Here is a 57,671-nt window from a genome sequence, read left to right as displayed (position 1 = left end):
CGACGACCTGGTGGCGTGGGACAAGGCCAACGGCAACCACTACGGCTTCGCGGCGGGTACGGCGGACGGCGAGATCCCCAAGGAGATCGACGGCTTCAACGTCGAGGGCCTGGAGTTCGCGCCCGGCTCCACCACCACCGCCTACATCGGCTTCCGCGCCCCGCTGGCCCCCGCGGTGCCCGGCGGCAGGGCGCTGATCGTGCCGGTCACCAACATGGACAAGGTCGTCACCGGCACCAAGGCGGCTTTCGGCGCCCCGATCGAGTTGGACCTCGGCGGCCTGTCGATCCGCGACCTCCGCAAGAACGCGGCGGGCCAGTACCTGATCATCGCCGGCTCGTGGGCCGCCGACGACAACAGCGACCCGTACGTCCTCTACGCGTGGGACGGTGTCCCGGGCCACGCCCCGGTGAAGAAGCTGGACCTGCCGACGACCGACGCGGGCGGCTGGGAGTCGGTCGTCGACGTCCCCGACCTCACCCAGCCCGGCGCCCGGGTCGAACTGATCACCGACGACGGCGACGCCGACCTCTACGGCGACGGCACCCAGGCGAAGGACCTCGACCACCCCGAGTGGCAGAAGTCGCGCAGCACGTGGTTCACGCTGGGCTGACCGGTTCGGGGCGGGCGCGTTGACGGTGGTCGGCGGGGTTGCGAGAGTGGGGGCAAGATCCGGTCGGGCGGCGGGCGGGCGGGGCGGAGGGTGGTCGGCTGTGGGCAGCGCGCTTGAGGGGCCGGCCACCCGGGCCGAACTACAGGCGTACGCACGGGAGTTGACGGAGCCGCTGGTGGGCTACGCCTCGCCGGGCGGGGCCAGGATCCGGCTCGGGGTCAACATCGCCCATCACGACGACACCGCAGCCGACCTGGAGGGATATGCCCGCCCGCTGTGGGGGCTGGCCCCGCTGGCCGCCGGCGGCGGGGACTTCGGGCACTGGGACGTGTGGGCGCGCGGACTCGCGGCCGGCACCGACCCCGGCCACCCCGAGTACTGGGGCGTCCCCGACGGCATCGACCAGCGCACGGTCGAGACGGCCGCCCTCGGCTTCGCGCTGGCCCTCGTCCCCGAGCGGCTCTGGGACCCGCTCACCGGCGCCGAGCGCGACCGGGTCGGCGGCTGGCTCGCCCGCTTCCTGACCGCCCGCACCCCGGCGAACAACTGGAACTTCTTCCCGGTGATGATCAGCCTGGGCCTGGACCGGGTCGGCTACGCCCATGACACCGACGCCCGCCACGCCCGGCTCGACCGGCTGGAGAGCTACGCGCTCACCGACGGCTGGTACGCCGACGGCGCCACCGAGCAGCGCGACTACTACATCCCCTGGGCGATGCACTTCTACGGGCTGATCTACGCCGCGCTGGCCGGCGAGCGGGACCCGGCCCGCGCCGAGCGCTTCCGGCAGCGCGCCGCCGCCTTCGCCACCGGCTTCCGGCACTGGTTCGCCGACGACGGCTCCGCCGTGCCCTTCGGCCGCAGCCTCGTCTACCGCTTCGCCCAGGGCTCCTTCTGGGGCGCGCTGCCCTACGCCGAGGTGGACGCCCTGCCGTACGGCGAGGTCAAGGGGCTGCTGCTGCGGCACCTTCGCTGGTGGCGGGCGCGTACCGGGCAGACATCGCCCGGCGGGCTGCTGACCGTCGGCTACGGCTATCCGCAGCCCGCGGTCGCCGAGCAGTACAACGGACCCGCCTCGCCGTACTGGGCGCTGAAGGCGTTCCTGCCGCTGGCGCTGCCCGAAACCCATGCCTTCTGGGCGGCGGCGGAGTCACCGGCCCCGGCGGACCTGCCGCCGGCGCTCGCCCAGCCGGAGGCGGGCGCGGTGCTGATGCGCTCCGGCGGCGACGTCACCATGCTCAGCGGGCGCCAGCACAACACCTGGGCCCGCGGCGGATCGGCGAAATACGGCAAGTTCGCCTACTCCACCCGCTTCGGCTTCAGCCTGCCGGCGGGTGAACTCGGCCTGGAGCAGGGCGCTCACGACTCGATGCTCGCGGTCAGCGACGACCCCGGCGAGCCCGCGCACTTCCGGGTCCGCGAGCAGCCGGCCGACCCCGAGGTCACGGCGGCCGACGGCACGGTCCGCAGCGTGTGGCACCCGTGGCCCGACGTCGAGATCACCACCTGGCTCACCGCGGCCGCCCCCTGGCACCTGCGCACCCACCGGATCCGCACCGCGCGGCCCCTGCACACGGTCGAGAGTGCCTTCGCGGTGGACCGCGACGGCGGGACGGCGCGCCGGGAGGAGCGGCCGGGCTCCGCCATGGCGGTCTCGCGCGCCGGCGACCTCAGCGGGCTCCGCGATCTTCCCGGTGACCCGCCTGGCGGTCTCCTCGGCGCCGGTGGCGGTGGCGGTGCTGGTGCTGGTGGCCCCGACCGCGACCCCGGCCCCCACCCCGACCACCCGGCCGCCGCGCCGCGAACCGGCCGGGTGATCGACCTCCTCCCCGGCACCAACGTCCTCTTCCGCCGTACGGTCCTCCCGCTCCTCGCCGTCGACCTGCCGCCGGGCGAACACTGGCTGCGCTGCGCGGTGCTGGGTGCCGGCCCCGCCCAGGCGGCCGCGTGGGAAGGGGACGTCCCGCGGCCCGGGCCGCCGCCGCGGATCGCGGGTACCGACAGGTGAGCCGGTTGCGCACGGCCGAGCGGCAAACGCTAGCGTCGGGGGTATGACTGAGAACCGCCCCGGCGCCATCGCCCACGGCCTGGCGACCGTCGCAGACGACGGCACCGTACTCGACACCTGGTACCCCGCCCCGGAACTCGCCCCGGAGCCGGGCCCCGCGGGCACCGAGCGGCTGACCGCCGAGCAGGCGGCCGAGGCCCTGGGGGCCAACGCCCCGAAGGCCCTCGGGCCCGATCCGCGGCGCGGCGTCGAGATCCTCGCGGTCCGTACCGTCATCTCCTCGGTCGACGACAAGCCGCTCGACGCCCACGACGTCTACCTGCGGCTGCACCTGCTGAGCCACCGGCTGATCCGCCCCAACGGGCTGAACCTCGACGGCCTCTTCGGCCTGCTGGCCAACGTCGTGTGGACCTCCCTCGGGCCGGTCCCCGTCCCCAACCTGGAGGCCGCCCGGCTGGCGGCCCGCGCCGAGGGCCTGCACCTGGCGGTGTACGGCGTCGACAAGTTCCCCCGGATGACGGACTACGTCGCCCCCGCCGGGGTGCGGATCGCCGACGCCGACCGGGTCCGCCTCGGCGCGCACCTCGCGGCCGGCACCACCGTGATGCACGAGGGCTTCTGCAACTTCAACGCGGGCACCCTCGGCACCTCCATGGTCGAGGGCCGCATCTCGCAGGGCGTGGTGATCGGCGACGGCTCCGACATCGGCGGCGGCGCCTCCATCATGGGCACCCTCTCCGGCGGCGGTACGCAGCGCGTCTCGGTCGGTGAACGCAGCCTGCTGGGCGCCGAGTCGGGCCTGGGCATCGCGCTCGGCGACGACTGCGTGGTCGAGGCCGGCCTCTACGTCACCGCGGGCACCCGGGTCACCCTGCCCGACGGCAGGATCGTCAAGGCCGTCGAGCTGTCCGGCGCCGACAACCTGCTCTTCCGCCGCAACTCCACCACCGGCACGGTCGAGGTCCTCCAGCGCACCGGCTCGTGGGGCGGCCTCAACGCGATCCTGCACAGCCACAACTGACGGCCCGTCCGCCGGCCGCGCCCGGCCCCGCACCACCCCCGTGGGCGGCGGACCGGGCGCTGGCGCGCGCAACACGCCCCGGATCACGGGCCGTTGGGCTGATCCGCCGAGTGCACCGTCCCGGCTTCCGCGCCGCCCCGTGCGATCCTGGGGGTCCACATCGCGGGCAAGGCCGGGGGCCGATCAATGGACACGTTCGAGGTGCTGCGCGCCGCCGACGACGGATACGCGTATCTGGACGAGGGCGGCCATGTCTATCTCGACCACACCGGGGCCGGGCTGGCCGCCCGCGCCCAGGTGCGGGCGCACGCCGACCGGATCGCGGCCGGCTGCTTCGGCAACCCGCACTCGGTCAGCCCCGCCTCGGCGGCCTCCGGCGCCCTGGTGGACGCCACCCGCCGCCGGGTGCTCGAGCACTTCAACGCCGACCCGGCCGAGTACGCCGTGGTGTTCACCGCCAACGCCACCGGCGCCTGCCGACTGGTCGGCGAGGCCTACCCGTTCCGGCCGGGCAGCCGCCTCGCCCTCACCCTCGACAACCACAACTCCGTCAACGGCCTGCGGGAGTACGCCAGGAGCCGCGGCGCCGACACCGTGTACGTCCCGCTGACGGCCCCCGGGCTCGGCCTCGACGCCACCGCGATGCGGGCGGTACTGAACGGCGGCCGCACCGGGCTGCTCGCCTATCCCGCGCAGAGCAACTTCAGCGGCGTCCAGCACCCCCTCGACTGGGTGGCCGAGGCCCGGGGCGCGGGCTGGGACGTGCTGCTCGACGCCGCCGCCTACGCCCCGGCCAACCAGCTCGACCTGGCCCTGGTCACACCGGACTTCGTCGCGATGAGCTGGTACAAGGTCTTCGGCTACCCCACCGGACTCGGCTGTCTGATCGCGCGCAGGGAGGCACTCGCCCGGCTGCGCCGGCCCTGGTTCTCCGGCGGCACCATCCATGTCGTCAGCGCCCAGGGCCAGTGGCACCACATGGCGGACGGTGAGGCCGCGTTCGAGGACGGCACCGTCAACTACCTCAGCATCCCCGACATCGCCTGGGGTCTGGACTGGCTGCGCTCGGCGGCGGGCGGGGTGAGCGCCGTGCACCGCCATGTCACGGCGCTCACCGCGCGGTTACTGACCGGTCTGGGCGAACTCCGGCACAGCGACGGCAGTCCGCTGGTCCGGATCTACGGTCCCGCCGACCCGGCAGGGCGTGGCGGCACCGTGGCGCTCAACCTGCTCGACCCGGCCGGCCGGATCATCGACGAACGCATCGTCGCCCGGGACAGCGCGGCCCACCGCATCTCGCTGCGCACCGGGTGCTTCTGCAACCCCGGCACCGGCGAGGCCGCCTTCGCCATCGACCGGGACGTGCTCGGCGGCGCGGTCCGCACCGCCACTGGCACCATAGACGACTACCTCGGGCGGCTCGGCCTGCCGTCCGGCGGCGCGGTCCGGGTCTCCCTGGGCCTGTCCTCCAACCGGGCCGACCTTGCCGCTTTCATCGGCTTCGTCGCGGACACCTACCGCGACCGGGCGCCCGACCCGAGCGGCCTCACCCCCCGGCTGGTGTGCTGACCGCCGGCGCCACCGCCTCGCGCGCCGGTGCGGGCCGGCCGGAAGAGGAGCCGACCGTACGGCACTTGGCGGCGAGCACGGCCCACGCCACGGCCAGGAAGAGGACGGTGAAGGCGCCCAGCAGCAGCCAGCCCACCCCCACCGGCCGGGCGAAGGAGCCGCCGTAGGAGGCGAGCAGCGGCGGACCCAGCGGCGAGGCGCCACGCGCCCACAGCCTCGGCAGCCCGATCCCGCCGCCCAGCGCCTCGAACGCCCACCGGTTGGTCATCGCCGCGCTCAACACCCGGCCCGCCCAGGCCATTTGCGGCACCGGCACGAACGCCCCGGAGAAGAGCACCTGCGGGAAGCAGAGCAGCGGCAGCATCAGCGTCGCCTGACCCGGCTCGCCCACCGCGGCCGACGCCAGCAGCCCCAGGGCCAGCGCCGCCGCCGACGCCAGCAGCACGGTGGTGAAGAGCGAACCGTAGGTGCCCCAGCCGGCCGCGGGAAGCCGGTCGAGCGCAAGCAGCACCGCGAGCAGCACGGCGTCCGCCGCCGCCAGCACCGGCAGCAGCAGCGCCACCTTCGACAGCAGATACGGCCCGAGCCGCAGCACCGTCAACCGCTCCCTGCGCACCACCGGCAGCTCGCCGGAGATCTGGAGCAGCCCGTAGGTGAGTCCGAAGAAGAAGCCGCCGAAGGCGATCCAGAAGAGGATCATCGCCGCGGAACCCGGGCTCGGCGCCGAGGGATCGAAGGCTCCCGGCCGGAAGAGCAGCGCGAACATCGCCACGATGACCAGCGGCGAGCCGATCACCACCGCCGCGGTCAGCCTGTTGCGCAGCATCAGCTCGGCGCCGCGGCGGGTCAGCAGCCACCACTGGCCGAGCGGCCCCAGCGGCGAACCGGCGGCCGGCGCGGTGGTGTCGCGCGCGTCCAGAACATCGTGGCCGGGTCCCGGCAGCGGGTCGGCCGGGCGTACGGCCACCGTCTCCGGGCCGGGATCGCGCTGCTCGGCGCCGCGGGCCACCGCGCCGTACACCTCCTCCAGCGTCGCCGCCGCGAAGGCCGCCGTCAGCCCCTGCGGCGCCCCGAGGTAGGCGGGCTTCCCGGCGGGGGAGAGGAAGAGGACCCGGTCGCAGCGGGTCAGATCGGCCGGCGCGTGCGTGGTCAGCACCACGGTCACCCCTTCCCTGGCCAAGTCCCGCAAGGTGCCCATCAGTTCCGCGCCGGTCGCCGGATCGAGCCCGGTGGTCGGCTCGTCGAGGAAGAGCACCCGGGGCCTGGTCAGCAACTCCACCGCGATGCAGGCCCGCCGCCGCTCGCCCTCGCTGAGGGTGCGCACCGGCTGGAGCGCCCGCGCGGACAGCCCCACCGCGGCGAGGGCGTCGTCGACGGCGGCGCGCAGCCGTACCGCGTCGGTACGGGCCGGCATCCGCAGCCGTGCCGCGTACCCCAGCGCGCGGACCAGCGGCAGGTCCTCGTGCATGACGTTGCCGTGCGGCAGATAGCCGAGCGCGGACCGTACGTCGGCCGGTGCCGCGTCGTCGTGCCGTACCAGGCCGGTGGACGGGGTGCGGATCCCGGCCATGATCTCCAGCAGGGTGGTCTTGCCCGAGCCGCTGCCGCCCGCCACGGCGAGCAGTTCGCCCGGCGCGACGGACAGGGTCACACCCGTCAGCGTCTCGCGCGGCCCGGCCGGAGCGGTGCCGGCCTCCGGCGGGGTGTCGGTACCGCCGCCGGAACCGTCGCCGGCGCCTCGGCGCCCGCCCTTACGGCGCGGGCCGCCGCCCACCCGCCGGCCGACCTCGTACACATCGATCCGCAGACCGTTGCCGCCCATCGTCCTCCGTCCCGGGGCCGGTGCTCGGACCCGCGGCTCGACGGCCCGGGTACGTCGGTGACTTCCGCCCACTGCCGGCGGCCACGGGCCGCAGGCAGCGTACGCGAGCGGCGCCGCCCGCGCTCGGAGGTCCGGCGGCGGCATGTCTGCCGCGGCCGGACACGGGCCGGTTCCCGGCCCCGCAGGCAATACGCTGATGGCGGGTGGCCGCCCGGGTGTCCCACCGGGCGGCCGACACCGGTCGGTTCACCGCCCGCCCGCACAGCTTGTTGTCGCCTGTTTTCGCTTCTTGCCGTCTTGTTCCGTCATTCGAAGGAGAGCACGTCCTATGTCCGCAAGTCCTCTCGTTCTGCCGCCGGTGCGGCTGCTCCCCGCGGCGGAACTGGCGCGGCTGGCGCTGACGGTGCCGCTGCTGGACCGCGCGCTGGGGCTGGTGCGGTGGGCCGGTGAGGAGCGGCGGGTCGACGCGATGGGAGAACTCCTCGACGCGGATCTGGCCGAGGCCGCCGTCGCGCTGGGGATCGACCCCGAGGAGGGGCTCGGCGACGTCGCCCAGGCGTGGGGCGTCGCCGTCGAGACCGGTCTGCTCGCCCTGGAGATCGAGGAAGGTGCCGAGGAGAGCACGGGCCCCGGTGAGGCGGCCGGGCGGGCGGTGCGCGGGGATGCCTACGCGAGCGTGGCCGCGGGCGAGCCGCAGGAGGTGCTGGACGCGTGGCTGGCCGCCGCCGAGTACGCCCTCGCCGACGCCACCGCGCCCGACCTCGAAGGCCTGCGGGACGTGCTGGACGACGACGGGGACCGGTCGGTGCTGGAGTACAGCGATCACACCGGGTACACCGCCGACAGCGACGAGACGGACTGGGACCCCGAGGAGGAGGCGGAGTTCCTGGACACCGCGCTCGCCAACCTCTACGTGCTGATGGCCATGGACGGCGGCACCGATCAGGACGGCGCGGGTGGCGCGGGCGGCGCCGGCGAGGAGGAGGCCGGGGGCGCGGTACCGCTGCCCGTGCTGGCGGCCTCGCTGGTCGTACCGGACGAGCCCGGGCAGATGGAACAGCCGAGCGACGCCGTACTCGAAGAGGTCACCGAGGTGATGATGCGGCTCGACGAGCACTTCCGGCTGCTCGCGCCGACCGGGCTGCTCGAGTACCTGCCGGTGGACGAGGCGCTGATCGACGACGACGATGACGATGACGATGACGATGACGCCGAGGCCCAGGCCGGGGCGGGGCGGTCGGAGGCGGGTGCGGACGGCCTGGACGGCCTGGACGCGGAGGAGATCTCCCGGTACGGGCTGGTGCGGCTCACCCCGCTCGGGGTGCACGGGATGCGGGAGCGGCTGATCGACGCCGGGGCCCACGCGCCGGCCGTCGGCGATCTGGCGGCGGGCTCCGGGGCCGATCTGCTGGCGGCGCTGATCGACTTTCCCGATCACGCGGCCCGCGCCGAGGCGGAGTTGTGGCTCGCCGACCGCAAACCGGTCGACGCGGCGCGGGAGTTGCTCGCGGCCGGCCAGGGTGACGACGCCGAGGCGCCGACCCGGCGGCTGATCTGCCAGCAGACGCTCGCGCTGCTCGGCGGCGAGGCGGAACCGGCGTTGCGCGAGGTACTGGACGACCGCAGGCTCGGCGGCCTGGCGCGGGTCTGGCTCACCGAACACGGCGCGGCCGAGGTGCCGTTGCCCGACGCCGACATGGTGTTCTGGCTCACCATCGACACGCTCGCCGCGCAGCTCTCCGCCGACGAGGACGTGGAGCTGCTGAGTGATCTCATCCGCGATCTGGTCGCCCGGCACGACGGCTTCTTCGACGCGGCATGGCGGGTCGACCACCCCGCGACCGCCGATGTCCTGGAGGCGATGGGCCGCCTCCACCCGGACCGCAAGATCGCGAAGGACGCCCGCAAGGCCGCCTTCAAGGCGCGTTCCCGCGAGGGCGCGGCCACCCCGAACTGACCCCGCCGGCCCCACCTGCGGCCCGCCGCCGCAACGCCGTCGGCGGCGGGCACCGTCCGCCCCGCCCGGCAGCGGGCCACCGCCCGCCCCGCCCACAAACGACCGCCGCGCGCACCCGGCCCCGTCCGTAAGCGGTGCCGTCGCGCCTCGGTCGGGGGCAAGCGCTGCCGTCCGCGCTCGGTCAGGGGGCAAGCGGTCCCGTTCGGACTCGGTCCGGCGCGCGGCCGGTGCTGTTCGCAAGTGCCGCGCTCGGTCAGAGGGCAAGCGGTGCCGTCCGTGTCCGCTCGGGGCGGCCGGCCGGCCCGGCGGGGCGCGCTCAGGGCGTGGGCGCCGCCGGTTCGCGGGGTGATCGGCGATCGTCTCGCTGGAATCCGCTCCCCGTTCACCGGGCGTTGGCCCACGGCCACGAGCGTGGCAGGACCGAGCGCCAGCGGCCGGGGTCCCGCACCGCGGGGCGCGACATCACGCCCGCCGGGCGAACAAAGGAGCCGTCCGTGCCGCTCAGCCGCAGAGACGTCGTACAGCGGTCCGCGCCCGCCGGAAGCGGCGTCACCCGGGCCGGCGAGCGCGCCGGCGGCATCCTCGCCACCGCCCCGGGACATTCCCCCGCCGGCTACGGCCCGCTCCTCGACGACCCCGCGGGCCTGCTCGCTCTGCCGGCCGGCTTCTCCTACCGCGTCGTCTCCCGGGCCGGCGGCGCCGCGCTGGAGTCCGGCGAGCCCACCCCGTCCCACCCCCACGGCTGCGCCGCCTTCGCGGGCGACCGCGGCGTCGTCGTCCTGGTCACCAACCACGGACCGGACGGGCCGCGGTCCGCCGTCCCCTTCCCGGTGCCGCCCGTCCCCGGCCTGGTCTACGACCCGGCGGCGCCCGGCGGCTGCACCGTGGCGGAGCTACCGGCGGCCTGGCAGGACGCCGGCGCCGACCCGGTGACGCGGTGGGTGGCGCTGGCCGGCACCGCCGCCAACCGCGCCGGCGGCGTCACCCCTTGGGGCACCTGGCTGACCTGTGAGGGGACCGAGGACCAGGCCGGCCGGCACGGCATGACCAAGGACCACGGTTACGTCTTCGAGGTGGACCCGCGCGACCGCCGCGCCGACCTCCACCCCCGGCCGATCAAGGTGCTGGGCCGCTACGCGCACCAGGCGGTCGTGGTCGATCCCCAGCGCGGCCACCTCTACCTGACCGAGGACGCCGCGGGCCCGAACGGGCTGCTGTACCGCTGGACCCCGCCGCAGGGCTTCCAGCACGGCCCCGGCCGGCTCGCCGCCCTGCCGGACACCGCGGGCACCCTCCAGGCGTTCCGCTGCTTCGACTCGGGCGGCCGGTTCGTCGACGACCTGTCCCGCGCCACCCGGATCGGCACCGTGCTCGGCGTGGACTGGGTGGACGTGCCGGACCGGGACGCCCGGGACACCCCGGTGCGGGCCCAGTTCACCGACCAACAGGTGACCAGGGCGCGGAAGCCGGCGACCCTGTGGTGGGCCGACGGCGGCGCGTACCTCGTGTCGTCCCGCGCCCGCGACGAGAGTCCGGCGCGGCAGGACCGCGCCGTCTGGTTCTACAACCCCGCGCGCCGCACCCTGACGCTGAAGGTGCTGCCAGGCGGGGCCGCCACCCGGGAGGGGGACGGCGCCGCCGAAGGCCCGGACACCGTCACCGTCTCACCGTACGGCGATCTGATCGTCGCGGGGAACGGCAGCGGCGGCCGGCACCTGTTCGGCGCCTTGGCCGACGGGCGCACCTACCCGCTGGCCCGGGGCGAGCTGAACATCGGCACCGCGGAGCGCCCGGCGTACGGGGAGTTCACCGGGGTGACCTTCGCGCCGGACGGCCGCACGCTCTTCGCCACCCTCCAGGAGCCCGGTGTCGTGGTGGCGATCACCGGGCCCTGGCGCGGGCGGCTCACGGCCTGCTGACACCCGGCGGCGCGGTCAGAGCGCCTCCGCCCCCGGCTTCTCCAGGGCCCGCGCGGTCCGCGCGTCCACGAAGGTGCCGAGGGCCGTCATCTCCCACTCGCCGGAGAACTGCTTGATGAACTTCGCCATCAGAACGCCCGTTCGAGCCTCGCCCTTGGTGAGGTCGAAGCGGACCAACTCCTCGCCGCTGGACTCGTCGAGCAGCCGGCAGTAGGCGCTCTTGACCTTGTTGAACTTCTGGCCGGAGAAGGAGTTGACGGTGAAGACCAGCCCGGTGACCTCCGGCGGCAGCCCGCCGAGGTGGACGGTGATCGCCTCGTCGTCGCCCGAGCCCTTGCCGGTCAGATTGTCACCGTGGTGCTGGATCGCGCCGTCCAGCACCATCAGCTTGCCGAAGTAGCAGGTCGCGACGGGCGTACGCGACGCGTCGTAGGCGATGACCGAGGCGTCCAGGTCGATGTTGCGGCCGCCGAAGGCGGGTTCCCAGCCGAGGCCCATCCGGACCGAGGCGAGCAGCGGCTTGCCGGCCTTGACCAGCGAGACCGTCTCGTTCTTGCGCAGGTTGACCCGGCCCTTGTCCAGGTTGATCCGGCCGCCGGCCGCGGCCTGCGGCGCCGGTACGGACGGGGCCGCCCCGGGCGGCGGCGGCAGATGGGTGGCGGCCGGTCCGCTCGGCGGGGCCGCCTGGACGGGCGGGGCGGCCGGCGGCGCGGTCGGGGCCGGCGGGGCCGCGTTGGCCTGCTGGGCGGGCGCGGCCGGCTCGTCCACGGTGACCCCGAAGTCGGTGGCGATACCCGCCAGGCCGTTGGCGTACCCCTGGCCGATCGCCCGTACCTTCCACGCGCCGCCGCGCCGGTAGACCTCCACGATCACCAGCGCGGTCTCCGGGCCGAGCCCGGCCGGGGCGAAGGAGGCGATCGGCGCGCCGTCGTCCGCGCCGCGGACCGTGGCCGTCGGCGTCGTCCCGGCGAAGGGGCCGCCGCCGTCGAGGCTCGCGGTCACCACGATCTTGTCCACGTCGGCGGGCACGACCGCGGTGTCCACCACGATCGCGTCGGGACCCGCGCCGTTGCCCGGGCGATAGGCGACCCCGGCGCCCTGCGGCTGGTTGTAGAAGACGAAGTCGTCATCCGAGCGGACCTTGCCGTTCGCGCCCAGCAGCAGCCCCGACACATCGAGCCGCACCGCTGCGGCCACCTCCACGGCCACCCGGTCCACCGCGAGCGGCACATTCGAGCCCGGCGTCATAGCGTTCATGTCCGGGCTAACGACCGACCCCGCTTTGCGGTTCCATTACCCCCGCACCAGAGGGACCCCCGATTCGGCCGGCAGCGCCAGCCCGTCGGTGCTGCCCGGCGGGAGCGCGAAAGCCGAGGCCACCTCGGCGGGCAGCGGGGCGACGCCGAGCAGCGCGGCGACCGTCCTGGCGGTGAGCCGGTGCCACAGCGAGGCCTTCCGCAGCATCGCGTGGTCGCCGTCCGGCAGCTCGTAACGGCAGACTTCGGCGCCCGCCTCGCGCGCCTCGACCGCCATCCGCAGCGACTTGTCGGGCGAGGTGATCCGGTCGCCCCTGGCGTGCACGAAGACCAGCCGGGTGCCGGCCAGTCCGGCCACCGGTTCGCCCGGCGGGCACCAGGGGGCGAGCGCCACCACCCCGCTCACCCCGGTCACCGCCGGATCGCCCGCCGCCCGCAGCGCCGCCCGGCCGCCCATCGAGTGGCCGACCAGCACGACGGGGGCGCCGTCGGTCAGCCGGGCGAGCTCCGTCACCGCCTCGATCGCGTCCCGGGCGGCGTCCGCGCGGTCGCCGTTCCAGCCGCGGTGCCGGTAGCGGGCCTCGGCGATCGCGACGCTCCGCTCGCCCGTCGCCTCGCCGATCACCCGGACGAAGGGCCGCATCCGCCAGGCGGGAGCGTTCAGCCGGGTCGGCTTGCCGAGCCCCTGTTCGCGGCCGCCGTGCAGCAGCAGCACCGCCGCGGTCGCCCCGCGCGGCAGCGTCCGCACCATCAGCCGATCGTTCGGCCGGTCGCCGTCTCCCATGGCCCGCCTCTCCTCCTGTGTCCCGCCGTGTCCTGCCGAGCTGAGCTTCGTCCTGCCGGGTCCTGCCGGTTCCTGTCGGGTCCCGCCGGGTCGTGCTGGGCACCGCTTCGTCCTCCTGGGTGGTACTTCGTTCCCGCGGGTCCCGCGTCTTGCCCCGTTGTGCCGCGTCCCGCGGGGCCCGTCCGCAGGCCCATGCATAACAGGTCGCCGCCGCCCCCGGCGCCGCGAAACCCCGCACGCGGGGCGCGCGGCGCCGGGCGGGGCGCGCCGACGCGGTGTGGCGTGCCCCACCTGCGGGTTGCGGAGGAGGATTGGCACGTATGCCGGGGTAGGGACTTCACGTACGCTCGGCCCGGGATCTTTTCGGGATGCCCTCCGGACGTCCCGGGGCGGCGAGCGCGTTGCGGGAGGGTGAGGGCGTTGGCACAGCAGGGTCCGGCTCGAGCCGGGCGCGAGGGCCCCGCCCCGGCCGAGGCGGTGGCGGAGATCGCGCCGGCCCGGTTCTCGCGGTCCCGCGAGCCCGGGGGACTCGACGTCAGGGTCGGCCGCGGCCGGGACGCCCCCGACACCGTGCTGCTGGTCGAGGACGACGAGGGCGACGCGCTCCTGGTCGAGGAGTACCTGGCCGACGGCCCCGTCCCGCCCCGGTTGCTGCGCGCGCGCAATCTCGCCGAAGCGGTCAAGCTGCTCACCGCGGGACCCACCCCCGATTGCGTGCTGCTCGATCTGCACCTGCCCGACGCCTTCGGCCTGGAGGCGGTGACCCGCCTGCTGCGTGACGCGCCGGGCGCCCCCGTCGTCGTCCTCACCGGCCTGACCGAGGAGGACTCGGGGCTGGCCGCGGTCGCGGCCGGCGCCCATGAGTACCTGTCGAAGAGCCTGCTCGAACCGCAGTCCCTGAACCGTGCCATCCGCTACGCCGTCCAGCGCAAGCAGATCGAGCGGGCCACGGTGGCGCTGCGGGAGAGCCTGCTGCGGGCGGAGGAGAACGCCCGGCTGGAACGGGGCCTGCTGCCCACCCCGTTGCTGCGCACCGACGACCTGCTGGTGGCGACCCGCTACCGGCCGGGCCGCGACCTGGCACTGCTCGGCGGTGACTTCTACGACCTGGTGCAGGCCGAGGACGGCACCGTGCACGTCGTGATCGGCGACGTCTCGGGCCACGGCGCCGCGGAAGCCGCGCTCGGGGTGTGTCTGCGGGTGGCGTGGCGGGCCTTCGTGCTGGCCGGCACCGGCACCGCCGACCGGACCCGGCTGCTGGAGCAGATCCTCGTCGCGGAACGCGCCGGGTCCGATGTCTTCGCGACCCTCCTCACCCTGGAGTTCCCGCCCGACCGCCGTTCGGTACGGTTGGTCAGAGCCGGGCACCCGGGGCTGCTGCTGCGCCGGGGCGCCGAGGTGGAGTGGTATGAACCGGCCGGCGGGCCCGCGCTCGGCCTGCTGCCGGGCTTCGCCCGGTGGCCGGTGACCACGATGCCGCTGGACGGCGAGTCGTTGGTGCTCTTCACCGACGGCCTCTTCGAGTGGCGGCTGGACGGCGGCCCGGAGCGGCTCGGTGAGGAGGGCCTGCTGGCTCTGGCCCGGCGGCACGGTGCCCTGCCGCCGGACGCCTTCGTGGACGCCCTGATCGGCGCCGCCGAATCGGCCACCGCCGGGCATGGCGGGCTGGCCGACGACGCGGCCGTGGTACTCGTCGGATGGAAACCCGTACGGTGACAGACGGACCGGTAGAAGCACGGAGAGACGCGACAGCGGACGTGACGACAGACGCGACGGCACCGCATGGCCAGGGCGACGGGGCGAAGGACCCGGCCGGACAGGTGCCCATCCACCCGCAGGCGCCCGCCCCGCCGGACCCGGCCGCCCCGCCGACCGCCGGGAGCCCGGCCCCGCCGGCCTTCGCCGGCGCCGTCAGGGACCGGCTGCGCGGCCGGGCGACCGTACAGGTGTGGTTCAACCTGGTGCTCGGCGTCATGGTGCTGCTCGTGGTGGTCTTCGCGGTGATCGGCGCCCGGGTGCTGGCCCACAACTCCCAGGTGTCGGACGATCTCGCCGGCCGGGTGCAGCCCGCCCGCGTCGAAGGGGTGCGGCTCCAGTCGGCGCTTCTCGACCAGGAGACCGGCGTCCGCGGCTACGTGCTGACCCACAACACCCAGTTCCTCGCGCCCTACACCCAGGGGCTGGCCGAGGAGAAGCAGATAGCCGCTCAACTGCGCCCGCTGATCAGCGCCAACGATCGAGCCAGCGACGATCTCCGGGCGATCCAGGACGCCGCCGCCCAGTGGCGCGCCGCCTACGCCGGTCCGCTCGTCGAGCACGCCCGGCAGGGGCTGCCGGAGTCGGCCGACAGCGCCCTGCTGGACGGCAGCAAACACGCCTTCGACCGGATCCGCGCCCTGTGCGACCAGGAGGACGCGCACCTGCTCGCCGACCGGCAGGACAGCCAGGCGCAGCTGCGGCACACCGAGGGCGAGCGGGACATCCTCTTCCTGGCCATGCTGGCCTGCTTCCTGATCGCCGCGCTGGTGCTCGCGATGCTGCTGCGGCAGATCGTCGGCCGGCCGCTGAACCGGCTGCGGGACGGCGCGCTGCGGGTGGCCGCCGGTGACTTCGAGGGCCGGATCGCCCCGGCGGGACCGGCCGATCTGCGGATCCTCGCCGCGGCGGTGGAGGCGATGCGCGGCGGCCTGGCCGGAGCGCTCGCCCGGGCCAACGAGCAGGGCGACCGGCTGGCCGGCCAGGCGCGCGAACTGACCGCTCAGGCACAGGAGCTGACCTCGCAGGCCGAGGAGCTGCGCCGGTCCAACGCCGAGCTGGAGCAGTTCGCCTACGTCGCCTCCCACGACCTCCAGGAGCCGCTGCGCAAGGTCGCCTCCTTCTGCCAGCTGCTGGAGAAGCGCTACCGCGACAAGCTCGACGAACGCGGGGTGCAGTACATCGACTTCGCGGTGGACGGCGCCAAGCGGATGCAGATCCTGATCACCGATCTGCTCGCCTTCTCCCGGGTCGGCCGCACCTATGACGACCGGGTGCCGGTCCGGCTCGACCGGGCCCTCGACCTCGCGCTCGCCAACCTCGCCGAGGCCCTGGAGGACTCCGGCGCGCGGGTCCAGCGGCCGGCCGCGCTGCCCGAGACGATCGGCGACCCGACGCTGCTCACCATGGTGTGGCAGAACCTGGTCGGCAACGCGGTCAAGTTCCGTTCGCCCGACCACCCGCCCCTGATCACCGTGGAGTGCGCCACCGGCCCGGACGGCGAGTCGGTCCTCACCGTCACCGACAACGGGATCGGGATCGCGCCGGAGTTCAGCGAGAAGGTCTTCGTGATCTTCCAGCGGCTGCACAGCCGGGACGTCTACGAGGGCACCGGGATCGGCCTGGCCATGTGCCGGAAGATCATCGAACACCATGGTGGCAGAATCGGTGTGGACACCTCGTACACCGAGGGGACCCGGATCCGGTTCTCGCTGCCCCCGGTCCCCGTGGACTCCGCGCACCCGGTGGACACCGCCGATTCCCCGGACCCCGTGAACCCGGTGGAACCCCTGGACCCGAACGCCGAGGGAGCACAGCCCGGATGACCGCCGCCGCCAAGCCGATCGAGGTCCTGCTCGTCGAGGACGACGCCGGTGACGAGCTGATGACCAGGGAAGCGTTCGAGGACAACAAGATCCGCAACACCCTGCACGTGGTGCGCGACGGCCAGGAGGCGCTGAACTTCCTCTACCGGCGCGGTGCCCACATCGACGCGGTGCGCCCCGATCTGATCCTGCTCGACCTCAACCTGCCCAAGTACGACGGCCGGCAGGTGCTGGAGCGGATCAAGGGCGATCCCGAGCTGTCCGCCATCCCGATCGTGGTGCTCACCACCTCCTCCGCCGAGGAGGACATCGTGCGCAGCTACAAGCTGCACGCCAACGCCTACGTCACCAAGCCCGTCGACCTGGTGCAGTTCATCCAGGCGGTGCGGCAGATCGACGAGTTCTTCGTCTCTGTGGTGCGGCTGCCGGGCCGCTGACCGAGGTCTTCGGGGCCGTCTGGGCCGCCTGGGCCGTCGCGGGAGCCGGGGCCTTCGGGGCTGTCAGGGGCACCGTCAGAGTTCCCAGCGCGGCGGGTCGGTGCAGAAGGCCCCGCCGAGGTTGGCGTGGGCCGGGTCGTCCGGGTCCAGGTCGCCTTGTTCGGCGATGAGCGCCGCCGCGAAGGGCTCGGAGTCGTCCCGCGGCTCGTACCCCAGCGCCCGGGCCGGCGCGAGGTCCCACCACAGCCGGGTGTTGGCCGAGCTGCCGTAGACGACGGTGTGCCCGCTGACCTCGGCGGTGAGCGCCGCGTGGAAGAGCCGGGCGCCGTCGGCCGGGCTCAGCCACACCGACAGCATCCGTACGGTGCTGGGCGCGGGGTAGCAGGAGCCGATCCGGATCGACACGGTGTCGATGCCGTGTACATCGGCGTAGAGCTGGGCGAGGTCCTCGCCGAAGCACTTGGAGAGCCCGTAGTAGGTGTCGGGGCGGCGCGGGGTGGTGATCGGGATCAGCGGGTCGGCGCCGCGCGGGCGCGGGGTGAAGCCGACGGCGTGGTTGCTGGAGGCGAAGACGATCCGGCGCACGCCTTCTTCGCGGGCCGCCTCGTAGAGGTGATAGGTGCCCTCGATGTTGGCCCGCAGGATCCGGTCGAACTCCGATTCCTTGGAGATCCCGGCGAGGTGCAGTACCGCGTCGACTCCCCGGACGGCCTCGCGCAGCGCGTCCCGGTCGGAGAGTTCCGCGGTGATGGCGGTACCGGCGCCCGGACCGTCCCCGACCGGGCGGGCATCGAACAGCCGCAGGTCGTACCCGAACGAGGGCAGCAGCTCACGCATGAGGGTGCCGAGGCCGCCGGCCGCGCCGGTGAGCAGGACGGTCCGCGGGGTGGTTCCTGGCGTGCTTCGCGGGGCGCTTCGTTCGGCGCCGGCCGGAGGGGTCGAACCGGACATACGGAGGGATCACCTCGGTCTCACCGGCCGTGGTGAGCCGGTGCGGAGCGGCTCGCCGCGGCCCTGTGCGGACGGCTGACTCCGCCGAGTATATCCATGGCCGCCATTCATATACGTGTACGGCTGTGTGTACGGCGGCGGGTCGCACAGCTTGCTGCGGAAGGATGGGGCGGTGCTCCAGGTGCCTGCTCGTCGGCTTGACCGCCGCCGGGAGCCTCGCTTAGCGTGGCAGCGTTCACGAATATGGACGCCAATCAGAAGAGCGCACAACTCACTGGGGGAACCCCGATGACCTCACCCTCACCCGCACTCGCTGAACGACTCGACGGCCTGCTCTTCTTCCCCGTGACCGCCTTCGGGCCGGACGGCGGGCTCGATCTCGACGTCTTCCGCGCCCATGTGCGCGCGGGTGTCGCGGCCGGGGCGGCGGCGGTCTTCGCCTGCTGCGGCACGGGTGAGTTCCACGCGCTGACCGCCGAGGAGTTCGGCGCGCTGGTGGCCGCCGCCGTCGAGGAGACGGCCGGCCGGGTGCCGGTGGTGGCCGGCGCCGGCTACGGCACCGCGCTCGCCCTGGAGTACGCCGGGATCGCCGAGCAGGCCGGCGCCGACGGGCTGCTCGCCATGCCGCCCTACCTCGTCGTCGCCGACCAGGCGGGCCTGCTGCGGCACTACACCGCGCTCGCCGCCGGCACCTCCCTCGACGTGATCGTCTACCAGCGGGACAACGCGGTCTTCACCCCGGAGACGGTCGTGGCGCTCGCCCAGGTGCCCAACATCATCGGCCTCAAGGACGGTTGCGGCGACCTGGACCTGATGCAGCGGATCATCAGCGCGGTCCGCACCGAACTGCCCGGCCATGACTTCCTCTACTTCAACGGCCTGCCCACCGCGGAACTCACCGGGCTCGCCTACCGCGGCATCGGGGTGCGCCTCTACTCCTCGGCGGTCTTCGCCTTCTCGCCCGAGATCGCCCTCGCCTTCAACCGGGCGCTCACCAGCGGCGACGACGCCACCGTGGACAAACTGCTCGACGGCTTCTACCGGCCGCTGGTCGACCTGCGCAACCAGGGCCGCGGTTACGCGGTCTCGCTGGTCAAGGCGGCGGTGCGGCTGCGCGGTCTGGATGTCGGCGAGGTGCGCCCGCCGCTGTCCGAACCGTCGCCCGGACACATCAAGGAGCTGGGCGAACTCATCGAGCGGGGCCTGGCGCTGCTCGGCGACCGCCCGGCCGCCACCTGACCGCGATCGACGGCGAACAGAGGCATCCCCCCGTGAAGACCGCCGTATTCCTCTATCCGTGGGACGTCGTGGGCGACCCGGAAGCCGCCGACCGGGTCGCCGGGCTCGGCGTCCAGCAGGTCACCCTGGCCGCCGCCTACCACTCCACCCGGGCGCTGACCCCGCGCCACCCCCGGCACCGCGTGGTCACCGCCGAGCACGCCGCCGTCCTCTACCCGCCCGATGAACAGCGCTGGCGGGGACGGGAGTTGCGCCCCTACCCGGCCGGCCACTGGGCGGCGACGCGCGACGATCACGGCGCCGCCGCCGATGCCCTGCGCGCGGCCGGTCTCGACGTCCACACCTGGGTGGTGCTGGCCCACAACTCCCGTCTCGGCACCGAGAATCCGCGGACTTCGGTGGTCAACGCCTATGGTGACCGCTACCCGTGGGCGCCCTGCGTCGCGCAGCCCGAGGTCCGCCGCTATCTGATCGACCTCGCCGCCGAGGCCGCGGTACGGCCGGGGGCGGCCGGCACCGAACTGGAGTCCCTCGGCTGGTACGGCCTGGCCCATCTGCACGCCCACGACAAGATCGCCGGCGTCCCGCTCGGCGACGCGGCCCAGTACCTGATGTCGCTCTGCTTCTGCCCGCACTGCCGGGACGGGTACGCCCGGTCCGGCGCCGACCCCGACGAACTCGCCGCCGCGGTCCGCGAGGCACTGGTGCCCGTCTGGCGCGGAGCGGACCCCGGGGAGCACAGTGGAGAGCGCCCCGGGCGGAACGGCGGCGGGCAGGCCGGGGCCGGGGTGCCCGGGATCGTCCGGCTGCTCGGCGAGGAGTTCACCGCGCGCAGCCTCGACTGGCGGCTGCGGACGGCCCGTTCGCTCCAGGAGGAGGCGGTCGCCGCGGTCCGGGCCGCCGCCCCGGCCGGCTTCCAGGTGCTGATGCACGCCGACCCGGCCCCGTACCGCTGCGGGGCCAACGCCGGTGTGGAGCCGGCCCACATCCTTCGCCACACCGACGGCCTGGTGCTGCCCTGCGCCGGCGGACCCGCGGTGCGCGAGGCGATGCTCGGCCCGACCGCGCCGCACCGGCGCCCGGGCTCCGTGCTCGCCGCCAACTTCACGGTGGTGGCCGGGATGGGCGGCAGCCCGGCCACGCTGGCGGCGGACGCGGCGCACGCCGCCGCGCTCGGCGCCACCGAACTGCGCCTCTACCACGCGGGCTTGGCCTCGGACGCGGATCTGGCGGCGGTGCGGGAGGGTCTGGCGGCGGTGCGCGCGGCGACCGGCTGAAGGGCGGGGCCAGGCGGGGCTGGCGATGGACTGGGCGGGACCACGGCGCCGGGCGGGGCCGGCGGTGGACCGGGCCCGGCCTTACCGGGGTGCGGCGATCATGGGGGTATCGCCGCACCCCGGAGCTTCATCGGCCGCTCCGCCCGGGCGGCCCGCGGAAGGTGCCGCCGCGGCGCGGGTGCGTACTCAAGTCGCCACCGGGGCTGGAGAGGTTGCCGTGGTGACGCGAATATTTCCCGGAAGCCGCCCGCCGGGTCCAGACCCGCGACACGACCGGCCGGGGGCCGCCCCAGAAACGGCTCAGAAACCGCCGCCCAGCACCAGCGGACCGTCCCTTCCGACCGCCGCCACGGCGTACGCGTCGCCGCTGGTGTCGCGTTGCCCCGGGGCGTGGTCGAACTGCCCGGCGAAGGTGTAGGTGCCGGCCGCCAGGGTCAGGCCCGGGTCGAGCGTCCACCGGTAGACCAGGAAGTCGCCCTCCTCCTGGACCGACGCGGTGATCCGCCCCGGGGCCGAGCAGAAGGAGCCGGTGCCGGCCACCCCGCCGGCGCGCGCCAGCCACAGTTCGACGGTGACCACGGTCAGCTCCTGATGGACCGTCAGCCGTACGTCGCTCTGTGACCAGGACGCGGTACTCGCCGCGTCCACCGCGCCGGCCGAACTCGCCGCGCTGGTGTCCCTGCCGGACGCGGACGGCGTCGGGGTGGTCGCGGGGCCCGTCGGGCTCGCCGGGGACACCGGGACCGCGGGGGTCGCCGGCCCGGTTGGGGACGCAGGACCGGTGGGCGGTGCGGGGCTCGTGGGGACGACCGGGGTGGCCGGGATGCCGGAGGTCCGGGAGGGGCCGGGCGACCGGGCCGGTGTCGGCCCGGTCGGTGAACCGGGCTTGTGCAGCGCCCTCTTGTGGTGGTGCGCCGGTGTCCGGCCGGTGTGGTGCGCGGGGGCGCCGCCGCGACGCACCGCGGTCTTACCGGAGTCGTCCGCGTTGCCACCGCCGCCGGTCGGCCGCGCGGCCCCGGGGCCACCGGGGGTGACCACGGTCCGCCCGGGGTCCGCGCCGTCGGAGACCGCCCCCACCGCGAGCCCGCCGATCCCGATCACGCCGGCCGCGGCGGCCGTCACCGCGGCGATCCTGGTCCAAGGAGCGGTCGGCCGTTCGCCGCGGCGGTCCTCGGCCGGCTGCCTGTCGCCGCCGATCGCCCGCTCCACCCGGGCCAGTATCCGGGCCCGGTCGGGACGGTGCGCGTCGGCCGCCTCCCGCAGCCGCTCCGGCAGTTCGGCCATCACACTCCCCGTCCCGTACGCGTGCGGGCGCGCCGCGGGGGAGCGGGCGTGCCCAGGATCCGTGCCGGGTCGGGGCCCGGCGCCGGTCCCGGGCGAGCCCGCTCCCCCGCGGGGGCAGGCGCGGCTCCGGCCGGCGGCTGGGCCAGCAGCCGCTCCAACTCGGCGACCCCGCGCGACGTCTGGCTCTTCACCGTACCGACCGAGATGCCCAGCGCCTCCGCGGTGTCCTTCTCCGACAGGTCGAAGGCGTGCCGCAGCACCACACAGGCCCGCTTGCCGAACGGCAGCCGCAGCAGCGCCTCCCGCAGATCGAGTACGGCGGGTACGTCGGGTGCCTCGACCCGCTCGCTGCGCTGTGACCAGAACAGCGCGACCCGCCGCCGTTCCCGCACCGCGCTGCGGATCTGTGACCTGGCCAGATTCGCCACCACGCCCCGAGCGTAGGCGACCGGGTGGTCGGCGGCCCGCACCCGGTCCCAGCGCCGCCACAGCACCACCAGCGCGTCCGCCGCGAGATCGTCCGCGGCGTCCGCCTCGCCGGTCAACAGCGCGGCGAGGCGGGCGAGTTCGGCGTAGTGCCGTTCGAAGAACTCGTGGAACGCGGCGGCATCGTCGTCGATGGCTGTGTCCACGGTTCACCTCTTCCCACCCGATGCTCCGCCATGGCGCGGCGTGAGCGTAGCAGCGGTCAAAGGTGCTGGGCAGAGGGCGGGAAGAGCGGATTCACCGGCGCCCCCGACGGGTTCTGGCGCCCCTTGCCGGTGGCATCGGCCAGCGGAGTCGGGCCCGGTCGGTCAGCCGATCCGCACACAGCGCTGTACGCGGGTGACCAATTGGAGATCGAACACGCCCCCCGATGTCTCCGGCCGCGACTCCAGCAATGTCCGTACCCGGCCCAGTACATCGGCCTGTTGGTCCGGTTCGCGCACCAGCACGTGGGAGTGGGTGGCCACCGTCGCGATCAGTGAGTCGACCGTGCGCGGCTGGCGGTGCGGGAAGTCGGCCCGCCGCACGGGGGAGTAGCGCGGATGGGGGTCGATCCGGGGGCGGGGCGACCATTGTTCGAACGGCAACCGGTTGCCGACGATCCGGCCGATCTCCGCGATCCAGTCGATCCGGTCGTCGTCGGTGTTCCACAGCGCGGTCAGCGCGCCGCCGGGCCGCAGCACCCGGGCGATCTCCGGCAGCGCCCGCTCCTGGTCGAACCAGTGGAACGCCTGCCCGACGGCCACCGCGTCCACCGAGGCGTCCGGCAGCGGGATCTCCTCGGCGCCGCCGGCCAGCGCGGTGGCGGCCGGCACCCGGGCCCGCAGTTCGGCGAGCATTCCCGGGTCGGGCTCCACCGCCGTCACCCGGTGGCCGAGCGCCACCAGGGAGGCGGTGAGCTTGCCGGTGCCCGCGCCCAGGTCCAGCACGTCGAGCGTCGCGCCGCCGCGGGTGACGGCCGGTTCGAGTCCCCAGCGCAGCCCCGCCTCCGGGTAGTCCGGCCGGTGCTCGGCGTAGGCGGCGGCGACCGCGCCGAAGGAGGAGGCGCGGCGGGCGAAGAACGTGGGGTCGTACGGCTGATCGGGTGACCCGCCTGTTGAGGCGTCAGTCGGCCGGCCGGGTGCCGGATCCGGCGTGCCGCCGGCTTGCGGGGTCGCGTGGTGGGGTTCATGGGTGGCCATGCCGAGGACCCTAGCCAGTAGCCAGTAGCCAGTAGCCAGTAGCCAGTAGCCAGTAGCCGGTCCGCGGGGAGCCTTAGAGCCGGCGGGTGGCGAGCAGCAGCCGGTCCCGCGCGTCGAAGAGCGTGTCCTTGATCATCTGCTCGTGTCCCGGGGTGAGCCGGGCCACCGGCACCGAGCAGCTCACCGCGTCCCGGGCCGGGGTCCGGTACGGGATCGCGATGCCGAAGCAGCGCAGCCCCAGCGTGTTCTCCTCGCGGTCCACCGCGTAACCCTGCTCCCGGATCTGGGCCAGCTCCTCGATCAGCTTCTCCCGGTCGGTGTGGGTGTGCTCGGTGAGCGGCTCCAGGGTCTCCGGCAGCAGCTTGCGCACCTGCTCGTCCGAGTAGGTGGCGAGCAGCGCCTTGCCGAGCGAGGTGGAGTGCGCCGGGAGCCGGCGGCCGACCCGGGTGAAGGGCCGCAGGTAGTGCGGGGACTGCCGGGTGGCCAGATACACCACGTTGGTGCCGTCGAGCCGGGCCAGGTGGATGGTCTCGCTGGTGTCGTCGGAGAGCCGGTCCAGGGTGGGCCTGGCGGCGGACACCACCTCGTCACCGTCGATGTACGAGGTGCCGACCAGCAGCGCGCGCACCCCGATCCCGTAGCGCGTCCCGGTGGCGTCGGTCTCGATCCAGCCCAGCTCGACGAGGGTGCGCAGCAGCATGTAGAGGCTGGACTTGGGGTAGCCGACCGACTCCTGGACGCCGGCCAGACTGTGCATACCGGGGCGGCCCGCGAAGAACTCCAGCAGTTCGACCGTGCGGACCGCGGACTTGACCTGGGAACCCGGTCCCTCGGCAGCAGTCATCGCGTTTGATCCCTCTGTTGGTTGGAGTGTCGGCTCGGCAGGCGGTTGGGCAGCCAGTCCGGCAGCCAGTCCGGCAGCCAGTCCGGCAGTCGGTCCGGCTGTCGGCTCGGCAGTCGGTTCGGCTTGTTCGGCCGGGAGGCATGGACGTAGGCTCCCGGGCAGGGATTCACATCTGAAGACGTCGTTCAGTATAGAGAACGGCGAGCGTGGGCAGCACGGAAATGTGGAGGTTCTTCCGGTGGCAGTACCAGTCTGGAGCGTCGACCCCCGAACCGGGAAGCAGCGTGAGCAGGTCGCCGTCGAGGCCGGCGCCGCGGCGGTGGACGCCGCCGTCCGCGCCGCCGCCACCGCGCTGCCCGCACTCGCCGACCGCGGCGCGCGGGCCCGGCTGCTGCGCGGCGCGGCCGGCCTGCTGGAGGAATCGGCCGCCGAGGTGATCGCCACCGCCGACGCGGAGACCGCGCTCGGGGTGCCGCGGCTGACCGGCGAGCTGGCCCGTACCGCCTTCCAGTTGCGCGCGTTCGCCGACATCGTGGACGAGGGCGCCTTCCTCGACGTGATCATCGACCACCCCGATCCGGCCGCCGTGCCCATCCCGCGCCCTGACCTTCGCCGCTGGAAGATTCCGCTGGGCGTCGTCGCGGTCTACGCCGCGAGCAACTTCCCGCTGGCCTTCTCGGTGCCCGGTGGCGACACCGCGAGCGCGCTCGCCGCCGGCTGCCCGGTGGTGGTCAAGGCGCACCCCGACCACCCGGCCACCTCCGCGCTCTGCGCCGATCTGCTGCGCCGGGCGGCCGTCGCCGCCGGGCTGCCCGCCGACACCGTGGTGCTGGTGCACGGCTTCGAGGCCGGCGTCGAACTCGTCAAGCACCCTCTGGTCGCGGCGGCCGGCTTCACCGGCTCCATCCCGGGCGGCCGGGCGCTCTTCGACGCGGCGGCCGCCCGCCCCCGCCCGATCCCCTTCTACGGTGAGCTGGGCAGCCTCAACCCGGTGGTGGTCACCGAGGCGGCCGCCGCCGAGCGGGCCGAGCAGATCGGCGCCGGGCTCGCCGGGTCCTTCACGCTCGGCAGCGGCCAGTTCTGCACCAAGCCGGGCCTGGTCCTCACCCCCGCGGGCGCCGACGGCGACCGGCTGGTCGCCGCGCTCACCGAGGCGGCCGGGGCCGCCGGCCCCGGTGTCCTGCTCGACCCGAGGATGCGCGAGAACTTTCTCAAGGGGGCCGCCGCCCGCGCGGCGCTGCCCGGCGTCACGGCGCCGGTCGTGCCCGGCGAGGCGGGCGGGGGCGGTGCGGCAGGAGGGGACGGGGTGGCCGTACGACCCGGCTACGTCGTCGCCGAGGCGGGTGCGCTCGCCGAGCCCGGCGCGTACGACCTGCTGCTCGAGGAGTGCTTCGGGCCGCTGACGGTGGTGGTCCGCTACCGGGACGCCGCTGAACTGGCGGCCGTTCTTGACCGGTTGCCTGGCAACCTCACGGCCACCGCGCACCTCGGCGTGCGGGAGGCCGCCGAGGGCGGCGGCGCGGCGGCGGAGCTGCTGGCCCGGCTGACCGGGCTGGCCGGCCGGGTGCTGATCGATGGCTGGCCGACCGGTGTGGCGGTGGCCGCCGCCCAGCACCATGGTGGCCCCTACCCGGCGACCACTTCTACCTCGACGTCCGTGGGCGGCACCGCCATCGAGCGGTGGCTCCGCCCGGTCGCCTACCAGGACACCCCGCCCGCTCTCCTGCCGGCGGAACTGCGTGACGGTAATCCCGCGGGGGTGCCGCGACGGGTGGACGGGGCGTGGGAGGGGCGCGGGCGCGGCTGAGCGGGCGGCCCCTTTCGGCGGTACCCCGTCCGCGGGTCCGCTGTGGCTGGTCGCGCAGTTCCCCGCGCCCCTTGTGGGGCCGGTGGGTGCTGCTTGCGCTGGTACTCCGGGTGCCGGTTCGTGGTGGCTTGTCGCGCAGTTCCTCGCGCCCCTGGCGGGGGCCCGTGGCGGAGCTCTCCGCTGGTAGGCCTTGGGCGGAGGCGGGAAGCTGGAGGTCGGTCGCTGACAGGTCGTTCAAGGAGGTCCGCCGTGTCCCCAGCCGGGTCGAAAGGATTCAGCGTGCGCCGCGTCTACGATCCGCCGGAGCCCGCCGACGGGCTGCGGGTCCTGGTGGACCGGCTGTGGCCCCGGGGGCTGGCCAAGGACCGGGCGGAGCTCGACGCATGGGCAAAGGAACTCACCCCGTCGGCCGAGGCGCGGTCCTGGTACCACGCCCACCCCGACCGGTACGCCGACTTCGCCGACCGCTACCGAGCCGAACTCGCGGCGGCCGACCCCTCCGCCGAGCAGACCGCCGACCGACTCCGCACCCAAGCCGCAGCGGGCCGCGTCACCCTACTGACGGCCGTAAAGGACGAGGAACACAGCCACATCCCGATCCTGCTCACCTACCTGACCGACTAACCCACCCCCCCACGCCCCCCGACGCACCGGCACCCGGGCCACCAGCGCAAGGGGTCGCCACGGGCCCCGAAGGGGGCGCGGGGAACTGCGCGACGAGCCACGACGCACCGGCACCCGGGGTGCCAGCGCAAGGGGTCGCCACGGGCCCCGAAGGGGGCGCGGGGAACTGCGCGACGAACCACGACGCACCGGCACCCGGGGTGCCAGCGCAAGGGGTCGCCACGGGCCCCGAAGGGGGCGCGGGGAACTGCGCGACCAGCCACGACGCACCGGCACCCGGGGTACCAGCGCAAGCAGCACCCACCGGCTCCGCCAGGGGCGCGGGGAACTGCGCGACCAGCCACGACGCACCCGCGGACAACGTGCCGGCACAAGAATCCGCCACCGCCCCGCAAGGGCCCCTCAGCGATGGAGAGCCGCGCTCAACGCCGCCAGCGCCCGGTCGACGGCCGCCGGGTCGGCCGCCGCCCCGAAGTGGTTGACGCGAAGCAGATCGGCGGCCAGTTCCCCGGCGCCCGCCGCCAGCGGCGCCGCCGGATCGGCGGCCAGCGCGGCGGCAGCCAACTCGCCCGCGTGAATCCCCTGCGGCGTACGGATCGTGGTGGCGACCGGAGCCACATCACGCGCATCGGTCACGTAGGGGGTCAGCCCCAGATCGAGCGCCCCCTCCCGCGTGCGGTCGGCCGCCGCCCGGTGCCGGCCGATCACCGTGTCGAGACCCACCGCCTCGATACGGTCGAGGCACGCCGCCAACGCCAGCATCTCCAGTTGCGCGGGCGCGTGCGGCAGCGCCCGGCGCCCGGCGTCGATCCAGCCGGACTTCCAGTCCAGCAGCGACAGATACGAACGGCGCGGCGCCGCCGGATTCGACCCCAGCCGCTGCCACGCCCGCTCGCTGACCGCGACCGCGGACACCCCCGCGGGCCCGCCCATCGCCTTCTGGCCGCCGATCACGCACAGATCCACTTCCCACGCGTCGGTGAGCAGCGGCTCGGCCGCCACCGACGCCACCGCGTCGAGCATCAGCAGCGCCCCGTGCGCCCGCACCACCGCGGCGATCTCCGCGACGGGGTTGCTGACGCCGGTGGCGGCCTCGGCGTGGACCAGCGACACCAGCTCGATCCCGGGGTGCCGCTCCAGCGCCTCGGCGACCTGCTCGCCGGTCACCGCGCGGTCGAAGGGCACCGCCAGGTCCACCACCTTCGCGCCCGCGTCCCGCAGCCAGCCGCCGAAGGTCCGGCCGTAGGGCCCGGTGACCACGTTCAGCGCTGTGGACCCGGGCCGGGCGGCGCCGCGGATCGCGCCCTCCAGCGGCAGCAGCGCCTCGCCCTGGGTGATCACCACATCGTTGGAGGTACGCAGCAGCGCGGCCAGCCGCCGCTCGATCGCCGCGAAGTCCGCCGCGGTCAGCGCCGGGAGGTCGAGCAGCGGGTGGGGCGCGGGCGCGGGCCCTGATGACGAGGACGCCGACGACGACGAGGATGCCGACGACGGCAAGGACGGTGGCGGCTGGGCGGACACGGGGGACTCCTCGGACAGGGGAGGTCCTGGGACGGGGGCCGGAGACGGGGACCGTACGAATCGAGCCTACCCAGAGCCTCGTACAGTGCCGTGCATGGCTGATCACGAGGCGTTGCACATCAGGGGCCGGATCCTGGCCGGTCCCGAGGACATACGGGACGAACTGTGGGTGGTCGGCGGCAGGATCACCTATCAGCGGCCGGCCGGTCCGGTGGCCGGCCCGATCGCCGGCTGGGTGCTGCCGGGGCTGGTCGACGCGCACTGCCATGTCGGCCTCGACGCGCACGGCGCGGTGGACCAGGCCACCACCGAGGAACAGGCCCGTACCGACCGGGACGCCGGGACGCTGCTGCTGCGCGACGCCGGATCGCCCAGCGACACCCGGTGGACCGACGAGCGCGACGACCTGCCGAAGATCATCAGGGCCGGCCGGCACATCGCCCGCACCCGCCGCTACATCCGTGACTACGCCCACGAGATCGAGCCGGGAGACCTGGCCGCCTACGTCCGGCGGGAGGCCAGGCGCGGCGACGGCTGGGTCAAGCTGGTCGGCGACTGGATCGACCGGCGGACCGGTGATCTGGCCGCCTGCTGGCCCAAGGACGCGCTCGCCGAGGCGATGGCCGCCGCCCACGAGGAGGGCGCCCGGGTCACCGCGCACTGCTTCGCCGAGGAGTCCCTCGCCGATCTCGTCGAGGCGGGTATCGACTGCGTCGAGCACGCCACCGGGCTCACCGCCGACACCATCCCGCTCTTCGCGGCGCACGACGTGGCCATCGTGCCGACCCTCGTCAACATCGCCACCTTCCCCCGGCTCGCGGCGGGTGGCCGGGCCAAGTTTCCGCGCTGGTCGGACCACATGCTGCGGCTCTACGAGCGCCGCTACGCGACCGTGCGGGACGCCTACGACGCGGGGATCGCGATCTACGCCGGTACGGACGCGGGCGGCAGCCTGCCGCACGGGCTGATCGCCGCGGAGGTGGCCGAGTTGGCCGGGGCCGGGCTGCCGGCGCTGGACGCGCTGTCCGCCGCCACCTGGCGGGCACGGGAGTGGCTCGGCCGGGAGGGTCTGACGGAGGGCGCGCCGGCCGACTTCGTCGTCTACGACGAGGATCCGCGCGCGGACCTGCGGGTGTTGGCCGCGCCGCGGCGGATCGTGCTGCGGGGTGCGGCGGTGGGGTGAGGGGCGTGGCGGGGCGGGGTGTGCGGTGAGGCGCGGGTTCTCCCGGGCCCCGGGCGTGGTGGGCGAACCCCCCTCCTCCGTGCCGTACTACGCGGTGGGGGCGGTAGCTCTGGTTACGGTGGGGGTGGCGGTCTTTCTTGTGACCGGGCGTCGGCGGAGGTCTGGGGCGCCTGGAGGGGATGAGTATGAGGAGTGAGCCGTGGGGGGTTGCTTGGTTGAGGTGCGTGGGCGTCTGCCGGTCGTTGGTGGCTGGTCGCGCAGTTCCCCGCGCCCCTGAGTTGCAGGGCGTTGCCGTTCCGGGCTGCCTCAGCCCCCTAGGTTGCTGGGCGTTGCCGTTCGGGGTTGTCTCAGCCCCCTAGGTTGCTGGGCGTTGCCGTTCGGGGTTGTCTCAGCCCCCTGAGTTGCTGGGCGTTGCCGGTTCGGGCTGTTGTGACCCCCGCGGGGGTGGGGGGTGGGGCGGGGCTAGGGTGGGGGAGAGGTAGGCGGCGGGGGAACGAGGGTTGGGCGGGGCGATGGGTGACGGGGTGTTCGCCGGGCGGTACGAACTCGTCGAGCTGATCGGCTCCGGCGGGATGGCCCGGGTGTACCGCGCTCGGGACACCCGGATGGGCCGTACCGTCGCCGTCAAGACGCTGCTGGCCCACCTGGCCGGGGACCCCGACGCGCGCCGCCGCTTCGCCCGCGAGGCGCAGGCGGCCGGCGCGCTGAACCACCCCGGCATCGTCACGGTCTACGACCAGGACGAGACGACCGACGGCGGCTCGGTCGTCCCGTTCCTGGTGATGGAGCACGTGCCCGGCACGACGCTCGCCGAACTCCTCGACCGGCCGGAGCCGTTGACGCCCGAGCGGGCCGTGCGGATCGCCTGCGACATGCTGGACGCGCTCGCCCACGCGCACAGCCACGGCACCATCCACCGCGACGTCAAACCCGCCAACGTCCTGATCACCGAGGAAGGCGCCGTCAAGGTCGCCGACTTCGGCATCGCCCGGGTGCTGCACAGCGAGCCCCGGCTGACCGCGGCCGGCTCCGCCATCGGCACCCCCAGCTATATGTCGCCCGAGCAGATCACCGGCGCCGAGGTGGACGCCCGCAGCGATGTCTACGGCGTCGGCTGCGTACTGACCGAACTCCTCACCGGGCGACCGCCGTTCACCGACGCCAACGCCCTCACCCTGATGTACCGGCAGGTGCACACCCCGCCGCCCGTACCCTCGTCCCGCGATCCGCGGCTGCCGAGGGAACTGGACGACCTGGTGCTCGCCGCCCTCGCCAAGGAACCGGCGGACCGCCCGCCGACGGCCGCCGCCTACCGTGACCGGCTGCGGGCCTGGCTGAAGGCGAACAGCGCTGCCACCCTCAGCGGGCCGGCCGCCGCCCCCGGCGCCGTCTGTGACGCACCGTCAGGAACCGCGCGGCGCCCGGCCGACCCGCGGGCCACCTACGGGGTCGGCGCCGCCCTGCCGGTGCTGCCGCCGGCCCCGGACCGCCGCATACCGAGCGCCCCGGCCGCCGCCCCGCCCGCCCCCGCCCCCGCCGCCGTCCGTGACGCCACCCCGCCGCCCGCCCCGGCCGGCACCCCGCCGACGTCCGCCCGCCCCGAGCACCCCGCCTACGCCAGTCCGCCGCGGATGCCGCCGCGGTACGCGCCCGGCAACCCGCCGCCCTCGGGCCCGTCGAGCCGGCCGCCGGGCGCTGTCGCCGGGGCCGCCCCACCGCCGCCCGATCCCCGCCGCGCCCGGCGTCTCTGGCTCGCGGCCGGCGCCGGGATCGTGGTCCTCGCCGTCGGGATCGGTCTGGCCGTCGCCAACGCCCCCTTCGGCGGCGACAGCCGGCACGACGCCGGCAAACCCGGCGGCCACACCCCCACCGCCACCCCCTCCGCGCGGCCGAGCGCCGTCAACGCCGCTCTCCGCCTGCACGGCGGCAAGGAGGGCAGCGGCTACGGCGGCGGCCAGGGCGGGGTGGTGCGCCCCTCTGTCACGACCGGCGGCACCCTCCGTCTGGTCGCCACCTATCCGCCCATCGGCATGCTCGACCCGGCCGCCAGCTACGACACCACGTCGTGGAATCTGCAACGCCTCTACCTGCGCAAACTCGTGGACTACGCGCCCGTGCCCGGCCCCGCGGGCCACGAGCTGGTGCCCGACCTCGCCACCGACACCGGCCGGGTCAGCCCCGACGGCCTCACCTGGACCTTCCACCTCAAGCCCGCCCTGACCTTCGACAACGGCGCCCCGATCACCTCCCAGGACGTCAAATACGGCGTCGAGCGCACCTTCGACCGCGCCGTCTTCAACGGACCCACCTACTTCGTGGACCTCCTCGACCAGGGCCAGCACTACCCGGGCCCGTACAAGGACAGCGACCCGGACAAGATGGGCCTCCACTCGGTGGCCACCCCCGACCGGAACACCGTCGTCTTCACGCTCGCCAAACCCTTCGCCGACTTCCGCAACGTGCTCGCCCTGTCCATGGGCGCGCCGATCCCGCCCGCCGCCGACACCGGCGGCGGCAAGGACTTCCAGAAGCGTCCGGTCGGCAGCGGCCCCTACAAGGTGTCCGGCTACGACGCCGACACGTCGGTGACGCTGGTCCGCAACCCCTTCTGGAAGCAGTCCACCGACGCCGTCCACTCGGCGCTGCCGGACCGGATCGAGCTGCGCTTCCTGGCCGGCCAGGACCTGGTGGAACAGGCCCTGCTGACCGGCACCGCCGACCTCGACATCGACAACTCAGGCCTGACCAAGGCCACCGAGACCAAGATCCTCGACGACAGCGCGCTCAAGGCCGACAGCGACCCGGTCTACAGCGGCGCCACCCGGTTCCTGAGCCTCCAGACCTCGGTCGCGCCGTTCAACGACTACCAGTGCCGGCAGGCGGTGCAGTACGCGGTCGACCGCTCGGCGGTGCGGGCGGCCTACGGCGGCGCGTACGGCGGCGGCGACATCGCCAACACCATGCTGCCGCCCACCACCGACGGCCACGACCCGGCCGCGGCTCCCTACTCCACCCCGGCGGGCCGGCCCGACCCGGCCAAGGCGAAGGCGAAGCTGACCGGTTGCGGCGATCCCGACGGCTTCGACGTCACCCTGGCCGGGGTGAACAGCCCGCAGTCCACCGCGGCCATGACGGCGATCGCCGCCGCCCTCGGCCATGTCGGCATCAAGGTCACGGTGGACGCGGTGGCCTCGTCCGCCTTCTACGACGCGCTGCTGTCCCCGGCCAAGCTGAAGAGCAAGAACTGGGGCATGCTGCTGACCAGTTGGTCCGGCGACTGGCCGACCGGCGGCGGCTTCCTGCGTGCCCTCGTCCAGCCGGACAGCCCCACCGACTACTCCGGACTCGACGATCCCGACATCAACAACTCGATCGAACAGGCGGACAACGAGACCGACCCGGCCCGGGCCGCCGCCGACTGGAAGGCCATCGACAAGAAGGTGATGACCGAGGCCACGATGGTGCCGCTGGTCTACGACCGGCACCTGGTCTACCGCAGTTCCCGGCTCACCAATGTCTACGAGCAGCAGGTGCTCGGCGCGGTCGACCTCACCGCGCTGGGCCTCGTCCGGTAGCGCCCGACAGCGCGGTGACGAAGCCGTCGGTGGTGGCGCGGTCGCGGACCGCGACACGCAGCCAGTCGGGCCCGAGACCGGGGAAGGTGTCCGCCCGGCGCACCGCGTAGCCCAAGGCCCGCAGGTCCAGGCGTACCTGGGCCGCCCCGGGCAGCCGCAGCAGCACGAAAGGCGCGGCCGGACGGTCGCCCGCGACCTCAAGACCGTCGAAATCCCGCAGCCGGGCCAGGAGATGGGCCCGGTCCGCGGCGACCGTACCGGCCGCGCGCGCCGCCTCGGCCAGCGCCTCCGGCTCCATACACGCCCGGGCCGCCGCCAACGCCGGTGTCGACACCGCCCACAGCGGCTGGGCCCGCTCCAGCGCCGCGATCGACGCCGGTTCCGCGAGCACGTAACCGATCCGCAGGCCGGCCAGCCCCCAGGTCTTGGTGAGGCTGCGCAGCACCACCAGCCCCGGTACGTCCCGCCGGTCCGCCAGCGCCTCTCGTTCGCCCGGCACCGCGTCCATGAACGCCTCGTCCACCACCAGGGTGCGGCCGGGACGCGCCAACCGCCGGAGCAGCGACGCCGGATGGAGTACCGACGTCGGATTGGTCGGATTGCCCACCACGACCAGGTCCGCGTCCGGCGGAACCAACGCCGGGTCCAGCAGAAAGCCGTCGGAGGCGGCCAGCAGCACCCGCTCGACCGGGTGTCCCGCGGCCCGCAGCGCCGCCTCGGGCTCGGTGAACTGCGGATGCACCACCACCGCCCGGCATGGCGTCAGCGCCCGGGCGAGCAGCACGAAAGCCTCGGCCGCGCCCGCGGTCAGCAGCACCTCCGCATCCGGCCTGCCGTGCCGTACGGCGACCGCGTGCCGGGCGGCCCGGCCGTCCGGGTAGGCGGCAAGTCCGGTCAGCGAGGCGGCGATCCGTTCGGCCAGCCACCGAGGCGGCGTTCCGGTGCGGACGTTGACGGCCAGATCGACCAGGCCGTCGCCGACCTCGGTGTCTCCGTGATGCCCGAGGTCGTAACCGCCGTGCGCGGCGGGCTCAGTGGGAGTGCGCATGAGACCCGTGCCCGTGCCCGTGTCCGTGCCCGTGCTCGTGTGCCGGGTCGTCCGGGTGGTGGTGCGGCTGCTGCGGCCGGCCCACCCGGTCCTCGAAGCCGGGCAGGGCGATCCGGTAGACGCAGGTGTCGCAGTTCATCCGCAGATCGCCGCCGACGGTCTCCCGGTAGCGCTCCATGACGAGTTCGGCCAGCTCCGGCTCGGGACCGATCACCTCCGCGCACCGCACATCGGCCCCGTCGTGCGCCGCCGCCCAGGCGGCGGCCTGCTCCCTGACCCGGTCCGGCAGCACCCCGGTGAAGAGGAAGTACGGCAGGACCACGATCCGGCGGGCGCCCAGCAGCCGGCAGCGCTCGAGACCGGCCGGCACCGAAGGCTCTGCCAGCGACACGAACGCGGTCTCCACGCCCGCGTAGCCCCGGCCCTCCCACAGCAGCCTGGCCACCTTGACCACCTCGGCGTTGGCGTCCGGGTCGGTGGAGCCGCGGCCCACCAGCAGCACCGTGGTCTCCGCCCGGTCCGCCCCGCCCAGTACCTCGTCCACCCGGCGCTCCAGCACCGTCAGCAGGTTCGGGTGCGGCCCCAGCGGACGTCCGTACGCGTACGACGTGCCGGGGTGCCGTTCCTCCTCGCGGGCGAGCGCCGCCGGAATGTCGCCCTTGGCGTGCCCGGCCGAGACCAGCACCAGCGGAACGGCGGCGAAGTCCCGTACGCCCGCCGCCACCATGTCCCGCACCGTGTCGGCGAGCGGCGGCGGCGACAGCTCGATGAAGCCGCCGCCGACCGCCAGCTCCGGCTGGGCGGCGCCGAGTTGGGCGACGAAGGACCGGAAGGCCGCGGCGCCGGCCTCGTCCCGGGTGCCGTGGCCGACGAGAAGCAGGGCGCGGGGGTTCACTGGAGGTTCTCCTCGGAGTGCTCGGGGGATTCGGCCGACTGGGGGGCATCGGCCGACTCGGCGGCATCGGCCCGCTCGGGGGCTTCGACCGGTTCCCCCAACGGATACGGCGTGTACAGCAGGGCGTTGAGCGCGGCGGCGGCCACCGCGGAGCCGCCCTTCTCCGAGACGTTGCTGACCGCGGGCAGCCCGCAGGCGCGCAGCCGCGCCTTGCTCTCGGCGGCGCCCACGAAGCCGACCGGCATCCCGATCACCAGCGCCGGAGCCACGTCCAGCGCGATCAGCTCCTCCAGCGCGGTCGGCGCGCAGCCGATCACCCAGACCGCGCCGGGACCGACCTCCGCGAAGGCGAGCCGGATCGCGTGCGCGCTGCGGGTCAGCCCGGGGGCCGCCGTCGCGTCGGCCAGCCGGCAGACCGAACGGCGGGCGGTGATGCCCGAGGCCACCATCGCGACATCCGCGACGACCGGGGCGCCCTGGTGCAGCGCGGTGTGCGCGGCCCTCAACTCCTCCTCATCCGCGACGAGTTCGGTGGCGTACGCCAGATCGGCGCTGGCGTGGATCACCCGCTCGAGAACCGCCCTGCGCAGCGGTGGCAGCGCGGAGGTGTCGAGCCGGGAGCGCAGGATCCGGAACGACTCCTGCTCGATGGGGTGGACGGTCCGGGTCACGGTGTGTCTTCTCCTGATCCCGATGCTGGTTCCGACGGTGCTGCCGACGCTGGTTGCGATGGCGATTCCGCTGCTGATTCCGATGCCGGTCCCGGCCGCTGCCAGCGGTAGCCGCGCGGGGTGACCATACGGCCGGCGACGGTACGGGTCGCGGTGTTGCCCACGGTGACGACGGTGACCATGTCGACGGTCGTCACGTCGAGCGCGGCGAGCGTGGTGACCTCGGCGCGCTCGTCGGTACGGGACGCCGCGTGCACCACACCCACCGGGGTGGCCGGCGGCCGGTGGTCGGCCAGGATGGACAGGGCCTTGGGGAGCTGCCAGTCCCGGCCGCGGCTGCGCGGGTTGTAGAACGTCACGACCAGGTCGGACTCGGCGGCGGCGCGCACCCGCCGTTCGATCACCTCCCACGGGGTGTGCAGGTCCGACAGGCTGATCGACACATGGTCGTGGCCGAGCGGCGCGCCCAGCAGCGCGGCGGCGGCCAGCGCGGCCGTCACCCCGGGGACGCCCACCACGTCGATCTCGGCGGTCGCCTCCGCCAGCGCGGGCGAGGCCATCGCGTAGACCCCCGCGTCCCCGCTGCCGATCAGGGCGACCGCGTGGCCGGCCCGCGCCCGCGCGACAGCGGTACGGGCCCGCTCCTCCTCGGCGCCCAGGCCCGACGCGAGCACGGTGGTCCCCGGCCGGAGCAGGTCCCGGATCTGGTCCACGTACTGGTCCAGGCCGACCACCACGGAAGCGCGCCGCAGCTCCCGCTCCGCCCTCGGCGTCAGCAGGTCCCTCGCCCCGGGACCGAGCCCCACCACGGCGAGCCGGCCGCGCGGCACCCGCCGGGCGACGGCGGCCGTCGCCATCGCCGACTTCCGCTTCTGCGCGACGAGTTCACCGCCCGGCGCGCTCAGCAGCGCCGCCGCCTCCGCCACGGAGGGCGTGCCGACCGCGGCGAGCGGCGCGGCGGACGGATTGGGCACGGGGATCCGGGCGAGGGCGTCGGCGGGGTGGGTGAGCAGCGGCACCTTGAGCGCGGCGGCGGCCTGGACGATCCCCGGCTCCCCGGCCTTGGCGTCGACGGTCGCCAGCGCGGCGACGCTCCCGGCCGCGAGCCCGGCTTCCGCCAGGGTCCCCGCGATGAGTTCGGCGACCTCCGCCGCGCTCACCCCGCGACTGGCGCCGACTCCGACGACCAGCGACGGCGGCCGTACGTAGACGGTGTGCGGGGCACCGTCCGCCGGCCGGTCCGCGGGGTGGTCCACCACCCGATCGGTCACCCACACGAGGTAGTCCCCGGGGTGCGTCCCGGTTGCCGGGTCGTGGCCCGCCGGGGGTCGGCTTTCCCCCGGGGAGGGAGCGCCGGTGTCCGGCGTGGGGCTCGGGTCGGTCGGCGCGGGTTCTGTCGCCGGGAGCCCGGGGGGCGAGGGCACCTCGGCAGCCGGGTCGTAGGCCGCCGTCGCGCGGCTTTCTTCGGCGGTGTCGGCGGCGGTGTTGGCTGGGGTGTCTGCTGGGGTGTCTGCTGGGGTGTCGCCGGGGTGGGGGGCCGGGAGCACCGTGGGCGCCGGCCCTCCCGCATCGCTGAACCGTGCCGCGCGCCGCGGCTCTTCCGGGGTGACCGGCAGCGGCGGCAGCGGCCAGACCGCGTCCGACCGGAGGAGGACCGGCCGGCCGTCAAGGAGGGCGCGGGTGACCGCGGGCAGCGCGCCCTCGACCGGATACGGCAGGAGGTCGAGCGCCGGGAGCCCGACGGCGTCGGTGGCCGTGGTGACGACCGGCGCCGTACCGAGGACCGGGGTCAGCGCCGCCGCCAGCTCATTGGCGCCGGACGCGTGGCCGCCGAGGAGGGCGACGGCGTGCAGCCGGCCCTCGTCCACGGTGACGACCGCCGGATCGGTCCGCTTGTCGCTCAGCAGCGGCGCGAGCAGCCGGACCGCGGCGCCCGTCGCCAGGAAGACCACGAGCTGGTCGCACTCGGTGAAGGCGGCCGGCAGCGCCTCGCCGACCGGCGCCTGGTAGATCCGCGTCCGGTCCGGCCAGGCGGCGGCGAGCAGCGCACAACCCCGCCGCCCCGCCGCCGTCGCCGAGATGAGCCCGATCACGCGACCGCTCCTTCCACCACCGCGGGGCGGGTGCCCCACAGAACGAACACCGGATTGCCGGCCGCGAGCCGGACCACGTCGCCGGGCAGCGGCGCCAGCCGGGAGGACTGCAACAGCACACCGTCCGGCTCCAGACCGGCCGACCGCAGCGCGGACCTGACCTCCGCGACGCGGTCCACCGCCGCCAGCGTCACCACGACGCGGCGCCGCGCCCGCCGCCCGCACGCCGCCACGATCCCGGCCAGCTCGCGTCCACCGCCACCGACGAACACCACGTCGGGATCAGGGAGTTCGCCCAGCACCCGCGGCGCCGCGCCCACCACCACCTGGACCTCCACGCCGTGCGCGGCGGCGTTCGCCGTCACCCGGGCCGCGCCGGCCGGATCACGCTCGACAGCGACCACCGCCGCCCCGAACCGCGCGCACTCCACACTGACCGAGCCCGACCCGGCGCCGATGTCCCACACCAGCTCACCGGTGCGCGGCCCGAGCCGGGCCAGAGCCAGCGCCCGCACCTCGGCCTTGGTGACCATCGAGTCGCGGTGCGCGAACTCCTCCTCGTCCAGGGCCCATTCGGCGGGCACCGGCCCGGGCCCCGCGACCGTAAGGGCCCGGTCGGCCACCAACTCCCGCGCCGCGCCCAGGCACAGCACCACGGACACCGCGGCCGGCCAGTCACGGCGGGCGGCGGCGGCTGGGGAGACCCGGACCACCTCCTCGGTGTCGGTGCCGAGCCCGGCGGCCACCACCAACTCCCGCTCGCTTCCGGCCCGGTCGAGCGCCGCGCCCAGCTCGGCGGGTCCCGCGCCCGGCCCGGTCAGCACCGCCACCTTGCGGTGCGCCCGGCACACGTTGACCGCGGTCCGCAGCTCGCGCCCGTGGGCGCTCACCACCACCGCGTCGTCCCAACTGAGCCCCAGCCGGGCGAAGGCCACCGCCACCGAGGGCGACGACGGCCGCACGTCCAGCGCCGCCGCGCCGAAGCGCGCGCCCAGCGCCCGGACGATCCCGAAGAAGCCCGGGTCACCGGAGGCCAGCACCACCACGGGACCGCCGTCCTCCTTCAGATGCCGCTCGATCGTGTCCAGCGCGGGCGCCAGCGGCCCGAGCACGATCTGCCGCGCCCCGGGAAGCGGTTCGACCGCGGCCAGATGCCGGGCCGCGCCCACCACCAGGGCCGCGTGGCGGACCGGGCCGGCCGGCGGCGGCCCGCCGGTGCCGGTCCCGACGACCGTGATCATCCGCTCACCCACGGGAACCGCGCAGTTCCCGCCGGGCCGCCGGGTCCGCCCGCCGGAAGCCGTGGAAGTGCCCGGGGTGGTAGAGGTGCGAGCGGGTGCCGGCCGCCGACAGCGCCGGGCCCACCAGGAACAGCGTGTGCTTCCACAACTTGTGCGCCTTGACGGTCTCCTCGAGCGTCTCGACGGTGCAGCGCAGCAGCAGCTCCTCCGGCCAGGTCACCTGATGGGCGATGATCACCGGCGTATCGGCCGGGTAGCCGCCTTCGAGCAGCTCCGCGGCGAGCTGTCCTGACCTGGCCGCCGACAGGAACAGCGCCATCGTCGTACCGTGCCGGGCGAACTCCCTGACCTCCTCGCCCGGCGGCATCGGCGTCTTGCCGCCGCCCAGCCGGGTCAGGATCACCGACTGGGCGACCTCCGGAATCGTCAGCTCCCGCCCGGCCAGCGCCGCGACCGCCGAGAACGACGACACCCCCGGCACGATCTCCACCTCGATGCCCAGCTCCGCGCAGCGGTCGACCTGCTCCTGCGTACCGCCCCACAGCGCCGGATCACCCGAGTGGATCCGCGCCACCCTCAAGTCCTCGCGCAGCGCCCGCCGGTAGACCGCGACGACCTCTTCGAGCGACATCCCCGCCGAGTCCAGGATCTCCGCGTCCGGCCTGGCGTGCTCCAGCACCTCGGCCTGCACCAGGCTCGCCGCCCAGATCACCACGTCCGCCGCCGCGATCGCCGCCGCCGCCCGGAAGGTCAGCAGATCCGCCGCGCCGGGCCCCGCGCCCACGATCGTCACCTTGCCGCTCACAGCTTTCCACCCCTCCCGCCGTCCCGCCGCGCCGGCGCGATCAGCGTCGACAGATACGGCAGCGGCCCGTCCGGCAGCTCGGCCGCCGGCCGGATCGACTCCTCCGGCAGCCCCAGCGAACTGCCCCACACCGCGCCCTCGATCCGCCCGGTCGCCCGCAGCGCCGCGGCGACCTCCGCCGCCAGCCGGCCGAACTTGTACGCCACCACCGTGCCAGGACCCTCCAGCGCGTCCTTCAGCACCGCGGCCCCGGCCGTCACCGGTACCAGCGTCAACGGCTCGGTGCCCTCGGCCAGTACGGCGCCGCTGCGGGCCGCCAGGTCCTGCATCGCGGTGATGCCGGGCACCGTCTCGACCGTCAACTCGCCCGCCGCGCCGAGCAGTCCGGCCACCGTGTGGGCCAGGTAGGTGAAGGTCGAGTACACATTGGGGTCGCCGATGGTGGCAAAGGCCACCGAGCCGTGCTCGGCCAGCAGTTCGGCGACCCGCGCGCCCGCCGCGTCCCAGGCCGTCGCACGACGGGACCGGTCGGTCCGCTCGTTGAGCGCGAACACCACCCGGACGACGCGGGACGCCGGCACATAGTGCCGTACGGTCGCCTCCGCGCGGCCCAGTTCGCCGGTGTCCATCACGGGGACGACCACGGCGCCCGCGGCCCGCAGCGCGTTGACGCCCTTCACCGTCACCAGTTCGGGGTCGCCGGGGCCGACCCCGACCCCGGTCAGCCGCAGCGGCCTGGCTTCATCGTCACTCATCACGCGACGCACCTTTCGACGCGTCCTTCGACGCACCCTCGACGAAACGCCGGGCCAGCGAAGGCTCGCCGGCCCAGTGCACATGCAGATACGAGGCATGCACGTTCCGCGCCGCGAACCCCTCGGTACGGCGTTCGGGACGCGTGAACCCCCAAGCCGGGCTCGGGCCCGCGGCCGGCTCGACCCGGGTGCGGTGGAACTCGTGGCCGCGCAGCCGGGTGCCGGCCGCGGCGAGCGGACTGTCGCCCAGCGCGACCGCCTCCCGATAGCCCAGGGTGAGGCGGTCGGTCATGGTGGCCGTCGTGTCCAGCACTCCGCACATGGGGACGCCGTCCACCTCCCGGCCCAAGTAGAGCAGCCCGGCGCACTCGGCGGCGACGGGGCCGCGGAAGGCGGCGATCTCCGCGCGCAGCCGGGCGTTGGCGCTCAGCTCCGCCGCGTGGAGTTCGGGAAAGCCGCCGCCGAGGACGACCGCGGCGGTGCGTTCCGGCAGCGACTCGTCGGCCAGCGGATCGAAGGGGACGACCTGCGCGCCCGCGGCGGTGAGCAGTTCGCTCTGCTCGGCGTAGCCGAAGGTGAAGGCGGCGCCGCCGGCCACGGCGATCACCGGCCGTGCGTGGCGGTGCCGCGTACCCGGCTCACCTGGTGGTCGCGGCGGCTGCCAGGGGGCGTCGTCCAGCGCCGGGGCGGTCCTGGCGAGCGCCAGCAGCGCCTCCAGATCGCAGCCCTCGCGGACACCGGCCGCGGCGGCGGCGACCCATTCCCGTGCCTGGGCCGCGCGTTCGGCCGCCGGGACCAGGCCGAGGTGGCGGGAGGGGACATGGAGGATGCCGGCGCGGTGCAGTGCGCCCAGGACCGGCACGCCCGCCTCGTCCAGGGCGGCGCGGAGGACCTCCTCGTGCCGGGGCGAGCCCACCTTGTTGAGGACGACGCCGCCGAGCCGGACCAACGGGTCCCAGGACGCGAAGCCGTGCACCAGGGCGGCCACCGAACGGGCCTGGGAGGAGGCGTCCACCACCAGCACCACCGGGGCGCGCAGCAGCTTGGCCACCTGGGCGGTGGAGGCCAGCTCGCCCTCGCCCGAGGCACCGTCGAAGAGGCCCATCACGCCTTCCACCACGGCGAGTTCGCAGCCGGCGGCGCCATGCAGGAACAGCGGGGCGATCTGTTCGGTCCCGCACAGATAGGGGTCGAGGTTGCGGCCGGGGCGCCCGGTGGCCAGGGCGTGGTAGCCGGGATCGATGTAGTCGGGGCCGACCTTGTGCGGGGACACCGCGAGGCCGCGCCCGGCGAAGGCCGCCATCAGGCCGGTCGCGACGGTGGTCTTGCCGCTGCCCGAGGACGGCGCGGCGATGACCAGGCGGGGGACGGAGATCACCACTCGATGCCCTTCTGCCCCTTCTGGCCCGCGTCCATGGGGTGTTTGACCTTGGACATGTCGGTGACCAGATCGGCCGCCTCCACCAGCGCGGCGGGCGCGTTGCGGCCGGTGATCACCACATGCTGGCTGCCCGGCCGGTCCCGCAGCACCGCCACCACCTCGGCGGTGTCCACCCACCCCCAGTGCATCGGGTAGGCGAACTCGTCCAGGACGTAGAGCTGATACGTCTCGGCGGCCAGATCGCGCTTGACCTGCGCCCACCCCTCGCGGGCCGCCTCCTCGCTGCTGACCTCCTGCGCCACGGTGCGCTGGACCCACGACCAGCCCTCGCCCATCTTGTGCCAGGCGACCGTTCCGCCCTCACCGGAGGCGCCGAGCACCCGCAGCGCCCGCTCCTCGCCGACCCGCCACTTGGCGGACTTGACGAACTGGAACACCCCGATCGGCCAGCCCTGGTTCCAGGCCCGCAGCGCCAGGCCGAACGCCGCCGTCGACTTGCCCTTGCCGACGCCGGTGTGGACGATCGTCAGCGGCCGATTGCGCCGCTGACGGGTCGTCAGACCGTCGTCGGGCACCGATGTCGGCTGTCCCTGCGGCATCAGGCGGCCCTCCGTACATCCTTGACCAGCGCGGACACCGCGTCCGCGCGCAATTCGCCGAGCGTCACCGCGATCCCGCCGAGTTCCCCGGCGAGCGCGCCCGCCAGCCCCAGCCGGACCGGACCGGACTCGCAGTCCACCACCACCGCGGCGGTCCCCGCCGCGGCCAGCAGCCGGGCCGCCCGCGCCGCGAGCGCCACCGGCTCGGGGCCGCCGGTCGCCCGGCCGTCGGTGACCACCACCAGCAGCGGCCGGCGCGAGGCGTCCCGCAGCCGCTCGATCCGCAGCACTTCGTGCGCCTTCAGCAAGCCCGCGGCCAGCGGGGTGCGGCCGCCGGTCGGCAGCTTCTCCAGCCGGGCCGCGCCGGTGTCCACCGACGAGGTCGGCGGCAGCGCCAACTCGGCGCCGGAGCCCCGAAAAGTGATCAGCCCCACCTTGTCCCGCCGCTGATACGCGTCGAGCAGCAGCGACAGCACCGCGCCCTTGACCGCGCCCATCCGCTGCCGGGCCGCCATCGAGCCGGACGCGTCCACCACGAAGAGCACCAGATTGCCCTCGCGGCCCTCCCGCACGGCCTGCCGCAGGTCGTCCTTGCGCACCACGAGACCGGTCCCGGCCCGGCCGCGCGCCCGCTGGTGCGGGGCCGCCGCCTGGACCGTGGCGGCCAGATGCAGCTTGGTCAGCGCTCCTCGCGGACGGCGCGCCCCGGTGGTCCTGCCGTGCGCGGTCCTGGCCCGCGACCTGCGTCCCGCCGCGCCCTCGCCGAGGCCCGGCACGGTCAGCGGCCTGGTCTTGTACGGTTCGGCCGGCGCTTCGGGCGGCCGGGTGGCCGCCGCCCCCTCTGCGGCGCCGGGCCGGGTGCCGCCGTCGCCCGCCGGGGCGCCGGCCGGCTGCTCCTGCTGCCCGGGGTCCGACTGCCCGGGGTCCGACTGCTCGGTGTCCGACCGGTCGGCCGGCGTGTCAGCCCCGCCGCTGTCCCGGGGGTCCGTCCCCGGCCCGTCCGGCGGCGGCGTGCCACAGCCCGGGCCGTCCGGGCCGCCGTCCGGCTCGGGGTCGTCGTCCGGATCAGGTTCCCCTGCGCCCGCCTCCCGCTCCAGCGCCTCGTCCAGCTTCTCCTCGTCCAGGCCCGGCGCGTCGAAGGGGTTGCGCCGCCGCCGGTGCGGCAGCGCCAGCAGCGCCGCCTGCCGTACGTCCTCCGCCAGCACCACCGTGCGGCCCGCCCACGCGGCCAGCGCCGTCGCGGTCCGGGCCATCACGATGTCGGCGCGCATCCCGTCCACCTCGAAGGCGGCGCAGGTCGCGGCGATCTGCCGCAGCGCTCCGTCACCGAGCCGCACCTCGGGCAGCAGCGCCCGCGCGGCCACGACGCGTTGGCGTACCCCGTCCTCGTCGGCCGCCCACCGCGCGGCGAAACCCGCCGGATCGGCGTCGTACGCCAGCCTGCGGCGCACCACCTTCACCCGCTCGTCGGTCTCCCGGGACGCCGCGACCTCGACGGTCAGACCGAACCGGTCGAGCAACTGCGGCCGCAGCTCGCCCTCTTCGGGGTTCATCGTGCCGACCAGCAGAAAGCGGGCGGCATGGCGGACCGAGACACCCTCCCGCTCGACGTAACTCGCGCCCATCGCGGCGGCGTCGAGCAGCAGGTCCACCAAGTGGTCGTGAAGCAGGTTCACTTCGTCCACGTACAGGATGCCGCGGTGCGCCGCCGCGAGCAGGCCGGGCTCGAACGCCTTGACGCCTTCGGCGAGCGCCCGTTCGATGTCGAGCGCGCCCACCAGCCGGTCCTCGGAGGCGCCGACGGGCAACTCCACCATCCGGGCCGGCCGTTCGGTGCCCTGGGCGGCGGGGTCGTGCGGCCCGTCCGGGCAGCCCGGGTCGGGGGCCGCCGGGTCGCAGGAGAAGCGGCAGCCCGGAAGGACCGCCACCGCGGGCAGCAGCGAGGTCAGCGCCCGTACGGCGGTGGACTTGGCGGTGCCCTTCTCGCCGCGCACCAGCACACCGCCGATCGCCGGGGAGAGCGCGTTCAGCAGCAGTGCGAGCCTTAGCTCCTCCTGCCCCACCAGCGCGGTGAACGGATACGGAGTGCTCACGAACGGGCCTCTTTCCTGGCTGGAGGGGGTGCGGACGGAGCCGGCCGGGGTTCCGCCCGGACGGGCGCCCGGCGCACGGGACCGTGACTCATGCGTGGCGGCTCACTCCGGGTCACTCGTCACCCTCCAGATCGCCTTCGAGGGCGAGGTAGGTCTCGCGCAACGAGTCGAGCGTGTCCGGGTTCGGCTCCGCCCACAGCCCCCGCTCGGCCGCCTCCAGCAGCCGCTCCGAAATCCCCCGCAGCGCCCACGGGTTGGACTTCCGCATGAACTCCTGGTTCTTCGGGTCGAAGACGTACTCGGCGGCCAGCTTCTCGTACATCCAGTCGTCCACCACGCCGGCCGTCGCGTCGTAGCCGAAGAGGTAGTCGACCGTCGCGGCCATCTCGAACGCGCCCTTGTAGCCGTGCCGGCGCATCGCCGCCATCCACTTCGGGTTGACCACCCGGGCCCGGAAGACACGGTGGGTCTCCTCCCCGAGCGTCCTGGTGCGCACCTGGTCGGTGTGCGCGCTGTCACCGACATACGCCTCGGGGGAGGTCCCGGTGAGATGGCGGACCATCGCCACCATCCCGCCGTGGTACTGGAAGTAGTCGTCGGCGTCGGCGATGTCGTGCTCCCGGGTGTCCACGTTCTTCGCCGCCACCTGGATCCGGCGGAACGCCGCCTCCATGTCGCCGCGCGCCGCCCGCCCGTCGAGGCCGCGGCCGTAGGCGTAGCCGCCCCAGACCGCGTAGACCTCGGCGAGGTCGGCGTCCGAGCGCCAGTTGCGCGCGTCGATCAGCGGCAGCAGACCGGCGCCGTAAGCACCCGGCTTGGAGCCGAAGATCCGGGCGGTGGCGCGACGGCGATCGCCGTGCAGGGCGGTGTCCGCGTCGGCGTGGGCGCGCACGAAGTTGGTCCCGGCCGGCTCGTCCAGCTCGGCGACCGCCCGGACCGCGTCGTCCACCAGGGAGACGACATGCGGGAAGGCGTCGCGGAAGAACCCGGAGATCCGCACCGTGACGTCGATCCGGGGGCGGCCCAGCTCCTCCGGCGGCAGGATCTCGAAGCCGGTGACCCGGCGGGAGGCGTCGTCCCAGACCGGACGGCAGCCCAGCAGGGCGAGGATCTCCGCGATGTCGTCGCCCTGGGTGCGCATGCAGGAGGTGCCCCACACGGTGAGGCCGACGGACTTCGGATAGCCGCCGGTGTCGGCGAGGTGCCGGGCCAGCAGCGAGTCGGCGAGCGCGGTGCCGACGTCCCAGGCGAGCCGGGAGGGGATCGCCTTGGGGTCCACCGAGTAGAAGTTGCGGCCGGTGGGCAGCACGTTGACCAGCCCGCGGGTGGGCGACCCCGAGGGGCCCGCGGGCACGTAACCGCCGCGCAGCGCCCGCAGGATGTGGTCCAACTCGTCGGTGGTACGGGCCAGCCGCGGTACGAGTTCGGTCGCGGCGAACTCCAGCACCCGCACCACGTCCGGCACATCGGCCCCGCCGAGCGTCTCCCGCGCCACCGCCGCCGCGCCGCCCGACGCCCAGCCGAGCTCCTCCATCGCCTCCGCGAGCCGCCTGGCCAGTCGCTCCAGCAGGTCCACGGCGTCGGAGCCGGTACGGGCCGGGCCGTCCGCGAGAGCGGTCAGCGCCGCCGGCACGGCCGCCGGTGCCCCCGGTTCGGCGAGCAACTCCTTCTCCACCAGCCCGAAGTGCTCGGCGAGCGCGGCCCGCAGACCGGGCAGCGCCGCGCCGACCCCGCCCCAGATCTGGGCCGAACGCAGCACCGCAAGCGCCAGGTTCACCCGAGGCTCGCCGACCGGACCGCCGCCGAGGATGTGCAGCCCGTCCCGGATCTGGACGTCCTTGATCTCGCACAGCCAGCCGTCGACGTGCAGCACGAAGTCGTTGAAGTCGTCCTCGTCCGGCTGCTGGTCCACGTGCAGGTCGTGGTGGAGTTCCGCGGCCCTGACCAGGGTCCAGATCTGGCTGCGGACGGCCGGCGCCTTCGCCGGGTCCAGATCGTTCACCAGCGCGTACTCGTCGAGGAGCTGCTCCAGCTTCGCCAGGTCGCCGTAGGAGTCGGCGCGGGCCATCGGCGGCACCAGGTGGTCCACCACGGTGGCGTGGCCCCGCCGCTTGGCCTGGGTGCCCTCGCCGGGGTCGTTGACGATGAACGGGTAGACCAGGGGGAGTTCGCCGAGGACCGCGTCGGGGGCGCAGCGGGCGGACAGCCCGAGGCCCTTGCCCGGCAGCCACTCCATGGTGCCGTGCTTGCCGAGGTGGACGATGGCGTCGGCGCCGAAGGTGTGGTCCAGCCAGCGGTACGCGGCGAGGTAGTGGTGGGACGGCGGCATGTCCGGGTCGTGGTAGATCGCGATCGGGTTCTCGCCGAAGCCGCGCGGCGGCTGGATCATGATCACCACATTGCCGAACCGCAGCGACGCCAGCACGATGTCCTCGCCGTCCACGTAGAGCGAGCCGGGCGGCTCGCCCCAGTGCGTGAGCATGCCGGCGCGGGTCTCCTCGTCCAGCGCGGCGAACCAGCGCCGGTAGTCGGCCACCGGCACCCGGGCCGGGGCGGCGGCCAGTTGCTCCTCGGTCAGCCACTCCACGTCGTGGCCGCCGGCCGCGATCAGCCGGTGGATCAACTCGTCGCCGTCGTCGGGGAAGTCACCGGTGACGTAGCCGGCGTCGCGCAGCGCGTGCAGCAGCCCGACGGCCGAGGCGGGGGTGTCCAGGCCCACCGCGTTGCCGACCCGGGAGTGCTTGGTGGGGTAGGCGGTGAAGACCAGGGCGACGCGCTTGTCGGCGTTGGGCTTGTGTTTCAGGGCGGCGTGCCGGACCGCGATGCCCGCGACCCGGGCGGCCCGCTCCGGGTCGGCCACGTAGACCGGCACATCGCCCTCGCCGGTCTCCTTGAAGGAGAAGGGCACGGTGATCAGCCGCCCGTCGAACTCCGGGATCGCCACCTGCATCGCCGCGTCCATCGGGGACAGCGCGGCGTCCGACTCCTCCCACGCCTTGCGCGAGGAGGTCAGACACAGCCCCTGGAGGATCGGCACGTCCAGTTCGGCCAGCGCGCCGATGTCCCACGCCTCGTCGTCGCCCCCCGCACTCGCCTCCGACGCGACGGTGCCGCCGGCCGCCAGCACGGTGGTGACAATCGCGTCGGCCCCGCCCAGCAGGCCGTAGAGCTCCGGGTCACCTCCACGAAGGGATCCGCAATACACAGGAAGGGCATTGGCGCCCCTGGCCTCGATCGCCTCGCACAAGGTGTCCACGAAGGCCGTGTTGCCGGCGAGTTCGTGGGCGCGGTAGAAGAGGACGGCGACGGTCGGGCGGCCCTCCTGGTGGGCGTACGCGCCGTGCCGGCCGAACTCCGGCATGGCGTGCGGCGGTTCGAAGCCCTCGCCGCTCATCAGGACGGTGTCGGACAGGAAGCGGGCCAGCTCGGCCAGGTTGGCCGGGCCGCCGGCCACCAGATAGCGCAACGCCTCCGCCACGACCCCGGCCGGCACGGACGACAGCGCCATCAGTTCGGCGTCCGGCACCGTCTCACCGCCGAGCAGCACCGTCGGCACCCCCGACGCGGCGAGCACGTCGAGCCCCCGCTCCCAGGTCCGCCGTCCGCCGAGCAGCCGGACGACGGCCAGATCGGCGCCGTCCAGCAGCGCCGGGAGATCCGTCTCCGGGTCCACCCGGGACGGGTTGCCGATGCGGTAGCCGGCCCCTGCCGCGCGGGCCGCCAGCAGATCGGTGTCGGCGGTGGACAGCAGCAGAACGGTGGTCATGGTGCCCCCGGTGCGATGAAGGGTAGGCCGGCGGGCGCGCCGTCCTCGATGAGCCGCAGCAGCGCGGCGGTGTCCATGTGCTCCTCGACCAGATCGCCGAGACGGTCCAACTGCGCCTCGCGCAACGCCTCGAAGACGGTGTCGGGGGCAGGCACGAAGCGGCGCCCCGCGACGGCGGCCACCTCCCGCAGGAACGCCCGGCGGAAGCCGTCGCTCTCCAGCGAGCCGTGCCAGTGGGTGCCCCAGACCGGCCCGACCCGGCAGCCGTCGAGGAACTCCTCGTAGCCGCCGTGCAGTTCGGCCACCCCGTGGTGGATCTCGTAGCCCGCCACCGGCTCGCCGTAGGCGGCGCCCACCGGCCGGGCCAGGGTCTTCTCGGCGGCGAACCGCACCCGGACCGGCAGCAGACCGAGGCCCGGCACCGTACCCGCCCTCGACTCCACGTCGTCCTCGATGAGTTCACCGAGGATCTGGAAGCCGCCGCACACGCCGAGCACCGGCCGCCCGGCCGCGGCCCGCTCCTTGACGGCGTCGGCCAGGCCCCGGGCGGTGAGCCACTCCAGCGCCCTGACCGTGCCGCGGGTGCCGGGCAGCACCACCAGATCGGCGTCCGCCAGCTCCTCCGGACGGTCCACGAACCGTACGAGGACGCCGGGTTCGGCGGCGAGCGCGTCCACGTCGGTGAAGTTGGACATCAACGGCACGGCCACCACGGCGACCCGCAGGATGTCCGCGCCGAGCGGCGCGGCCACCGCCGACTCGCGTACGGCGCCGCGCATCGACACCCGCAGGCCGTCCTCCTCGTCGATGCCCAGACCGTGGCTGTAGGGCAGCACGCCGAGGGTCGGCCGGCCGGTGAGGCCGCGCAGCATGTCGAGGCCGGGCTGGAGCAGGGCCGGATCGCCGCGGAACTTGTTGACCACATAGCCGCAGACCAGGTCCTGGTCCGCGGGCGAGAGCAGCGCGGTGGTGCCGAAGAAGGAGGCGAAGACCCCGCCGCGGTCGATGTCGCCGACCACCAGGGTGGGCAGCCGGCCGCGGCGGGCCAGCGCCATGTTCACGATGTCGGTACGGCGCAGGTTGATCTCGGCCGGGCTGCCGGCGCCTTCGCAGATCACCGTGTCGTAGCGCGCGCCCAACTCCTCCAGGCACCCCACCACCGTGTCGAGCAACTCGCCCTGCCTGCCGCCGTGGTAGCCGCGCGCGCTCAACTCGCCCACCGGCTTGCCCAGCACGATCACCTGACTGCTCCGGTCGCTGCCCGGCTTCAGCAGCACGGGGTTCATCAGCGCCGACGGCTCCACCCTCGCGGCTTGGGCCTGCATCGCCTGGGCCCGGCCGATCTCGGCTCCCTCCCGGGTCACAAAGGAGTTCAGCGACATGTTCTGCCCCTTGAACGGGGCGACCCGCACCCCTCTTCGCACCAGGAACCGGCAGATCCCGGCGGTGACCACGCTCTTGCCGGCGTCGCTGGTGGTCCCGGCGATCAGCAGACCCTTCATCGGGCGGCTCCTTCCGGCCCCAGGGCCGACAGTGCGGTCGACACCGCGAGCGCGAGCGCGCCCACGCGGCGGGAGAGCCGGACGGCCCTGGCGATGTCCGCGACCGTCGGGGCGGGAAAGGACGCGCCGAGGACCGGGCGGTGTTCGACCCGGCCTTCGTAGGAGAGCGTGCCGCCGAGTCGGCGGCGCAGGGCCCCGGCGAAGGCGGCCTCGACGGGGCCCGCGTTGGGGCTCGGATGGAACCGGGCGTCCCGGCGCCAGGTGCGGAGCGCCGATCCGGGATGCGGTCCCGCCAGCACCGCGAGCGTCGCGGTGAGCCGGGCGCCGGGATAGCCGAGGACGTCGTCGAGCCGGGCCGAGGCCCAGCCGAAGCGGCGGAAGCGGGGGGACTTGTGGCCGACCATGGCGTCCAGGGTGTTGGCCGCGCGGAAGCCGACGAGCCCGGGCACCCCGCCGACCGCGCCCCACACCAGAGCGCCCACCACGGCGTCGGAGGTGTTCTCGGCGACCGACTCCACCACCGCCCGCGCGATGCCGTCCGCGTCCAGCGCCAGCGGGTCCCGGCCGCACAGCCGGGGGAGCAGCTCGCGGGCGCCGGCCAGGTCGCCCGCCTCCAGCGCCGCCGCGACCCCCGCCGCCTCCCGGGCCAGCGAAGTGCCGCCGAGCACCGACCAGGTGGCCAGCGCGGTCAGGGCGACCGACAGCGCGGCGCAGGACCGTACGGCGTTTTTCGCCAGCACCGCGGCGCCGACCGCCCCGCCGGCGCACAGGGTCGTGTACACCGCGCCGCTGCCCCGGTCGTCCCGCCACATCCGGCGCTCCAACGCGCCGGCCGCCCGCCCGAATCCGGCGACGGGATGGCCGCGGCGCGGATCACCGGCGAGCAGGTCGCCGAGGAAGCCGAGCACGGCACCGTACGCGAACACGCGATCGGCACGCACTCGCTCAGCCCGCCGTCGCGCTCCGCGCGGACCAGCCGTCGAGGCCTTCAGGTATCGGTGCGCGCGTGCCGGGCATGCGTTAGGTCCTCACTCAGGGTCCGCGCCCTGGCTCGACGTGACCGGCGGTGAGAGTCTCCTGGCTCCCGGATCGACGCGCTCCCCGCCTTCCAGCCGGCGGACCGGCCGTGACGTACGGGTCGGGAGCGCGCTCCCCGGTGACAGTGGCGGGACCGCGCCGGATTCGCACCGGACTTCCTCTCCTGCCGCCGTATGGCTCCCGGCAGTTCACCACGCCCGCCAAACCGCGTCAACTCGCCCTTGACCTGCGCGGACGGAGCGTGGCGGGGTCCACCCGCCGGCGCGGTGCCCCGGACCAGCCAACCGGGGTCACGCGACGATGAGTTGGATGCCGTAGCCGATCGCGGCCGCGCAGGCGGCGAAGCAGAGGCAGGCGCCGGCCCGGGGCAGGGCGGCGGTCGGCCGGGACAGGCCGACCACGCCGAGGGTGAAGATCCCCACCAGGCCCACGGTCGAAACCAGGGTGACGACGAGGACGGTGCCGAGGGCGTGCCAGTCGATGGTCATGAGGAGTCCTTGGCGGGGGAGTCAGGCGGTGGTGGGCGCGGAGTTGGCGGGGCCGGGAGCCGGGGCGGAGAGCGGAGCCGGGGTGGTGGCCGTGGGGGGTTTGACGGCCGTGGTCGGTTTGCCGGGCGGCGCCACCGGAGCGGCGGTCCGGCCGGTCGCCGCCTGGCCGGGAAGCCCGGTTGCCGAGAGGCGCGTGGCCCGGGTGTTGGCGGGCGTCTTCACCAGCGTCACCGGCGTCACCGGCGCCGGCTCGGGGTCGTTGACGTTGGCGTGGGTGACCGGCTCGCGCCGGGCCGCCGCCCGGACCGCCACGCAGGCGGCGAGGGCGAGAGCGGCGACCAGGCCGACTCCCCAGGCACCCCGGTCGGCGAGCAGCGCCGCGCCCGCCGCGACGAGTCCGGCGGCCGGCAGCGTCAGGCCCCAGCCCGCGGCCATCCGGCCCGCGGTGCTCCACCGCACCACCCCGCCGCGCCGCCCGATCCCGGCGCCCATCACCGCGCCCGAGCAGACCTGGGTGGTGGACAGCGCGAAGCCGAGGTGGGAGGAGGCGAGGATGGTGACGGCGGCGCCGGTCTGGGCGCTGAATCCCTGCGGCGGCTCGATGTCGGTGAGGCCCCGGCCCATGGTGCGGATGATCCGCCAGCCGCCCAGATACGTACCGAGCGCGATCGCGCTGCCGGCCGAGACGATCACCCACAACGGCGGGTCGGAGTGCGGGGCGATCGCGCCGCCGGTGATCAGCGCGAGGGTGATCACGCCCATCGTCTTCTGCGCGTCGTTGGTGCCGTGGGCCAGGGAGACCAGCGCCGCCGAGGCGATCTGCCCGGCCCGGTAGCCCTTGGCGGTCGCCGCCGGGTCCGCCCGCCGGCTCAGCCGGTAGGTGAGGCGGGTGGCGAGCGTCGCGGCGAGCCCCGCAACGACCGGCGCGGCCACCGCCGGGATCAGGACCTTCATGACGACCGCGTCACCGTTGACCCCGTGCGTGCCGACCGAGACGAGGGTCGCGCCGATCAGGCCGCCGAAGAGCGCGTGCGACGAGCTGGACGGCAGCCCGGCCAGCCAGGTGAGCAGATTCCACAGGATGGCGCCGACCAGGCCGGCGAAGATCACCTCGGGGCGGACGCCGGCGGATTCGTCGATGATGCCGCCCGAGATGGTCTTGGCCACCTCGACCGACAGGAAGGCGCCGAGCAGGTTGAGGACGGCGGACATGCCCACCGCCGTCCTGGGCCCCATGGCGCCGGTGGAGATGGTGGTGGCCATCGCGTTCGCGGTGTCGTGGAAGCCGTTGGTGAAGTCGAACACGAGCGCGGTGGCGATCACGATTCCGATCAGGAGCGTGATGTGTTCCATGGACCCAGGATTCGTTCGGTCGGGAAGGGGCGAGCCGACCGTACGGAGATCTGATGAACGGAAGGTGAACTGGGGTCGTCTTCGCGGTGCTGATATGAACGGGTTGTAAACGTGGAGGTAAGGCGGCCGGAACGGCAGCGGAACGGAGCCGGAACGGGGGTTGCGGATGTTGCTGCCCGACGCCGTTGGCCGGGTCGGCCGGGTCAGCCGGGTGGGTGGGCCCGGTGGATCGGCCGGGTCGCCGGGCGCCGGGTCAGTGGCCGGTGAGGCGGTCGGTGAGCCGCGCCAGCGGGTGGGTGGCGGCGCTCTGGCCGGTCGACTCGCGCCGGTCGGCCGCCCGGTAGGCCGCGTACACCCCGTGCACCGCCGCCCAGCGGAAGGGCTCCGGCTCCCAGCGCCGTACCCGGTGGCCCACCCAGGGCAGCCCGGTCAGCTCGGTCGGGCCGCCCTGCCCGGAGTCGAGCCGGACCAGGTCCCGCAGGGTGCGGGCGGCCAGATTGGCGGTGGCCACCCCGCTGCCGACATAGCCGCCGGCCCAGCCGAGCCCGGTGGTCCGGTCCAGATGGACGCTCGCGCACCAGTCCCTGGGAACCCCCAGTACGCCGGACCAGGCGTGGTCCACCGCGGCGTCGGCCGTCGCGGGGAAGAAGCGCACCAGGATCGCGCGGAGCGCGGCCACCGTAGCCGCCGAGGTGCTCCCGTCGTTGTCGGTACGGGAGCCGAAGCGGTACGGCACGCCCCGGCCGCCCAGCGCGATCCGGTCGTCGGCGGTCCGCTGGGCGTACATATAGGCGTGCGCCATGTCGCCCAGGGTCTCCCGGCCCTCCCAGCCGATCGCCGCCCACACCGCGGCGGGCAGCGGCTCGGTGGCGATCATCGAGGAGTTCATCGGCAGCCAGGTGCGGCGATGGCCCGGCAGCGCGGCGGTGAAGCCCTCGGTGCAGCGCAGGAGGTAAGGCGCGCGGACCGTGCCGTACGGCGTCACCGCCGCGTGGGGGCGGATTCGGTCCACCGGGGTGGACTCGTGGACGATCACGCCGAGCCGTTCCGCCGCCTCGGCCAGCCCCCGCACGAGCTTCGCCGGGTGCACACGGGCGCCGTGCGGTGTCCAGGTCCCGCCGAGGGTGCCGGCCACCCGGATCCGGTCCGCCGACTCCGCCGCGCCCAGCAGCAGGCGGTCCTTCTCGCCGAAGGCGGTCTCCGTCTCGTGATACGCCGTGAGCCGTGCCAACTGGGCGGGGGTGCGGGCCACTTCCAGTACGCCGCCGTGCTCGATGTCCGCCTCGACGCCCTCCTCGGCGGCCACCCGGACCACCTCGCCCACCGTGTCGTTCATCGCCCGCTGGAGGGCGACCGCGGCGTCGTGGCCGTGCAGGGCCGCGTAGCGGTCGCGGCCCGCGATGCCGTTGTAGAGCCAGCCGCCGTTGCGGCCGGAGGCGCCGTAGCCGCAGAAGCGGGCCTCCAGGACGACGATCCGCAGCGAGGGTGCCGCCTTCTTCAGGTAGTACGCCGTCCACAGCCCGGTGTAGCCGCCGCCGACGATCACCACATCGGCGTCCGTGTCGCCCGCCAGGGGTGCGCGCGGGACGGGGAGGCCGGTGGCCGCGTACCAGAAGGAGACGCCGCCGTTGACGGTGGGCATAGTCGCACCTGCGAATCCGTAGCGGGTTTGTGAGCTGGCCTGGCGGTATGTCCGGGGGGTGCGCCCGAGGGTCCGGCGCCCCGGGGCCCCGTGGCCGGGACGCTACTGCCGCGCCGGCCACCCGGGCAATGAGCCGACGCCTCGACCTTGGGGTCGGCGGTGCCCCTCCAGGGGCGCGAGGACCTGCGCGCTCGGGTTGTCACCGGCCGGGTGGGGCTGTTGCTGTCGTTTCCGGACCACCGGCCGGTGGTGGATTCCTCGCGCAGTTCCTCGCGCCCCTTGCGGGGCCCGTGCTGCGCCTTGCGGTCCTTTGCCGTGCTCGCGTCGACTCTGCGGTCGGCGGTGCCCCCTCAGGGGCGCGAGGAACTGCGCGCTCGGCCGCCGCGCGCCCGCGGGTCGTCACCGGCCGGGTGGGGCTGTTGCTGCCGCCCCCGGTCCACCGGCCGGTGGCCGGTTGCTCGCGCCGTTCCTCGCGCCCCTTTGGGGCACGGTGCCCCCAGGGGTGCGAGGAACCGCGCGCTCGGTCGCGGCGGGCCCGTGGGGCGGCACCCGGCCCGGAGGGGGTGGGCCGAATTCGCTGACCGCCGGAGGCCACAGGCATTGGCAGGTAGGCCCTCATGCGCCCACACTGGAAGTGATGCGCTTGCGAACCGCCGTGGTCATCGCGGCCACAACCGTGGTGGGTGCCGGTACGGCCGCGTTGGCGGCGGGCCGGTACGGGAGCGCCCTCGCGCTCAAACCGGCCGTCGCCGGGCCCATGCCCGGCAGCCTGCTCAGGGTGCGCGCGGTCAGCCGGGACGAAGTGGTGCTCGACCGCGGCGCGGCCTCCGCGCGGCCCGGCGTCTACGGCCTGGCCGGCATAGGCGTGCACGCCACCGTCGGCCGGGTGGTCGACGAGACCGCCCACTCCGTCACCCGCCGACTGCTCCGCACCGACAAGGGCCGGCTCGCCAAGGACACCTACGTACGGATCACCCCGCAGGTCTACACCGGCGACCCGGGCAGCGCCCTCGCCCTGGAGTACGAGGACGTCCAGGTGCCCGGCGAACTCGGCCCGATGCCCGCCTGGCTCCTGCCCGCCCCGCGCGGCACCTGGGTGATCGCGGTGCACGGCGCCGGCGCCTCCCGCGCGGACACCCTGAACGTGGTCCCCACCCTGCACCGCTTCGGCCTGCCCGTGCTCGTCCCGGCCTACCGCAACGACCCCGGCGCCCCCGCGTCCCCCGACCACCTGGGCCACCTCGGCGACACCGAGTGGCACGACCTGGACGCCGCCATGCGCTACGCCGTCGACCAGGGCGCCGAGCGGATCGTGCTCTTCGGCTGGTCCACCGGCGCCACCATGGCGCTGCGCGCCGCCCAGCAGTCGCCGGTACGCAACCGGGTGGTCGGCCTCATCCTGGACTCCCCGGTCCTCGACTGGCGCTCCGCCGTCCGGGCCGCCGTCACCCAGCACCGGCTGCCCGCCCGGCTGACCCCCCTCGCCGTACGCGCCGTCGAGGGCCGCACCGGACTGCACTCGGCGCGCCACGCCGAAGCCGCCGACCCCACCAAGCTCTTCGCGCCCACCCTGCTGGTGCACGGCCCGGATGACACCTTCGCCCCCTGGGACCACAGCCGGGCCCTGGCCCGACGGCGGCCCGACGTCGTCACCCTGCACACCGTCCCCGGCGCCCCGCACGCGGCCATGTGGAATGTCGACCCGGACGGCTACGAGGAGACGCTGCGCCGCTTTCTGACACCGCTCATGTGAGCGCCGTCGGGGGCCGCGACCACTCCCGTTTGGGATTCCGGGCACTGAGCGGCGAGACTGCTCCAGTGACGTCCCGTATCCCGCGAGACACTCCGCTCCGTATCGTCCCCCGCCGGCCGCTCACCGCCGCCCGGAGGACCGCCACGACGCGCAGGCCCAGGCCTCCGCGCCCGCCCGAGGGCACGCCCTCGGTGCCCGAACTCGCCCGGCTGGCCCGCGCCGAACTCGCCGACGCCGTAAGGCTCGCCCGCTGGGCCGGCACCGGCCCGGGCATCGCGGGACCGAACGGCATACTCGACGGTGCCACCCTCAAGGAGGCCGCGGGAGAGCTGGATTTGACGGCGGGCCAGATCCGGGCCGCCTGGGACCGGGCCCGGCTGGCCGGCCTCATCGAACTGCACGGCGGCGCGGCCCGGCCCGGCTGGCGGCTGCGCGCCTGGGACAACGACGACACCGCCGTGCTGCGCGGCTGGGTGGCCCTCTTCGACGCCTGGTCGCTCGCCCACCCCTTTCTGCCCGACGGCGGCGCGGCCGACACGCTGGAACCGGTCGGCAGCGACCCCGCGCTGGTCGCCGAAGTCATCGAGGCCGCGCCGCAGTTGCTCTCCTTCCTGCACCTGTCGAACGGCCCCGTGCCGATAGACACCCTGCTCGACCTGCTGCGCCAGCGCGTCGCCGAGCTGCGCTCCGAGCGCCACGAACCGCCCACCGACGGCGCGCACGACCCGCTGCCCACCCTGCTGGAGTGGACGCTGGAGGCGGCGACCCAGGTCGGCGCGCTGCGTCCGCGCGACCCGCGCCGCCCGGACGAGGTCACCCTGACCGAGCTGGGCAGTTGGGCGGTCTGGGTCAAGCTGGAGCAGATCTGTGTGGCCGCGCAGGGCCCGGCCGGGCATATGGAGCAGTCCGCCGAGACCATGCTGCGCGCCTGCGCCCGGCTCTCGCCCGGCACGGCCCGCGCCGAGTACCGCGCGTGGCTGGCGGCCCGTCCGGTCGCCCCCGCGGTCGCCGAACTGCTCGACACCGCGCGCGGCGACGACGCCCTGCTGCGCGGCCTCGCCTTCGAGGCGCTGCGGGTGGTCGGCGACCCGGCCGAGGCCGCGGTACGCGCGGTGGTGGACGAACTGGTGCTGCGCCCGTACGCGGTGCTGTGGATCGCCGAACTCGACGGCAGCGACCCGGACGACGCCACCGGGCTGCTCACCCGCGAGGAGGCCACCTGGCTCTGGGTGGACACCGCCGCCGCGGTGGCGGACCACGGCGAGGGCCATCTGCTGGTGAGTCATCTGGAGACCGCCGTCCAGGGTTCGGTGCCCGGGCTGCTCGACGAGGTCCGCACCGTCGGCCACCCCCGTACCGTCCAGGTGCTGGTGGCGCTCGCCGCGGCCCACCCCGATCCGGCGGTGGCCAAGGCGATGCGCCGGGCGGCGTTCCAGGTGCACACCGGCGAGGCCTGACCGGGCCGCCGCGCGGGCGGGGTCCGCGGCGGCCCGATGCCCGCCCGCGCCCGGGATGTCGGCGCGGGCGGGCATCGGGCACCAGCCGCCGGGGCGGCACCCGTCGACCGGCTCCGGCGAACCCCGCTGCCGGGCCCCAGTAGACTGGTGCC

42 protein-coding genes and 1 riboswitch (1 of these 43 only partly in view) are annotated in these 57,671 nt (G+C 74.7%); of the genes, 17 read left to right on the top strand and 25 right to left on the bottom strand.

The window, feature by feature from the left end:
- From OG519_RS07180 to OG519_RS07165, 4 genes are all read left to right on the top strand, one after another.
- Nucleotides 1-613, top strand: the end of a protein-coding gene (locus tag OG519_RS07180; protein ID WP_405580131.1) for a hypothetical protein. 713 nt of this gene lie to the left of the window's left edge; 613 of the gene's 1,326 nt are visible here — the last part of the coding sequence; its start codon lies beyond the left edge, outside the window; its stop codon occupies nucleotides 611-613.
- A gap of 100 nt (nucleotides 614-713) precedes the next feature.
- Complete coding sequence (locus tag OG519_RS07175; RefSeq protein WP_405580129.1) at nucleotides 714-2,621, top strand: DUF2264 domain-containing protein; 1,908 nt, start codon at nucleotides 714-716, stop codon at nucleotides 2,619-2,621.
- A 43-nt stretch (nucleotides 2,622-2,664) separates the two neighbouring features.
- Nucleotides 2,665-3,642, top strand: coding sequence for a 2,3,4,5-tetrahydropyridine-2,6-dicarboxylate N-succinyltransferase (dapD, locus tag OG519_RS07170; protein ID WP_405580126.1), 978 nt, complete (start codon nucleotides 2,665-2,667; stop codon nucleotides 3,640-3,642).
- A 186-nt stretch (nucleotides 3,643-3,828) separates the two neighbouring features.
- Entirely contained in the window at nucleotides 3,829-5,211 is a 1,383-nt protein-coding gene (locus OG519_RS07165; protein ID WP_405580123.1) for an aminotransferase class V-fold PLP-dependent enzyme, read from the top strand.
- Here the strand turns inward: OG519_RS07165 and OG519_RS07160 are convergent.
- Nucleotides 5,189-7,033, bottom strand: coding sequence for an ATP-binding cassette domain-containing protein (locus OG519_RS07160; protein ID WP_405580121.1), 1,845 nt, complete (start codon nucleotides 7,031-7,033; stop codon nucleotides 5,189-5,191). The genes OG519_RS07165 and OG519_RS07160 overlap by 23 nt on opposite strands.
- A gap of 328 nt (nucleotides 7,034-7,361) precedes the next feature.
- On the opposite strand from OG519_RS07160, the gene OG519_RS07155 reads away from it, so the two are divergent.
- Nucleotides 7,362-8,990 (top strand): hypothetical protein, encoded by a 1,629-nt coding sequence (locus OG519_RS07155; RefSeq protein ID WP_405580118.1) that lies wholly within the window; start codon nucleotides 7,362-7,364, stop codon nucleotides 8,988-8,990.
- Between the two features lie 494 nt (nucleotides 8,991-9,484).
- Nucleotides 9,485-10,909 carry an alkaline phosphatase PhoX gene (locus OG519_RS07150; RefSeq protein ID WP_405580115.1) on the top strand — a complete coding sequence of 475 codons (1,425 nt, stop codon included), beginning with the start codon at nucleotides 9,485-9,487 and terminating at the stop codon, nucleotides 10,907-10,909.
- A gap of 15 nt (nucleotides 10,910-10,924) precedes the next feature.
- Here OG519_RS07150 and OG519_RS07145 read toward each other — a convergent pair whose 3' ends face one another.
- Nucleotides 10,925-12,157 (bottom strand): TerD family protein, encoded by a 1,233-nt coding sequence (locus tag OG519_RS07145; RefSeq protein WP_405592529.1) that lies wholly within the window; start codon nucleotides 12,155-12,157, stop codon nucleotides 10,925-10,927.
- 45 nt (nucleotides 12,158-12,202) lie between these two features.
- Entirely contained in the window at nucleotides 12,203-12,949 is a 747-nt protein-coding gene (locus OG519_RS07140; protein ID WP_405580113.1) for a dienelactone hydrolase family protein, read from the bottom strand.
- A 420-nt stretch (nucleotides 12,950-13,369) separates the two neighbouring features.
- Between OG519_RS07140 and OG519_RS07135 the strand changes: the two genes are divergently transcribed.
- From OG519_RS07135 to OG519_RS07125, 3 genes are all read left to right on the top strand, one after another.
- Complete coding sequence (locus OG519_RS07135; RefSeq protein WP_405580110.1) at nucleotides 13,370-14,665, top strand: PP2C family protein-serine/threonine phosphatase; 1,296 nt, start codon at nucleotides 13,370-13,372, stop codon at nucleotides 14,663-14,665.
- 257 nt (nucleotides 14,666-14,922) lie between these two features.
- Complete coding sequence (locus OG519_RS07130) at nucleotides 14,923-16,530, top strand: ATP-binding protein (protein ID WP_405592527.1); 1,608 nt, start codon at nucleotides 14,923-14,925, stop codon at nucleotides 16,528-16,530.
- A complete protein-coding gene (locus OG519_RS07125; RefSeq protein WP_405580107.1) occupies nucleotides 16,527-16,967 on the top strand; it encodes a response regulator in 441 nt (146 codons plus the stop codon). The genes OG519_RS07130 and OG519_RS07125 overlap by 4 nt, the downstream gene beginning before the upstream one ends.
- Before the next feature lie 75 nt (nucleotides 16,968-17,042).
- Here the strand turns inward: OG519_RS07125 and OG519_RS07120 are convergent, their stop codons facing one another.
- Entirely contained in the window at nucleotides 17,043-17,918 is an 876-nt protein-coding gene (locus OG519_RS07120) for an NAD-dependent epimerase/dehydratase family protein (RefSeq protein WP_405580104.1), read from the bottom strand.
- Between the two features lie 288 nt (nucleotides 17,919-18,206).
- Here OG519_RS07120 and OG519_RS07115 point away from each other — a divergent pair, with 288 nt between their 5' ends.
- Together OG519_RS07115 and OG519_RS07110 are read left to right on the top strand one after the other, a co-directional pair.
- Nucleotides 18,207-19,157, top strand: a complete 951-nt coding sequence (locus OG519_RS07115; RefSeq protein ID WP_405580101.1) for a 5-dehydro-4-deoxyglucarate dehydratase — start codon at nucleotides 18,207-18,209, stop codon at nucleotides 19,155-19,157.
- Nucleotides 19,158-19,189: 32 nt separating this feature from the next.
- Nucleotides 19,190-20,434, top strand: a complete 1,245-nt coding sequence (locus OG519_RS07110; RefSeq protein WP_405580098.1) for a hypothetical protein — start codon at nucleotides 19,190-19,192, stop codon at nucleotides 20,432-20,434.
- Between the two features lie 300 nt (nucleotides 20,435-20,734).
- Here the strand turns inward: OG519_RS07110 and OG519_RS07105 are convergent, their stop codons facing one another.
- The 4 genes from OG519_RS07105 to OG519_RS07090 all read right to left on the bottom strand — a co-directional run bounded on the left by OG519_RS07105 (nucleotide 20,735) and on the right by OG519_RS07090 (nucleotide 24,229).
- Complete coding sequence (locus OG519_RS07105) at nucleotides 20,735-21,718, bottom strand: hypothetical protein (RefSeq protein ID WP_405580095.1); 984 nt, start codon at nucleotides 21,716-21,718, stop codon at nucleotides 20,735-20,737.
- A complete protein-coding gene (locus tag OG519_RS07100) occupies nucleotides 21,718-22,350 on the bottom strand; it encodes a SigE family RNA polymerase sigma factor (RefSeq protein WP_405580093.1) in 633 nt (210 codons plus the stop codon). Before OG519_RS07100 ends, OG519_RS07105 begins: the two co-directional genes overlap by 1 nt.
- 162 nt (nucleotides 22,351-22,512) lie before the next feature.
- Nucleotides 22,513-23,385, bottom strand: a complete 873-nt coding sequence (locus OG519_RS07095) for a class I SAM-dependent methyltransferase (RefSeq protein ID WP_405580091.1) — start codon at nucleotides 23,383-23,385, stop codon at nucleotides 22,513-22,515.
- Nucleotides 23,386-23,458: 73 nt separating this feature from the next.
- Nucleotides 23,459-24,229: an IclR family transcriptional regulator gene (locus OG519_RS07090; protein ID WP_405580088.1), complete on the bottom strand. Its 771-nt coding sequence runs from the start codon at nucleotides 24,227-24,229 to the stop codon at nucleotides 23,459-23,461.
- Between the two features lie 238 nt (nucleotides 24,230-24,467).
- On the opposite strand from OG519_RS07090, the gene OG519_RS07085 reads away from it, so the two are divergent.
- A complete protein-coding gene (locus tag OG519_RS07085; RefSeq protein ID WP_405580086.1) occupies nucleotides 24,468-26,036 on the top strand; it encodes an aldehyde dehydrogenase (NADP(+)) in 1,569 nt (522 codons plus the stop codon).
- A 279-nt stretch (nucleotides 26,037-26,315) separates the two neighbouring features.
- Nucleotides 26,316-26,660: a DUF488 domain-containing protein gene (locus tag OG519_RS07080; protein WP_405580083.1), complete on the top strand. Its 345-nt coding sequence runs from the start codon at nucleotides 26,316-26,318 to the stop codon at nucleotides 26,658-26,660.
- A 402-nt stretch (nucleotides 26,661-27,062) separates the two neighbouring features.
- Here the strand turns inward: OG519_RS07080 and OG519_RS07075 are convergent, their stop codons facing one another.
- The gene (locus tag OG519_RS07075) at nucleotides 27,063-28,088 is read right to left on the bottom strand and encodes a pyridoxal-phosphate-dependent aminotransferase family protein (protein ID WP_405592525.1); all 1,026 of its coding nucleotides are present in this window, start codon (nucleotides 28,086-28,088) and stop codon (nucleotides 27,063-27,065) included.
- A 187-nt stretch (nucleotides 28,089-28,275) separates the two neighbouring features.
- Between OG519_RS07075 and OG519_RS07070 the strand changes: the two genes are divergently transcribed.
- Entirely contained in the window at nucleotides 28,276-29,364 is a 1,089-nt protein-coding gene (locus tag OG519_RS07070; protein ID WP_405580080.1) for an amidohydrolase family protein, read from the top strand.
- A gap of 512 nt (nucleotides 29,365-29,876) precedes the next feature.
- The gene (locus OG519_RS07065) at nucleotides 29,877-32,939 is read left to right on the top strand and encodes an ABC transporter substrate-binding protein (RefSeq protein WP_405580077.1); all 3,063 of its coding nucleotides are present in this window, start codon (nucleotides 29,877-29,879) and stop codon (nucleotides 32,937-32,939) included.
- On the opposite strand, the gene cobC is transcribed toward OG519_RS07065, so the two are convergent.
- The 16 genes from cobC to OG519_RS06985 form a co-directional block, all read right to left on the bottom strand.
- Nucleotides 32,914-33,987, bottom strand: coding sequence for an Rv2231c family pyridoxal phosphate-dependent protein CobC (gene cobC, locus OG519_RS07060; RefSeq protein WP_405580075.1), 1,074 nt, complete (start codon nucleotides 33,985-33,987; stop codon nucleotides 32,914-32,916). The two genes, OG519_RS07065 and cobC, sit on opposite strands and share 26 nt — an antisense overlap.
- Nucleotides 33,971-34,882: a sirohydrochlorin chelatase gene (locus OG519_RS07055; protein WP_405580073.1), complete on the bottom strand. Its 912-nt coding sequence runs from the start codon at nucleotides 34,880-34,882 to the stop codon at nucleotides 33,971-33,973. Before OG519_RS07055 ends, cobC begins: the two co-directional genes overlap by 17 nt.
- Nucleotides 34,879-35,553 carry a precorrin-8X methylmutase gene (locus OG519_RS07050; protein WP_405580071.1) on the bottom strand — a complete coding sequence of 225 codons (675 nt, stop codon included), beginning with the start codon at nucleotides 35,551-35,553 and terminating at the stop codon, nucleotides 34,879-34,881. Before OG519_RS07050 ends, OG519_RS07055 begins: the two co-directional genes overlap by 4 nt.
- Entirely contained in the window at nucleotides 35,550-37,646 is a 2,097-nt protein-coding gene (gene cobJ, locus OG519_RS07045) for a precorrin-3B C(17)-methyltransferase (protein WP_405580069.1), read from the bottom strand. Before cobJ ends, OG519_RS07050 begins: the two co-directional genes overlap by 4 nt.
- A complete protein-coding gene (gene cbiE, locus OG519_RS07040; protein ID WP_405580066.1) occupies nucleotides 37,643-38,887 on the bottom strand; it encodes a precorrin-6y C5,15-methyltransferase (decarboxylating) subunit CbiE in 1,245 nt (414 codons plus the stop codon). The genes cobJ and cbiE overlap by 4 nt, the downstream gene beginning before the upstream one ends.
- Before the next feature lie 4 nt (nucleotides 38,888-38,891).
- On the bottom strand, nucleotides 38,892-39,692 hold the full coding sequence (cobM, locus tag OG519_RS07035; protein ID WP_405580064.1) for a precorrin-4 C(11)-methyltransferase: 801 nt from the start codon (nucleotides 39,690-39,692) through the stop codon (nucleotides 38,892-38,894).
- On the bottom strand, nucleotides 39,689-40,447 hold the full coding sequence (cobI, locus tag OG519_RS07030) for a precorrin-2 C(20)-methyltransferase (RefSeq protein WP_405580062.1): 759 nt from the start codon (nucleotides 40,445-40,447) through the stop codon (nucleotides 39,689-39,691). The genes cobM and cobI overlap by 4 nt, the downstream gene beginning before the upstream one ends.
- The gene (locus tag OG519_RS07025) at nucleotides 40,440-41,825 is read right to left on the bottom strand and encodes a cobyrinate a,c-diamide synthase (RefSeq protein ID WP_405592523.1); all 1,386 of its coding nucleotides are present in this window, start codon (nucleotides 41,823-41,825) and stop codon (nucleotides 40,440-40,442) included. Before OG519_RS07025 ends, cobI begins: the two co-directional genes overlap by 8 nt.
- Nucleotides 41,822-42,427, bottom strand: a complete 606-nt coding sequence (gene cobO, locus OG519_RS07020; RefSeq protein ID WP_405580059.1) for a cob(I)yrinic acid a,c-diamide adenosyltransferase — start codon at nucleotides 42,425-42,427, stop codon at nucleotides 41,822-41,824. The genes OG519_RS07025 and cobO overlap by 4 nt, the downstream gene beginning before the upstream one ends.
- On the bottom strand, nucleotides 42,427-44,520 hold the full coding sequence (locus OG519_RS07015; RefSeq protein ID WP_405580057.1) for a putative cobaltochelatase: 2,094 nt from the start codon (nucleotides 44,518-44,520) through the stop codon (nucleotides 42,427-42,429). The genes cobO and OG519_RS07015 overlap by 1 nt, the downstream gene beginning before the upstream one ends.
- Nucleotides 44,521-44,632: 112 nt before the next feature.
- Nucleotides 44,633-48,286: a cobaltochelatase subunit CobN gene (cobN, locus tag OG519_RS07010; protein WP_405580056.1), complete on the bottom strand. Its 3,654-nt coding sequence runs from the start codon at nucleotides 48,284-48,286 to the stop codon at nucleotides 44,633-44,635.
- On the bottom strand, nucleotides 48,283-49,788 hold the full coding sequence (locus OG519_RS07005) for a cobyric acid synthase (protein ID WP_405580054.1): 1,506 nt from the start codon (nucleotides 49,786-49,788) through the stop codon (nucleotides 48,283-48,285). Before OG519_RS07005 ends, cobN begins: the two co-directional genes overlap by 4 nt.
- Nucleotides 49,785-50,729, bottom strand: a complete 945-nt coding sequence (locus tag OG519_RS07000) for a cobalamin biosynthesis protein (protein ID WP_405580051.1) — start codon at nucleotides 50,727-50,729, stop codon at nucleotides 49,785-49,787. Before OG519_RS07000 ends, OG519_RS07005 begins: the two co-directional genes overlap by 4 nt.
- 129 nt (nucleotides 50,730-50,858) lie before the next feature.
- Nucleotides 50,859-50,988: riboswitch (cobalamin riboswitch) on the bottom strand.
- 128 nt (nucleotides 50,989-51,116) lie between these two features.
- A complete protein-coding gene (locus tag OG519_RS06995; RefSeq protein ID WP_405580049.1) occupies nucleotides 51,117-51,314 on the bottom strand; it encodes a hypothetical protein in 198 nt (65 codons plus the stop codon).
- A gap of 21 nt (nucleotides 51,315-51,335) precedes the next feature.
- Nucleotides 51,336-52,667 carry an inorganic phosphate transporter gene (locus OG519_RS06990; RefSeq protein ID WP_405580047.1) on the bottom strand — a complete coding sequence of 444 codons (1,332 nt, stop codon included), beginning with the start codon at nucleotides 52,665-52,667 and terminating at the stop codon, nucleotides 51,336-51,338.
- 253 nt (nucleotides 52,668-52,920) lie between these two features.
- Nucleotides 52,921-54,309, bottom strand: coding sequence for an NAD(P)/FAD-dependent oxidoreductase (locus OG519_RS06985; RefSeq protein ID WP_405580045.1), 1,389 nt, complete (start codon nucleotides 54,307-54,309; stop codon nucleotides 52,921-52,923).
- 637 nt (nucleotides 54,310-54,946) lie between these two features.
- On the opposite strand from OG519_RS06985, the gene OG519_RS06980 reads away from it, so the two are divergent.
- Nucleotides 54,947-56,062 (top strand): alpha/beta hydrolase, encoded by a 1,116-nt coding sequence (locus OG519_RS06980; protein ID WP_405580043.1) that lies wholly within the window; start codon nucleotides 54,947-54,949, stop codon nucleotides 56,060-56,062.
- Between the two features lie 65 nt (nucleotides 56,063-56,127).
- Nucleotides 56,128-57,519, top strand: coding sequence for a hypothetical protein (locus OG519_RS06975; RefSeq protein ID WP_405580040.1), 1,392 nt, complete (start codon nucleotides 56,128-56,130; stop codon nucleotides 57,517-57,519).
- Nucleotides 57,520-57,671: the final 152 nt, after the last annotated feature.

Origin of the sequence: Streptomyces sp. NBC_01190 (assembly GCF_045039895.1) — a bacterium.
GTDB lineage: Bacteria > Actinomycetota > Actinomycetes > Streptomycetales > Streptomycetaceae > Actinacidiphila.
Note: the sequence above shows the minus strand (reverse complement) of the source record. Positions and strands in the feature narration are given on the sequence as shown.

Bases quoted from the DNA above. Each gene is read 5' to 3' on its own strand.
- dapD (WP_405580126.1), top strand. From the start codon at position 2,665: ATGACTGAGAACCGCCCCGGCGCCATCGCCCACGGCCTGGCGACCGTC.
- OG519_RS07165 (WP_405580123.1), top strand. From the start codon at position 3,829: ATGGACACGTTCGAGGTGCTGCGCGCCGCCGACGACGGATACGCGTAT.
- OG519_RS07160 (WP_405580121.1), bottom strand. From the start codon at position 7,033: ATGGGCGGCAACGGTCTGCGGATCGATGTGTACGAGGTCGGCCGGCGG.
- OG519_RS07155 (WP_405580118.1), top strand. From the start codon at position 7,362: ATGTCCGCAAGTCCTCTCGTTCTGCCGCCGGTGCGGCTGCTCCCCGCG.
- OG519_RS07145 (WP_405592529.1), bottom strand. From the start codon at position 12,157: ATGACGCCGGGCTCGAATGTGCCGCTCGCGGTGGACCGGGTGGCCGTG.
- OG519_RS07140 (WP_405580113.1), bottom strand. From the start codon at position 12,949: ATGGGAGACGGCGACCGGCCGAACGATCGGCTGATGGTGCGGACGCTG.
- OG519_RS07130 (WP_405592527.1), top strand. From the start codon at position 14,923: ATGGTGCTGCTCGTGGTGGTCTTCGCGGTGATCGGCGCCCGGGTGCTG.
- OG519_RS07125 (WP_405580107.1), top strand. From the start codon at position 16,527: ATGACCGCCGCCGCCAAGCCGATCGAGGTCCTGCTCGTCGAGGACGAC.
- OG519_RS07120 (WP_405580104.1), bottom strand. From the start codon at position 17,918: ATGTCCGGTTCGACCCCTCCGGCCGGCGCCGAACGAAGCGCCCCGCGA.
- OG519_RS07115 (WP_405580101.1), top strand. From the start codon at position 18,207: ATGACCTCACCCTCACCCGCACTCGCTGAACGACTCGACGGCCTGCTC.
- OG519_RS07105 (WP_405580095.1), bottom strand. From the start codon at position 21,718: ATGGCCGAACTGCCGGAGCGGCTGCGGGAGGCGGCCGACGCGCACCGT.
- OG519_RS07095 (WP_405580091.1), bottom strand. From the start codon at position 23,385: ATGGCCACCCATGAACCCCACCACGCGACCCCGCAAGCCGGCGGCACG.
- OG519_RS07090 (WP_405580088.1), bottom strand. From the start codon at position 24,229: ATGACTGCTGCCGAGGGACCGGGTTCCCAGGTCAAGTCCGCGGTCCGC.
- OG519_RS07070 (WP_405580080.1), top strand. From the start codon at position 28,276: ATGGCTGATCACGAGGCGTTGCACATCAGGGGCCGGATCCTGGCCGGT.
- OG519_RS07065 (WP_405580077.1), top strand. From the start codon at position 29,877: ATGGGTGACGGGGTGTTCGCCGGGCGGTACGAACTCGTCGAGCTGATC.
- cobC (WP_405580075.1), bottom strand. From the start codon at position 33,987: ATGCGCACTCCCACTGAGCCCGCCGCGCACGGCGGTTACGACCTCGGG.
- cbiE (WP_405580066.1), bottom strand. From the start codon at position 38,887: ATGATCACGGTCGTCGGGACCGGCACCGGCGGGCCGCCGCCGGCCGGC.
- cobI (WP_405580062.1), bottom strand. From the start codon at position 40,447: ATGAGTGACGATGAAGCCAGGCCGCTGCGGCTGACCGGGGTCGGGGTC.
- cobO (WP_405580059.1), bottom strand. From the start codon at position 42,427: ATGCCGCAGGGACAGCCGACATCGGTGCCCGACGACGGTCTGACGACC.
- cobN (WP_405580056.1), bottom strand. From the start codon at position 48,286: ATGACCACCGTTCTGCTGCTGTCCACCGCCGACACCGATCTGCTGGCG.
- OG519_RS07005 (WP_405580054.1), bottom strand. From the start codon at position 49,788: ATGAAGGGTCTGCTGATCGCCGGGACCACCAGCGACGCCGGCAAGAGC.
- OG519_RS06995 (WP_405580049.1), bottom strand. From the start codon at position 51,314: ATGACCATCGACTGGCACGCCCTCGGCACCGTCCTCGTCGTCACCCTG.
- OG519_RS06990 (WP_405580047.1), bottom strand. From the start codon at position 52,667: ATGGAACACATCACGCTCCTGATCGGAATCGTGATCGCCACCGCGCTC.
- OG519_RS06985 (WP_405580045.1), bottom strand. From the start codon at position 54,309: ATGCCCACCGTCAACGGCGGCGTCTCCTTCTGGTACGCGGCCACCGGC.
- OG519_RS06980 (WP_405580043.1), top strand. From the start codon at position 54,947: ATGCGCTTGCGAACCGCCGTGGTCATCGCGGCCACAACCGTGGTGGGT.